At 51.7% G+C, this 42,568-nt stretch carries 37 protein-coding genes (1 of these 37 only partly in view); 5 read left to right on the forward strand and 32 right to left on the reverse strand.

Annotated features, from left to right (window positions below; genetic code table 11):
• The 9 genes from rlmD to I2D94_RS05440 all read right to left on the reverse strand — a co-directional run.
• Nucleotides 1-63 carry the beginning of a 23S rRNA (uracil(1939)-C(5))-methyltransferase RlmD gene (gene rlmD / locus I2D94_RS05400; protein ID WP_195395893.1) on the reverse strand. 1,302 nt of this gene lie to the left of the window's left edge, so the window shows 63 of its 1,365 coding nt (coding positions 1-63); it begins with the start codon at nt 61-63; its stop codon lies beyond the left edge, outside the window.
• Nucleotides 64-144: 81 nt separating this feature from the next.
• On the reverse strand, nt 145-843 hold the full coding sequence (locus I2D94_RS05405) for a hypothetical protein (RefSeq protein ID WP_195395894.1): 699 nt from the start codon (nt 841-843) through the stop codon (nt 145-147).
• A 132-nt stretch (nt 844-975) separates the two neighbouring features.
• Nucleotides 976-2,400 (reverse strand): Asp-tRNA(Asn)/Glu-tRNA(Gln) amidotransferase subunit GatB, encoded by a 1,425-nt coding sequence (gene gatB / locus I2D94_RS05410; protein ID WP_195395895.1) that lies wholly within the window; start codon nt 2,398-2,400, stop codon nt 976-978.
• Nucleotides 2,400-3,824, reverse strand: coding sequence for an amidase family protein (locus tag I2D94_RS05415; RefSeq protein WP_195395896.1), 1,425 nt, complete (start codon nt 3,822-3,824; stop codon nt 2,400-2,402). The genes gatB and I2D94_RS05415 overlap by 1 nt, the downstream gene beginning before the upstream one ends.
• Nucleotide 3,825: 1 nt before the next feature.
• Nucleotides 3,826-4,122, reverse strand: coding sequence for an Asp-tRNA(Asn)/Glu-tRNA(Gln) amidotransferase subunit GatC (gene gatC, locus I2D94_RS05420; RefSeq protein ID WP_195395897.1), 297 nt, complete (start codon nt 4,120-4,122; stop codon nt 3,826-3,828).
• Between the two features lie 198 nt (nt 4,123-4,320).
• Complete coding sequence (locus I2D94_RS05425; RefSeq protein ID WP_195395898.1) at nt 4,321-5,400, reverse strand: CamS family sex pheromone protein; 1,080 nt, start codon at nt 5,398-5,400, stop codon at nt 4,321-4,323.
• On the reverse strand, nt 5,390-7,381 hold the full coding sequence (gene ligA, locus I2D94_RS05430) for an NAD-dependent DNA ligase LigA (protein WP_195395899.1): 1,992 nt from the start codon (nt 7,379-7,381) through the stop codon (nt 5,390-5,392). The genes I2D94_RS05425 and ligA overlap by 11 nt, the downstream gene beginning before the upstream one ends.
• A 550-nt stretch (nt 7,382-7,931) precedes the next feature.
• Complete coding sequence (locus I2D94_RS05435) at nt 7,932-10,097, reverse strand: ATP-dependent helicase (RefSeq protein ID WP_195395900.1); 2,166 nt, start codon at nt 10,095-10,097, stop codon at nt 7,932-7,934.
• 325 nt (nt 10,098-10,422) lie between these two features.
• Nucleotides 10,423-11,199 carry a GNAT family N-acetyltransferase gene (locus I2D94_RS05440; RefSeq protein WP_195395901.1) on the reverse strand — a complete coding sequence of 259 codons (777 nt, stop codon included), beginning with the start codon at nt 11,197-11,199 and terminating at the stop codon, nt 10,423-10,425.
• A gap of 140 nt (nt 11,200-11,339) precedes the next feature.
• Here I2D94_RS05440 and I2D94_RS05445 point away from each other — a divergent pair, with 140 nt between their 5' ends.
• Genes I2D94_RS05445 through I2D94_RS05455 form a run of 3 tightly spaced genes read left to right on the forward strand, consistent with a single transcriptional unit; the run spans nt 11,340 to nt 14,043 of the window.
• Nucleotides 11,340-12,245 carry a class I SAM-dependent methyltransferase gene (locus I2D94_RS05445; RefSeq protein ID WP_195395902.1) on the forward strand — a complete coding sequence of 302 codons (906 nt, stop codon included), beginning with the start codon at nt 11,340-11,342 and terminating at the stop codon, nt 12,243-12,245.
• Nucleotides 12,223-12,897, forward strand: a complete 675-nt coding sequence (locus I2D94_RS05450) for an RluA family pseudouridine synthase (RefSeq protein WP_195395903.1) — start codon at nt 12,223-12,225, stop codon at nt 12,895-12,897. The genes I2D94_RS05445 and I2D94_RS05450 overlap by 23 nt, the downstream gene beginning before the upstream one ends.
• 24 nt (nt 12,898-12,921) lie before the next feature.
• Nucleotides 12,922-14,043: a M15 family metallopeptidase gene (locus I2D94_RS05455; RefSeq protein ID WP_195395904.1), complete on the forward strand. Its 1,122-nt coding sequence runs from the start codon at nt 12,922-12,924 to the stop codon at nt 14,041-14,043.
• A 209-nt stretch (nt 14,044-14,252) separates the two neighbouring features.
• Here the strand turns inward: I2D94_RS05455 and I2D94_RS05460 are convergent, their stop codons facing one another.
• From I2D94_RS05460 to I2D94_RS05485, 6 genes are all read right to left on the reverse strand, one after another.
• Nucleotides 14,253-15,095 carry a PTS system mannose/fructose/sorbose family transporter subunit IID gene (locus tag I2D94_RS05460; protein WP_072684865.1) on the reverse strand — a complete coding sequence of 281 codons (843 nt, stop codon included), beginning with the start codon at nt 15,093-15,095 and terminating at the stop codon, nt 14,253-14,255.
• A gap of 249 nt (nt 15,096-15,344) precedes the next feature.
• A complete protein-coding gene (locus I2D94_RS05465; RefSeq protein ID WP_072684864.1) occupies nt 15,345-16,268 on the reverse strand; it encodes a LysR family transcriptional regulator in 924 nt (307 codons plus the stop codon).
• 74 nt (nt 16,269-16,342) lie between these two features.
• Entirely contained in the window at nt 16,343-18,331 is a 1,989-nt protein-coding gene (locus tag I2D94_RS05470) for an FAD-dependent oxidoreductase (RefSeq protein ID WP_072684863.1), read from the reverse strand.
• Between the two features lie 226 nt (nt 18,332-18,557).
• On the reverse strand, nt 18,558-20,453 hold the full coding sequence (locus tag I2D94_RS05475; protein ID WP_195395905.1) for a hypothetical protein: 1,896 nt from the start codon (nt 20,451-20,453) through the stop codon (nt 18,558-18,560).
• Between the two features lie 283 nt (nt 20,454-20,736).
• A complete protein-coding gene (locus I2D94_RS05480; RefSeq protein WP_195395906.1) occupies nt 20,737-21,591 on the reverse strand; it encodes a patatin family protein in 855 nt (284 codons plus the stop codon).
• Between the two features lie 63 nt (nt 21,592-21,654).
• Nucleotides 21,655-22,389 (reverse strand): N-acetylmuramoyl-L-alanine amidase family protein, encoded by a 735-nt coding sequence (locus I2D94_RS05485; RefSeq protein ID WP_195395907.1) that lies wholly within the window; start codon nt 22,387-22,389, stop codon nt 21,655-21,657.
• A 125-nt stretch (nt 22,390-22,514) separates the two neighbouring features.
• Here I2D94_RS05485 and I2D94_RS05490 point away from each other — a divergent pair, with 125 nt between their 5' ends.
• Entirely contained in the window at nt 22,515-23,012 is a 498-nt protein-coding gene (locus tag I2D94_RS05490; protein ID WP_195395908.1) for an AAA family ATPase, read from the forward strand.
• 83 nt (nt 23,013-23,095) lie between these two features.
• Here I2D94_RS05490 and I2D94_RS05495 read toward each other — a convergent pair whose 3' ends face one another.
• From I2D94_RS05495 to I2D94_RS05525, 7 genes are all read right to left on the reverse strand, one after another.
• Nucleotides 23,096-23,683, reverse strand: coding sequence for a manganese efflux pump MntP family protein (locus I2D94_RS05495; RefSeq protein WP_229056768.1), 588 nt, complete (start codon nt 23,681-23,683; stop codon nt 23,096-23,098).
• Between the two features lie 243 nt (nt 23,684-23,926).
• On the reverse strand, nt 23,927-24,787 hold the full coding sequence (locus I2D94_RS05500) for a ChbG/HpnK family deacetylase (RefSeq protein WP_195395909.1): 861 nt from the start codon (nt 24,785-24,787) through the stop codon (nt 23,927-23,929).
• A gap of 232 nt (nt 24,788-25,019) precedes the next feature.
• Entirely contained in the window at nt 25,020-25,523 is a 504-nt protein-coding gene (locus tag I2D94_RS05505; RefSeq protein ID WP_304607853.1) for an NUDIX domain-containing protein, read from the reverse strand.
• A 25-nt stretch (nt 25,524-25,548) separates the two neighbouring features.
• A complete protein-coding gene (gene cls / locus I2D94_RS05510) occupies nt 25,549-27,087 on the reverse strand; it encodes a cardiolipin synthase (RefSeq protein ID WP_195395910.1) in 1,539 nt (512 codons plus the stop codon).
• Nucleotides 27,084-27,887, reverse strand: coding sequence for a histidinol-phosphatase (locus I2D94_RS05515; RefSeq protein WP_195395911.1), 804 nt, complete (start codon nt 27,885-27,887; stop codon nt 27,084-27,086). Before I2D94_RS05515 ends, cls begins: the two co-directional genes overlap by 4 nt.
• Nucleotides 27,888-28,088: 201 nt before the next feature.
• Nucleotides 28,089-28,541, reverse strand: coding sequence for a GNAT family N-acetyltransferase (locus I2D94_RS05520; RefSeq protein WP_072684854.1), 453 nt, complete (start codon nt 28,539-28,541; stop codon nt 28,089-28,091).
• Nucleotides 28,542-28,554: 13 nt separating this feature from the next.
• Entirely contained in the window at nt 28,555-28,815 is a 261-nt protein-coding gene (locus I2D94_RS05525; protein WP_195395912.1) for a thioredoxin family protein, read from the reverse strand.
• Between the two features lie 209 nt (nt 28,816-29,024).
• Here I2D94_RS05525 and I2D94_RS05530 point away from each other — a divergent pair, with 209 nt between their 5' ends.
• Nucleotides 29,025-30,146 carry a hypothetical protein gene (locus I2D94_RS05530; protein WP_195395913.1) on the forward strand — a complete coding sequence of 374 codons (1,122 nt, stop codon included), beginning with the start codon at nt 29,025-29,027 and terminating at the stop codon, nt 30,144-30,146.
• Between the two features lie 206 nt (nt 30,147-30,352).
• Here the strand turns inward: I2D94_RS05530 and I2D94_RS05535 are convergent, their stop codons facing one another.
• The 10 genes from I2D94_RS05535 to I2D94_RS05580 form a co-directional block, all read right to left on the reverse strand.
• Nucleotides 30,353-31,909, reverse strand: coding sequence for a putative ABC exporter domain-containing protein (locus tag I2D94_RS05535; RefSeq protein ID WP_195395914.1), 1,557 nt, complete (start codon nt 31,907-31,909; stop codon nt 30,353-30,355).
• A complete protein-coding gene (locus I2D94_RS05540; protein WP_072684850.1) occupies nt 31,906-32,604 on the reverse strand; it encodes an ABC transporter ATP-binding protein in 699 nt (232 codons plus the stop codon). Before I2D94_RS05540 ends, I2D94_RS05535 begins: the two co-directional genes overlap by 4 nt.
• 206 nt (nt 32,605-32,810) lie before the next feature.
• Nucleotides 32,811-33,548: a DUF2812 domain-containing protein gene (locus tag I2D94_RS05545; RefSeq protein ID WP_195395915.1), complete on the reverse strand. Its 738-nt coding sequence runs from the start codon at nt 33,546-33,548 to the stop codon at nt 32,811-32,813.
• A 3-nt stretch (nt 33,549-33,551) separates the two neighbouring features.
• Nucleotides 33,552-33,881, reverse strand: coding sequence for a PadR family transcriptional regulator (locus I2D94_RS05550; protein ID WP_072684848.1), 330 nt, complete (start codon nt 33,879-33,881; stop codon nt 33,552-33,554).
• Nucleotides 33,882-34,189: 308 nt separating this feature from the next.
• A complete protein-coding gene (locus tag I2D94_RS05555) occupies nt 34,190-36,070 on the reverse strand; it encodes an FAD-dependent oxidoreductase (RefSeq protein WP_195395916.1) in 1,881 nt (626 codons plus the stop codon).
• Between the two features lie 266 nt (nt 36,071-36,336).
• Nucleotides 36,337-37,017, reverse strand: coding sequence for a DUF1361 domain-containing protein (locus I2D94_RS05560; RefSeq protein ID WP_195395917.1), 681 nt, complete (start codon nt 37,015-37,017; stop codon nt 36,337-36,339).
• Between the two features lie 163 nt (nt 37,018-37,180).
• Nucleotides 37,181-37,759, reverse strand: a complete 579-nt coding sequence (locus I2D94_RS05565) for a transporter accessory protein (RefSeq protein WP_195395918.1) — start codon at nt 37,757-37,759, stop codon at nt 37,181-37,183.
• Between the two features lie 53 nt (nt 37,760-37,812).
• Nucleotides 37,813-39,354, reverse strand: coding sequence for an ATP-binding cassette domain-containing protein (locus I2D94_RS05570; protein ID WP_195395919.1), 1,542 nt, complete (start codon nt 39,352-39,354; stop codon nt 37,813-37,815).
• Between the two features lie 131 nt (nt 39,355-39,485).
• Complete coding sequence (locus I2D94_RS05575; protein WP_072684843.1) at nt 39,486-40,418, reverse strand: 1-phosphofructokinase family hexose kinase; 933 nt, start codon at nt 40,416-40,418, stop codon at nt 39,486-39,488.
• A gap of 688 nt (nt 40,419-41,106) precedes the next feature.
• A complete protein-coding gene (locus tag I2D94_RS05580) occupies nt 41,107-42,033 on the reverse strand; it encodes an alpha/beta hydrolase (RefSeq protein ID WP_072684842.1) in 927 nt (308 codons plus the stop codon).
• Between the last annotated feature and the right edge of the window lie 535 nt (nt 42,034-42,568).

A 42,568-nucleotide genomic window follows, 5' to 3' on the forward strand; every position in this document is an offset into this window, starting at 1 on the left:
AGCTACTCCTGTAAACACATCATTCTTCTTTAACGCCATTCTCCGTTCCCCTTTCTGAATCATAATTTCAGCTCATCGCAACGATGAAACAACCAAACCTCAAGCCCTAAATCCGATCCAAAAACGAAAAAGGGCTTCCGCCCTTTATTCCTTCGTGTCGTCCTGCGCTTCCGTATCCTCGCCGCCAACGACCTCGTCATCGTCATCCTTCGCCACCTGAGGATTCCGCTTTTCCGCCAGTTCCTCGCGCAGCTGCTGGGCCAGATCGGCATCCAGCGGTTTTGATACGATCTGCGTCGCAGCCTGTTCCATACTGGAGTTTTTCGCGCGGATCACATACACATAATCCTCGGACCCCGATTTATCAACATTGTTGTAGACATGCACTTCCAGGTCATACATCTTCTTGCCATTCGACGCCGTAAAGTAAGTTCCTTCATTCAGCACCGCCGTCACATCATTGTACGCCGTTTCCGACAAAGCACTCGCTTCCTCGTCGCTGATCGAATCCACGGTATCAACATACACCCGCAGCGTCGCCGTCGTCAGTTCCACCGTGACCTTCTCCACCTGGTTTTCACCCTTGATCCGACTTTCGATTTCCGACAGCTGATCCTTGGTGATCGCCGGATCCAGATCGCCCTTGAACCGATCGCCGTTGATCGGCTTCCCCGTATCCATGGACGCGCTGATCAAAATCCATCCCAGAATCGCGCATGGAATCGCGATCAGTACCAAGCCCACAATCAAAATCATTGTGGATTTATCATTCTTCTTCGTTTTATGTTTCTTTGCCGGCGCCGCGGCCGGTTTCTTCTTCACTGTTTTCTTTTGTTCAGACAAAGTCCTTCACTCCTTATCTTTTACTATTTTACAGGAAAAGAAGGGATTTGACCAGTCATTTCCTGAACCCTGCGTTTTTTGTAAGAAAAAGGACACCGAAAGCGTCAGTAACGCCTGGATGTCCCCCTTCAATCAGATTCTTTTCTTCAATTCCTCGACGATCAGCTTGTTGGTCATCGCCGGATTGGCCTGGCCTTTGGACTTTTTCATGACCTGACCGACCAGGAAGCCGACGGCGCGGTCCTTCCCGTTTTTATAGTCTGTGATCGACTGCGGCTGATCATCCAAAACCTGATTGATCAGCGCGATCAGCGCGGAGGAATCGGACAGCTGTTTCATGCCTTTTTCCTGAGCGACCTGCTTCGGATCCTTCCCCTGAAGCACTTCCTCAAAGACGATCTTCGCCTGCTTGCCGGAGATTTCTCCGCCGACGATCATGTTGACCAGCTCAGCCATCGCCTGCGGCGCAACTGGGTTTTCAGCCAGCTTCGTGTTCAGCTTCGTCAATCCGGCCGGCAGCTCGACGATCACCCAGTTGGCAGCGATCTTGGCGTGCTGCGTGTGCTTCATGACCTGATCGTAATAATCGGCCAACTCCTTATTTGCGACTAACAGCGCGATATCATTTTCCGGCAGCCCCAGCTCGGCATACCGGGCCTGGCGAACTTCCGGCATTTCCGGCATCGCGGCCTGCAGCTGACGAATCCACTCCGGATCGAGCTGGATCGGGAAAATATTCGGTTCCGGGAAATATTTGTAATCCACAGCACCTTCCTTTTTCCGCATTGAGATCGTCGTGCGCGACGCCTCGTCGAAACGGCGGGTTTCCTGAACGACCTGACCGCCTTCGTTTAAGATCTGTGTCTGACGTTCAATTTCATACTCGACCGCTTTCTGGACGTTGCTGATGGAATTGAGGTTTTTAATTTCCGTCTTAACGCCGAATTTCTCAGTTCCGACCGGACGCAGCGAGATGTTGACGTCGCAGCGCATCGAGCCTTCTTCCATCTTGACGTCGGAAACGCCCAGATAATACAGTGTCTGTCTGAGCTTTTCGACATATGCCATCGCTTCTCTGCCGCTGCGGATATCCGGTTCCGATACGATTTCCACCAGCGGTGTACCGGCGCGGTTGAAATCGATCAGTGTACCGGCGTCATAGTGGAACTGCTTCGCTGTATCTTCTTCCATGTGCAGCCGTTCAATCCGGATGATCTTCGGCCCGTTTTCCGTTTCAATCTCGACATGGCCGCGACGGCCGATCGGGTAGAACTGCTGGGTGATCTGGAAGCCTTTCGGCAGGTCGGTATAGTAATAGTTTTTCCGGTCGAACCGCACCAGCGGATCGATCTCCATGTTCAGCGCCGTACAGGCCTGCACCGCCATCGCGACGGCCTGCTTGTTCAGACACGGCATCGTGCCGGGATGGCCTAAATCAATCTCGTTAACGCAGGTGTTGGCCGGAGCGCCGAACAATACCGGAGCGCCGGAGAACATCTTGGTTTTGGTCTTTAACTCACAATGTATTTCAATTCCGATAATGACTTCGTATTCCATTATTCAATTTCCTCCGCTGTGGCGTCCTTCAGGCCGGTGATGTCTTCCATCGCCGCCGCAAAGTCGAACAGGCTCTGTTCATCCCAGGCCTTCGCCGTCATGTTTAAGCCGACCGGCAGTCCCTCGATCAAGCCCATCGGCACCGTACAGCTTGGATAACCGGTAAAGTTGCCGATGACCATGTGATTCTCCGCGATCAGATAACCGTCGGACAATTCGTCCCGGGAGTGGTCGTCCAGCTTCGGCGCGACATCGCTGCTGGCGGGGGCGATCAGAATATCATAATCCTTCATGACCTCCGCGACATTCTCGACGATCAGGCGGCGTACCCGCTGCGCCTGGCGGAACAGCTTTTCCTGATTTTCGACAAACAGACCGTAGCTGCCGATGACAAACCGCTTGCGAATCAAGGAGCCAAAGCCCTTGGTGCGCGACTGAATCATGATTTCTTCCATGCTGCTGCCCGGCTGCTGAACGCCGAACCGGATGCCGTCCAGGTTGGAGTGATTGGCCGTCGCTTCGCAGTTGGCGATTAAGTAGTAGGCCGGCAGGATCGCTTTCAACAGATCCTCGCGCAGACTGACTTCTTCCACTACCGCGCCCTTCGCTTTTAAAGCTTCGACGGTCTTTTCAAACAGGGCTTTCACTTCCGGATTAGCCAGCGCGTCGATCACGTTTTTAAATACCGCGACGCGGCGCCCCTTAATCTCGCTGTTCAGCGCTGCCGCGTAGTCCGGTGCCGGTCTGTCAGCCGAGGTCATGTCGCGATCATCCCGGCCGGCCAGCACTTTTAAGGCCTCGGCCGCATCCAGCGCGCTGCGCGTGAAATAGCCGACGTGATCGAGCGAAGAGGAATAAGGAATGATGCCGTAGCGGGAAATCCGGCCATAGGTCGGCTTCATGCCCAGAACACCGCAGAACGACGCAGGCTTGCGCACAGAATCCCCAGTATCGGAGCCGACCGCAAACGGAACGACACCCGCCGCGACTAACGCTGCGCTGCCGCCGGAGGAGCCGCCCGCCATGCGGGTACGGTCATATGGATTATACACCGGGCCGGTCGCCGCCGTTAAATTAGTGCCGCCCATCGCCAGCTCGTCCATCGACGCTTTGGCGATCACCACAGCGCCGGCTGCCTTCAGCTTGTCGACGATGTGCGCGTTATACACCGGAACATAGTTATCCAGAATCTTGCTGGAAGCGGTCGTGCGGACGCCGCGGGTACAGACGTTATCCTTTAAGACCACCGGCATGCCGTAAAACGGTCCGTCCGGAATTGTATTCAGCGCCGCCAGCTGATCTTCAACGTCGACAAACGTCACCACCGCATTGAGCCGCGGCTGGGAAGCCTGTGCTTTGGCCACAGCCGCTTCCACCCGTTCGCGGGCGGTCGTCGTCGCTTTTAATTCACTCATCGTTGCCATTTTACTTCACCACCTTCGGAACCACAATGTGGCATTCTCTGACTTTCGGCGCGTTGGCCAGCGCGTCTTCACGACTGATCACATGATCGACGACATCCTCGCGCAGATAACTCGTCGGTGTTTCAAACGGGTAGACCATCGGTTCCACCCCCGTCGTGTCGATGCTCTCCAGCAGTCTCAGCTGTTTATTCAGCGTTTCGAATTCGGCCGCGATATCGGCGGCTTCCGCGTCGCTGAGATCGAACATCAACCGGTGCGCTAATTCTTTAAAATAAGCGGGATCTTTGATTTCTTCCATCCTTCTTCTCCTTCTTTGCTTCTTCTTTTAGTTGTTTCTTCTTTTCAAGTGCTTCTTCTTCTCAAGTGCTTCTTCTTTTAGTTGCTTCTTCTTTTCCGTTGTTTCTTCTTTTCAAGTACTTCTTTTCTTGCGATCAGGACGTTCCGGCTTTGCTTTCCCTAAGCTGGCTTGTCAATGGCTGCACTCTCAAAGCGGTGGTCAGCTAATATCCAGCACCGTGGTTTTCATCGTGCCTTTTTCGCGGTGCAGAATCATCACGGTTTCTTCCAGCTGCTTGATCTCGATGATCAGCTCCATATCCGTGCTGGAGAAATTGGCCGACAGCTCGTTAAGCAGCTGCATCAGCGAGTAGATCTCCGTGTAGCTCTTGGCCTGAACGGTCACGGTGATCTTGAGATAGTCCGCCGTGTCGTTGGTGTAGCGGGCCTTACCGATGATATTGACATTTTCCGGCATGAAATCCTTGACGCCGGCCTTGACCGTGCTGAATTGGGACGACAACACGCCGTCCAGCGCTGTCGCCTGATCGCTCGGGATCAGCACCCATTGTTCCTCAATCGGCGTGAACTGGCCGCTGCGGCTGGTAAACAGCCCCTGACCGATGAATGCTCCCGGGACGCTGGAACTGGTTGAATTTGAACTGTAAAACGTGATATAGATCGGCAGATCAGCGTCGACTTCGGCTTTGTTGCGGAAGTAGCGTTCCAGTTTGCGGCCGATCGTGCTGGCGTAGGTATACAGCTTGTCCTGCGGGATTTCCACGGTGCTGTCGCCGCTGGTCACAGAGCTGTTCATCAGAATACCGACCGAAATACCGTTGAGCGTTTTCTGGTCTTCCTTCGCGATGAAATCAATCTCAACGATGCCATAAACGATGTAGGGGCGTTCCAGAATAATCGCATCGCTGATCTCAAAGTTGCCGCTGGGATTGAGTCCATAGGAGTGATCGCTGCTTTCGTAGCGCTGCAGCTCCTGGATATCCTCATATTTCAAGATCTGTCCGGCCTGCAGATAATTGTCCTTGACCGGAAAGTGCTGCTTGCTTAATTCGATCAGCTCTTTCGGCATCTGCATCAAATCAAAGCGGCTGTTCGTGTTGCCCCGCCAATACCGGCCTTCGGACAGTTCGTGAGGCAGCAGCGTCTGGTAATCGTCCGAGGAATAGCTGCTGATCACCGTGCCGTCGCCGGTTTCCTCCGGCGCTTTCGGGGAGCAGCCGGCCAGGCTCAGCGTCAGGCAGAGAACCAGCGGAATCAGGCCCCAGCGGTTATTCCGCATGGCGGTTGACCTCTTCCATGAATTCGCTTTCCGTCATCGTCGCGACCCCCAGGCTCTGGGCTTTCGTCAGCTTGGAGCCGGCGTTTTCACCATAGATCACAAAATCAGTGCGCTTGGAAACGCTGCCGGACACCGTAGCTCCCAGATGCTCGAGCAGCGCCTGAGCTTCCGGCCGGGTCATCGTCGCCAGGGTGCCGGTCAGTACGACCGTCTTGCCAGTGAAGATCGTTTCCACCTGTTCCTCTTTCAGACAAATCATATTCAAACCGTGGCCGATCAGTGCTTCGATCAAATGCTGGTTGGCTTCATCATGGAAGAAGTCCAGCACAGTCTGAGCGGTGATCGCGCCGATGTCCTTGATTTCTTCCAGTTCTTCATAGGTTGCCTGCATCAGGGCCTGCATCGTTTCAAACCGGTAGGCCAGAATCTTCGCGGCCTTCTCGCCGATCTGGCGGATGCCTAAACCGTACAACAGCTTCTCCAGTGAATTCTGCTTCGAGTTCTCAATCGCCTCCAGCAGGTTATCGGCGCTCTTCTTCCCCATTTTCGGGGTTTCGAGAATTTCGTCGTAATGATCCTTCAGGTTGTAAATATCCTCGACGGTGTTCAGCCATCCCTGGGAATGAAACAGCTCCACGCGTTTGACGCCCAGTCCGTCGATATTCATCGCGTCGCGGCTGCAGAAGTGAGCGATCGACTCGACAACCCGCGCCGGACAGTCGTTGTTGATGCAGAAGTGATGGGCTTCGTCAGGATAACGGACAAGCGGCATCCCGCAGACCGGACAAACCTTTGGAAAAACATACGGCACTTGCGAGCCGTCGCGTTTTTCCGGCACGCTCGCGACAATTTCCGGGATAATATCGCCGGCCTTGTGGACAACAACGTAATCGCCGATCCGGATATCCTTATCCCTAATCATATCTTCGTCGTGCAGCTGCGCGAACCCAACACTTGTCCCTGCCAGACGCACCGGCGTCAGCTGTGCGTTCGGCGTGATCTTGCCAGTCCGGCCAACTGTGACGAAGATGTTTTCCAGCCGCGTCACCGCTTCCTCTGCCGGGAATTTATACGCGATCGCCCACTTTGGGGTTTTCGCCGTAAAGCCTAACTGCTGCTGCTTTTCATAATCGTTCACCTTGATGACGATGCCGTCGATCTCATACGGCAGATCGCTGCGCATTAACGTCAGATCCTCGACAAACTGCCACACTTCCTCCATATTGCGGCACAGCCGGTTCAGCGGATTGATCCGGAAGCCCAGGCTGTGGATGAAATCGAGCGATTGTGAGTGCTGATGATGTCCCAGCTGCGGCCCCTGCGGGACATGGTACCACAAAGCGTCCAGACCGCGGGAAGCCGCAACTTTTGAGTCCAGCTGCCGGATCGAGCCGGCTGCCGCGTTGCGTGGATTGGCAAATTCTTCCTCGCCGTTTTCCCGGCGCTTCTGGTTTAAGCGTTCAAAGCTGGCCTTCGGCATGTAAACCTCGCCGCGGACTTCCAGCTCGCCTTCATAATCAATTTCCATTGGAATCGACTTGATCGTGCGGACGTTATGTGTCACGTCCTCGCCCACGACCCCATCGCCGCGGGTCACGGCATACTGAAACCGGCCGCCCTGGTAATTCAGCGACATCGCCAGACCGTCGATTTTGCATTCGCAGCAATATTCCACCGGACCGACTTCGGCTTCCGCTTTGCGGGCAAATTCAAAAAGTTCTTCCTTGTTGAAGACGTCGCCTAACGAAAGCATCGGACGTTTATGCGTAATCTTATTAAATTCTTCCAACACCTGACCGCCGACGCGCTGGGTTGGGGAGTTGGGATCGAACAGTTCGGGATGCTGCTGTTCAAGGGTAATCAGCTCCCGCATCAGTTGGTCGTACTCCGCATCGCTGACGGTCGGATGGTCCAGCACATGATATTCGTAGTTATATTGATTCAGCTGCCTGCGCAGCGCGAGAATGCGATCTTCGCTCATCACTGTACCTCCTGAAATATCCAGTTTATTATAGCATAAGAACAAATGTTTTCTTCATCATCTTTACCAAGTTTACGCAATCTAATCGTTCCCAGGCCGCTTCTTTTCACTTTCCTTTTACATCCCGCTTCCTCGCAGCGGGCTCCCGCGATCAAACCTGTAGGGCTTAACGAATTTGACTGATCAAATCTGCGACTGCGCGCTGCGCTCCTCAATGCCTGTTTCCCAGAGCCTCTGGTTCATGATAGAAGCTCAGAAAAAGCTTGGAGCCAAAGACCGCATGAAATACCCTCCGGTTTCCCTGATTCCGGGAGCGCGGAGGGTCTTCTGTTTTTTCTGCATTCAATCCGACTTTTGCGTTCAATCCGGCTTCTAACACGGCTTACGCCGCCTTGGAATATCCATGGAATTCTCGCTTTTCCCCGAATCTGCGACTCAGGCCTTCGCTCAGACTTCCGCATCGGTTTCTACCTCAGGCCTTCGCTCAGACTTCGCTTTGGTTCTGCCGCAGGCCTTACAGCTGCCGATTCAGCCTGACACGAGGAAAGGATTATTCAACTTCCTCAGCTTTCTGAATCGACGGATGAGTCGCCATGATCTTACGCACGCCGAATGGGAAGGCAAATGCGATTTTCAGCATGCCTTCGCTGTATTCCAGCACGACGCCCTCGCCGAAAGCGGCATGGCGGACGTGATCGCCCTTCTTCCACTTCGTCCGCGGCTTGGAGGCGATTCTTTCCTCAAACGGCGCTTCGTCCTCAAACAGCGCGGAGTGCAGCTTGATTTCCTTCGGCTTGCCGGTATCGAAGGTCGCGCCGATGTGTTCGATATATTGCGGATCGATTTCCTTGATAAACCGCGACGGCACTTTAATCCGGCTTAAAATGTAGCTGAAGCCTGAGCTTTCCGTCAGATACAGCTTGTTCTGGGCACGCGTGAAGGCGACGTACGCCAGCCGGCGTTCTTCCTCCAGCCCTTTCAGCTGGCTTTCCTGCATCGCGCGGTCGTTCGGGAAAATCCCTTCGCTCATCCCGTAGACAAAGACCGTATCGAATTCCAGTCCCTTCGCCGCGTGAACCGTCATCAGCTGGACGTGATCGCCGCCGTCCTCCGCGCCTTTATCGCCATACAGCGAAACCAGCTGCAGGTATTCTTCCAGCGAACTGTCCGGGTAATTGACCGTATAGCTTTCAATATCGGTGATCAGTTCCTTCAGGTTTTCCAGCCGCTCATTTTCCTTATCCGCTTCCAGCATCGAGCGGTAGCCGCTGTCCAGCAGGATCATTTCCAGCAGCCGGCTGATCGGTGTCGAAGGCGCCAGATTCTTCCACTTTTCCACCATTTTAACAAAGTTGTCGATGGTTGTCTGAGCCTTGCCGCTGACAACCTTTTCATCGCGGATAACCTCGTACATCGTCTTGCCCGTTTCCCGAGCCCGTTGCACGATCGTGTCCATCGTCTTGTTGCCCAGCCCCCGCCGCGGAACGTTGATGATCCGCATCAGCGCCAGATCGTCGCTGCCGCACACCATCCGCAGATAGCACAGGGCGTCCTTGATTTCCGCCCGTTCGTAGAACTTGATGCCGCCGTAGATCACATACGGAATCCGCTGTTCGATCATCGCTTTTTCAAGCGCGCGGGAGAGGTAGTTGGAACGGTAGAGAATCGCGCAGTCGCGGTAGCGCTGGCCTTGCTTGTGCAGCTCGTTGATCTTGCAGGCGATCCAGGTCGCTTCATATTCTTCCCCGGCACTGGAATAGTGCGTGATCGCGCCATTGTCCGGACGGCTTGTGAACAGATCCTTTTCCACACGGTTGCGGTTGTTGTGAATCAGCGCGTTGGCGCCGTTCAGGATGCTTGGGGTCGAACGGTAGTTTTCATTCAGAACGATGGTTTCGCATGGCTGGTAATCTTTTTCAAAATTCATGATGATGTTGACGTCCGCCCCGCGCCAGGTGTAAATCGTCTGATCCGGATCACCGACGACATAGACAGAGTTGTCGTTGCCGGCCAAGAGCTGGATCAGATCGTACTGGATCTTGTCGATATCCTGGAACTCGTCGACGTGGATATAATGGAAACGCTGCACCCACTTGGCCTGAATTTCCGCAAACTGGCGGAACATCCGCACGGTATACAGAAGCAGATCGTCGAAGTCCAGCGCGTAGATCGCCTGCTGACGGTTGACGTAATATTCATAAACCTTCGCTTTGTCGTTTTCCCCGCGCAGATCGCCGGCGAACACATAGGCCCGCTCCGGGCTGATCTCAGCGGCTTTGTTATTGGCGATGTAGTCCAGCAACGAACCGAAGGTATAGGTCTGCTTATCCAGACCGAATTCCTTGTAGGCTTCCTTCAGAATGCTGCGCTGATCGTCGGCGTCCATGACCGTAAAGTTGCGGGGCATGCCCATCGCCGGGATATCCTCGCGCAAAATCCGCACGCACAGCGAGTGAATGGTTGAAATGAACACGGCGTTGCCTTGTTCCGGAAGCATCTGCCGGATCCGCTCCTTCATTTCGTTGGCGGCCTTGTTGGTGAAGGTGATCGCCAGAATTTTATTCGGCCAGACATGACACTGCTCGATCAAATGCGCGATCCGCATCGTCAGCACGCGCGTCTTGCCGCTGCCGGCCCCCGCGATAATCCGGACATACTGGCTGGACGTCAGCACGGCCTTTTTCTGATTTTCATTCAGCATATCAATTAAAACCATTGTTCGCCACCTCTGCTTTTCTCTTCTTTAAGCTGATTTTCACGGACTTGGATCATGAAATCGTTCCTTATTTTAAGCCACGAGATTCAATTTTCCTCAAAGCCTCGATTCAACTCCCCGTAAAATCCCTGAATTTCAAATTGTTGATTCAGACTTTCTATATTATACATGAAACGCGAGTCATTTCTATCCCCGAGCTGCGGGTTTCAGAATTTTCATTTTCCCGGCGGAATGGGTTCCGGCTAAAAGGCGTCGCCTCTAAGGCTTTCCCAGATTGCCGCAACATTCTAAGCCTTCATCGCTTCGCCGGAAAGGAAAAGGAAGGTCAACGCGATCCTTCCTTCTGACGCAGCATCAATGTCCAGCGGCCGATCGGCACAAAGCCCAGCCGGCTGTAAATTCTTCCCGCTTCCTCGTTTTCGAAGAACAGGCATGGTTTTTTACCTTCACTTAGCAACTGTCCGCACAGCGCCGTCATCACCGCGCTGGCTAACCCCTGACGCCGCCAGTCCGCGCGTGTCGCCACGCCGCCAATCATCGCCGCTTCTGCGGTTTCCGCTGTGCTGTTGGCCTGGCAGATCACCTGGCCGCCCCGCTCAATCAGGAAATGGCGGCCTTCCCGCGTTTCAATCCGGTGTGCGATCATCGCCGCTTCGTTGTCCGTCTGGAACACCTCTTCCAGCAGCCCTTTTATCCGCTGGGCATCCTGCGGCTGGGCCTGGCGGATCTGCGGATCCGATACCGGTTCCGCTGTCAGCGCGTCCAATTCGCAAAACAAGCATTCCTCACGGCTGAAGGCATCCAGCGCCAGCCCATCCAGCACCTCTTTACGCCCTTGAATCGCCTGAATTTCATATTCTTGAACCAGCCGTTCGACAAACTGCGAGTCGACGCGATTTTCTTCGCTGGCGATCACCAGGTTATGATAATACACCAGATAAATGCCATGTACAAATTCATCTTTATCAATAAAAACAGTTTGAAACCCCTGATTGAATCCATAGTTCTCAATGTCCCCGATCAAAAACAAATTCAGCGACGGGCTTTGCCTCAGATAATCCAGACATTCCTGCCGATGTTTTTCACTGCAGCGAATCATCATCGCAATCACCTCGATGCTTTTTATTTTATCAAACTCTGACACGGAGGTGAACTATTTTTTCAACTTTCTTAATTTTTCCAGCATTCTCCGCGATTCCCTTCAAGCCATGCTATAATGTACAAATAAGGAGAATCAAAAGGATGAAACGAATTGCAAATCAATGGAAAGATTACGAATGCTGCGACGCGGGCGACGGTGAAAAGCTCGAGCGCTGGCAGAATATCATACTGCGCCGGCCAGATCCCCAAGCGGTCTGGAAGCGCACGGAGCACGCCGGATGGAATCGCGTGCATGCGCATTATCACCGTTCAAACCGGGGCGGAGGAAGCTGGGAATTCAAACAGGCCGTCCCGCAAACCTGGACGGTATCCTATAAAGAGCTGACCTTTAAGGTTTCCCCGACCGGCTTCAAGCATACCGGACTGTTCCCGGAACAGGCGGTCAACTGGGATTGGATGCAGAGTAAAATCCGCAAAGCCAAAGCCGCCGGCCGGCCGGTCCGGATCCTGAACCTGTTCGCCTACACCGGCGGAGCGACGATGGCGTGCGCCAGCGCCGGGGCCGATGAAGTCGTGCATGTCGATGCCAGCAAGGGCATGGTTCAATGGGCCAAGGAAAACATGGCGCTGTCCCATCTGGAAAACCGTACAATCCGCTTTATCGTTGACGACGTCCTGAAATTTGTCGCGCGCGAAAAGCGCCGCGGTCATACCTATCAGGGCATTCTGATGGATCCGCCGTCCTATGGCCGGGGGCCGAATGGCGAAGTGTGGAAGCTGGAGGATCAGATCAACGAATTAGTGAACGCCTGCCTGGAGATTCTGGACAACGACGCGCTGTTTCTGCTCGTCAATTCCTATACGACCGGTTTTTCCTCCATCGTTCTGGAAAATATTCTGCGCACAACCGTGCTGCGCTGTCATCCGAATGGTTATGTGTTCGCCGGGGAAGTCGGGCTGCCGATCACTCAGGATCACATGATCCTGCCGTGCGGAATTTACGGCGCGTGGAGCGACGAAGACGATGAAGTTCAAAATTCTTTATGAGGATAATCACCTGCTGGTCGTCGTCAAGCCCGTCAACATGGCAGTGCAGGCCGACGACAGCCGGGATCCGGATCTCTTAACACTATTAAAGCAGGACTTAAAAGAGCGGTATCAGAAACCGGGCAACGTCTACCTCGGTTTAGTTCATCGGCTGGATCGCCCGGTCGGCGGGGTCATGGTGTTTGCCAAAACCTCCAAAGCTGCTTCGCGGCTCAGCGATCAGGTCCGCACCCGCGGCTTGAAGAAAACCTACCAAGCCGTTTTATGCGGGCGTCCTCACGCCGCTTCAGCGACGTTGAAAGACTGGCTGATTAAAAATGAAAAGACCAATACTGTGCGCACGGCCGCCCCCAACACGCCGAAAGCCAAAGAAGCGATTCTAAGCTATCAAATTCAGGGTGAAAAAGATGGACTGACGCTGGCTGAGATCCAGTTGGAAACCGGCCGGCCGCATCAGATCCGCGTGCAGTTTGCCAGCCGCCGCACCCCCTTGTGGGGCGATCAGCGCTACAATCCGCAGGCTCGTCCCGGGCAGCAGATCGCGCTGTGGGCGGTATCGCTGACGCTGCGTCATCCGGTAACACAGGAAACGATGACGTTTACCTGTCCTCCGCCAAACAGCGTTCCATGGAATTTATTTTATCCGTCCTGAAATGAATGAAAGGAGTTTTTGATCATGGCAACAAAACCACCCGTGAAAAAGCGCAGGGTTAAGCGCAGACGGCGCAGACGGATCCGCAAATCCGTACTTTACGGCTTGATCGGCATCGCCGCGGCGATCGTGCTGGTCTTCTCTCTCACGACCATTCCGAAAATTACAACCGATAACAAGCTGAAAAGCCTGGGCTATTCCAAAGAAAGCATCGCGATGATCAAGCGGCAGAAGCTGACCAAAACGATTCTCAATGATAAGCTGTATTCCGACAATCTCAACGCCGCGCTGGCATCTGAAAACTTTAACAAGGATTATCTGCGGCTGTATCTGGTGACCGATTCGCTGAGCGAGGACGACACGCGGCTTTACGACCGCCTACGGGCCCGGAATTATCCCGAGGACTCCTGTCTGAAATTGTTTGAGAAGTTGAATTTCTGGGAGATCACGCCGTTATTGGTGTTTGATTATGTCAGCGATGTCGACGCTTATATCCAGGACTGCACCGATCATCGCGACGTCAACAGCGAGAATCATTTTGAGCTGAGCGGCAATTACGTCCACTGGTATGACAGCACGTCGGCTTCCGACGCGAAGGATGTCAGCATGATCGTGAACAAGCGCTATTACCTCGGTGAAAACTACGCTCCGGATGATCTGGTGCCGTTAAGCCTGACCTATGCCGCGAAGGATTGTTACCTGCGCCAGGAAGCAGCGGACGCTCTGGCCGCGATGTGCGACGAGCTGAACGGCGGCGGCAAGCCGAAGATGTATGCCTCCTCCTCTTACCGCGATTACCAGTATCAGGTCGATCTGTACAACGGCTACGTCAATTCCAAAGGTCAGGAGTGGGCGGATTCAATTTCAGCCCGCCCGGGTTTCTCCGAGCATCAGACGGGATTGACCGTCGACATGGCCGCCACCGGCGCGCAGCTGTCCAAATTCGCCGATACCGAGGCGTTCCAATGGATGCAGCAGAACGCGCACCGCTTCGGCTGGATCCTGCGTTATCCGGAAGGGAAGGAAACGATCACCGGTTACAACTATGAAGCCTGGCATTATCGCTACCTGGGCGTCGAGCTGGCGACCAAGGTGCATGATTCCGGTCTGACCTATGACGAATATTACGAATTGTATCTGCGTTAAACGCTTTCTAATCAACGATCCGGCTTTCTCTGCCGGATCGTTTTTGTATTGACCTGTTCTGTTTGACCTGCCCTGTTCCGCAGGACTGGGATGCGCCTTCAGCCACTTAGCAGCTTCTTCCTAATTGAAAGAAGCTTATTTTCGGATTAATCCCGAAAAAAAGCCTGACATTCAATAATGTCAGGCCAATTCCTTTATTATAATTCAGTTTATACTTCTACAATCCCCAACGACGCCAGCACGATCGCCAGCACCAACACCGTGATAATCAGGCGGTTGGAATTCATCCATTTCTTTCCCAGCATCCAGTAGCACAATACTGCGAACAACGCCGGCATCAACCCCGGCATAATTGAATCCATGTATTTCTGAAGCGGGAATTCCTGCAGCAGCATTTCTCCGGTCTTCGGATCTGTGCCCAGACTGACCGTCAGCGTTTTCAGCGGGAATTTCACCATCGTGGCGATCATGCCGCCGACCACGGTCAACCCCAGCACCGACGCTGAAGCTGTAATCGTTTCTTTAATCCCGGAAAGCGTATTGACGATTTTAGCCCCCTGTTGATAACCAATGTCGTACAACTTGAACCGCAACAGCAGGACGCCGATCAGCCAGATTTCCCAGATCATGATGCCGACGACGCTGCCTTCCTTGGCCATGGTCGCCGCGATCGAGCCGAACACCGCGCCCGGAATCATGCTGAAAATCGTATCCCCAACACCGGCGAACGGTCCCATCAGCGCAGTCTTCATCGAAGACGCGACGTCGATACCCGCGCCGTTTTCCTGCATTTCTTCCTCAATCGCAACGTTCATTCCGACGATGATATCCCCCATGGCCGGCGTGGTGTTGAAGAAGACAGAATGCGCCTGCAGCGCTTTTTTCTTCAGCGCCGGCTGGTCCCCATACAGCTTTTCAATCAGCGGAAGCATGGTTGTCAAATAGCCCAATCCTTGCATGCGTTCGTAGTTCCATCCAATCTGAGAATTCCAGATCCAGCGGAGATTGATGCGGCGAAGCTCTTGTTTGTTCAGGCGTTTCGTCTGTGTCATAGCTTTGAGTCCCCCTCTTCTTTATCCCTTATGTTGCTTTCATTATAGACCTATTCAACTTAATTTCCAATCAACGATTCATATTTTGTAGAATTTTCAGAATTTTTTATCCGATCTGATTCTCGTTTTCCGCTGCCTTTAAAGAATGAAAATTGAACCGCCGCTATAAAGAAAGATCCCCGCTGCAGGATCTTTCTTTAATATCAAAGTTTAAAGCTTGTCGTCAGGATGCATGAAGCGTCAAACCGCTTAAAGCAGCTGGATCTGCGAGGTCTCCGGATTTTTCTTCACCTGCGCCGCATACGCCTTGGCCTGTTCGATCAAATTGTTAATGCCGGTGCTGCGGTAGACGCCTTTCTGAATCAGAATCACGTCGTAAATAACAAACGGATCGACCCAGTTCAGCTGCACCAGTCCCATCTGCCGCACTTTCGGCACGCAGACATAAGGAATCAGGCAGATCCGATTATCATCCTTGGCGGTGTTGATAACGGCATGGATACTGCCTAAAAATAACTCCGAGGCCGGGCGTGCGCCATTTTGGGTCAGACACCGGCGGAACTCGTCGGTGAAACAGCAGTCCTCATAGGTATAGGAGAAATTCTCCCGGTTCAAATCGCCAAGATGCACTTCCTCCTGCTGCGCCAGCCGGTGATTCGGCGACGTCATTAAACACAGCCGTTCCTGAAACAGCGGAACGATCTGCTGCCCTTCGCTTTCCTGAGTATTGAGCATCTGAACAAACCCGATGTCCACCTCGTTCTGATTCAGCCATTCCGGCACCCGTGCGCAGCAGATCGCGTTGACCTGCAGCGTCAGCTCCGGCTGCGTCTTTTCCACCGCCGCGAAGAAATCGCCGAATGCGAAACCGACCATCAGCTCGCCCCCTGCGACCCGGATCGTGCCGATCGCTGATTTCGTCTGATCAAATTCATACTGCAATTTGAAATACACACTGAGCATCTCATCAGCGTAGCGCATAAACCGCTTCCCATCATAGGTCAGCTCAATTTTTCCATTGCGGTATTCCACCAACTGAACCTGCAATTCATCCTCTAACGAACGAATGTGCTTGGCCAGGGTTGAGGGCGCATAGCTCAATTTCTCCGAGGTCTTCATGTAGTTTTTTTCCTGGGCTAAGGTCCGAAATGTGATCAGCTGTTTAATATCCATCGTTGCTCTCCTTCACTGCAAAAGCATCCATGGTCAAAATGGATGCTTTTTTTAATCATTGGTTATCTGGAGGACTACTTCGCGTCAGCGACGACCGTTTCGCCTGCCAGCTTACCGAAGACAACCGTATCAACAACCGCGTTGCCGCCTAAACGGTTAGCACCGTGGATGCCGCCGGTGATTTCGCCTGCTGCATACAGACCGGAAATCGGCTGGCCTGCTTCGTTCAGAACACGGGTTTCCGTGTCGATCGTCACGCCGCCCATCGTATGATGGACGCAAGCCTGACGAGCTGTCGCAACCCATGGTCCGTTCTCGAGCTTTGTGGAGTACAGCGTTCTGCCGAATTCGTCAGTTCCGCCATCCGCAGCCGCGTTGAAGCTGTCAACAGTCTCTTTTAACGTCGCGGCGTCAATGCCCATCTGAGAAGCCAGATCTTCCAATGTATCCGCAACTAAAATATACCCGTTTTCTTTCAAATAATCAAACGTAAATCCGTCGGCTGAACGCCAGTTCGGGTCGGTAATGTCAACATAGCCCGCACCGTCGCCGGATTCCAGCATGTAGAACATCGAATCGGTCTGCGCCATAACAGCCAGACAGATCTCGTCACGACGGCCGTCTTCACGAACGAAACGCTTGCCTTCTTTGTTGATGAAGATGATCTGATCGGTGCCGTTGACGTCACGCGGCGGATATTTCGTCAGCTGGCCATCTTTTACGTTGCCCAGGTACAGCAGCTGAATCTGTTCCATATCGGTTAAGGAAGCGCCGACTTCCAGAGCCATCGAGATGCCGTCGCCCTGCGAGCAGCTGAAACGGTTGGTCGTCATGACCTTGCTCAAATCGTTCCACTTGCCGGAGGTGTTGTATTCCTGAACCATCTTGCTGTTGGCTGCGAAACCGCCGGTTGCCAGAACGACGCCCATGTTCGCGCTGACGGTGAATTCATTGCCCGCTTTGTCCTTGCAGACAACGCCAGTCACTTTTCCTGCATCATCCTGAACCAGTTTTTCAGCGGTGCTGCTGGTCAGAACGGTAATCTTTTCATCTTTCAAAATGTTTTCAACATACGTGGAGATAAAGCCGGTGCCCATCTGCATCGTGCTCGTATGTGTTCTCTGCCACAAGCTGCCTGCGCCCTGGCCGATGATATCGCTGAATTCCATACCCAGTGATTCGATCCATTCCAGACCTTCATAGGAATCGTAGCACAGAACCTTGACTAAATCGAGATCGCCGACTTTATCGCCGTTGATCCATGTCTGCAGCGCATACCATTCTTTCGTATCGAACAGATCGGTACGGCCGCTGGCCTTGTATTCGTCCCACTGTGCCTGAACTTCCTTCTGCAATGCAGCATGCGCATCGTTGATCGGATCTTCCGCCAGAGCTTTTTCAACGGTCGTCTTCACAGCATCCGTCATCGTTACCTTGTTCTGCAAAGGTTCGTCCGGTGTGTTGTAAATCGCGCCGCAGACTAAGGTATCGCCGCCGACTTCACCGTTCTTTTCAACGATGATAACGTTAGCGCCCTTCTGAGAAGCCGCGATCGCCGCCGCCAGGCCTGCTCCGCCGCCGCCAACAACGACAACGTCTGCGCTCTGATCCTGCTGTGCTTCAGAAGCGACTTCCTTCATCCAGTTCGCCGGATCCGCGCCTGCCTGCGTCAGGCAGTCTTTCACAGCGTTGATGACCGCCGCGGAAGTGATCGTCGCGCCCGCTACGGTATCGACGTCCAAACTCTGATTGGCTACAATTTCTTCCGGAATCAAGACTGTCGGTGCTTTCCCGCCTTCATCCAATTCCGTTCCCGCCGCGTTTTTCAAAACGCCGCCGATCCCCGGTGTTTCTGAATCCTTTGTTACCTTAACGGAAACAATGGCGTCCTCGCTGACTTCAACGGTGACTTCAACGGCATCGTTCATTCCCTGCGATGTCGCGGTGTACGTCCCAGCCTTCATGCCTGTCGCGGCCGCCGGCTCATCCTTCTTCGGAGTTGAGCATCCGGCCATTGAACAGATCATGAGGAAACTGGTCAGGTAAAGCATTGCTTTTTTCATTCTTCATTTTCCTCCTTAAATCTTGTTAAAATTATATCATGTTATTTTTTTATCAACACACACTAAAAGGAAATGGGTTCTCGCTTTTTTCGTGACTGCTCCCCATCCCCTTTCACCGCAGCAGGCTGACCGGCAGCCTCAAACCAAAAACGCCGGTATTTCCGGCGTCTTTCTGTTTTATGATTTCCTTTATTTTTGCAGCGATCCTGATCAGAACCAGCCCGCGCTATTCCCGCGATTCCGACCGTTTCGGATTTGCCGGTCGCTGCGTCGATTTCGCTGAAGCTTTGCGAAATCCCCGGGTCAGCGCCAGCGCGTAATACAGAATGCGTTCCAGAACATAAAGCACAAGGACAACCTTTACGGCTGCAATCGAAAAAGCCATGCTGGAAGTCTGAACGGAAGTTGGGCGGTAGACGACGTCATAGGTAATCGGCCCTTCACTTTCCAACATGTCAAACGTGACCAGTCCGGTGTTCTTTGCAGCGTAAGGAATAATCGTGGCGATCACTTCGCCCTCCTTGATCGCATCAACCTCATAGCCGTAATAATACGTCCGCGGGACGGTGAGCCACTGGCCGCTTGGCCCCGATTTTACAACAAACTTGAAATGCCCATACTCGCTTTCATCAACGTTCTTATCATTGATCAGCAGCTTCATACTGCTGTCGATAAACGATTCGCTTGGCGACACCGCCCATTTCACCCATTCGCGGTAATCCTTGTAATCGACGTCCACGTCATACGGCAGATAATCCGCGCTGCTTAACTGCTGGACATTGTAGACCGCAGTTTCCTGGGTTTCTCCATAAACATTCAGCTGCGCTTCCTCCACCGTCATGGAATCCGGATAGCCGTAGATCTGATCATAATTCACCTTCAGCATAGAATAGGTTGGAATCAAGATCACGATTACGCTGACTGTTTTCAGCAGGATCCTGAATTCCACCCGCTTAAAATTCCGGATGAAAACAGACCAGTAATACCCGCCGGCCAGCGCCAGCATCGGAATGCAGACCGGCAGCAGCCGCTGGACAAACTGCATGAAGCTGAAAAATGGAAACAGCTGCCAGGGAAACAGCTTCGTCATCATCAACATCGACGCATAGCCGATAATCCAGCAGTGGAATATAAACGGATTGCGCTTGCGCTTCTCCTTTACCGCGAAGCCGATCAGCGGCATGAAGATCAGAAACGGCCCCGGAGAATTATTCAGATACACCGTAGTATCGACGGTGAAGTTGAAGATTTCCGACAGATCGACAGCGGAAGCCGCCAGTCCGCCGCCCAGATTAAACGTATGCGAGACGACCATATCCACCGCGCCCATCTGTTCCAGCATCGGAGCGATGAAGAACCAGGCGCAGGCCAGCGCCGCCAGAATCGCCTGCAGGATATTCAGGATCCGGATTTTTTCCCGCCACAGCTTCTTCATGTTGATCAAAGCGAAGACCGCGAATACAATGCACATTAAGATAAAGCTGATGTTGTGCGAAAGCACCAAGCCGCAATACCCCACCGCCAGCCAGATCCAGCGCCGGCTGTCCTTGTACATCGTCTGATAGATTCCCGCCAGACAGATCGGAATGAAGACCAGCGCCAGCAGCTCGCCCAGTCCGCCCCGCCGCAGAATATCGGTAATGCTGTGAGTGTTCAGCATGAACAGCAGCATCGCCAGAATCGCCGCGTAACCGCTGCGCTTGCTTACCTTATAGCTGCACAGACCGATCATCATCGTCGCAATCCAGACTAACCCGAACACATACTTCTTATACACCAGCACCGGAAGCATGCCGTCCGTCAACAGCGCGGCCGGCCAGTACAGAAAGAGGTTGCAGTAAAAGATCGGCGTCGGATATCCGAAATTGTAATTCTGATTCCAGAACAGATAGGGGTATTCGACGTTGTTCTGCTGGGCCTCCATCAGGCTGATAATCCGGTTGATGTGGAAACCGGTATCGGCGCCCAGATGAACCTGACCGTTGTTAAAGGGAAAGCAGAAGAACGAAGCGATCAAGAATGAAACGAGCGCGATGATCAGAATTGTACCGGCCCACATCAGGATCGGTTTCTCTTTTTTTAGTTGAATCACGTGATTAATCATGGCTTTATATTTCATCATATTTCTTTTAAGTATCCTTTTTTAGTGACTATCTTCTTATTGTACTCAAATTTTCAGTAATTAAAATAGTAAAAAAGTAAAATTAAACATTTTATCATAATATCACTATCTTATTTCTGTTATCTACTCTGTTATCTACGCTTATTAATTCTGATCTTCACGCTTGAATGCTTGCCTGTTTCAGAAGCCAATGGAATAGGTCGGGAGAGTGCGCAGAGCGAAAAACAAAAAAATTCCTGATCAAACTGATCAGAAATCGTTTTTGTTTCTTTTTGCATTGAACTCATACTTTGCCCAGGAAATTCAGCAGCTCCGCTTTCCGCGTTTCACAATCGACCTTGCCCAGTTCAAATAACTGCTTCAAAGCTTCCGCATCGCCGGAGAACCGCTTCACGCCCAGATTCTTGGAAGGTCTTAACAACAACGCTCTGCCTTCCTTCTGTAAATCACCAACCAGATTCATTTCTTCATAATATACATCGCTGCGGATTTTCAGTGCGTCGATCAACGCCTGATTATGATACGCCAGCTTCGAGGTATTCAGCAGCATCTTACTGCTCGGCTTGCGCACATAGCCCTCATCCTTGGTCACGATCACCAGATGCTTATCGCAGCCATACCCCAGCGAACGCTTGATCGGCACCATCGTCGTGACGCCGCCGTCGATATACAATCCATCGCGATAGGGCACCGGCGAGCCGGCCAGCGGTAAGGTGCAAGCCCCTTTTAACAGCCGCAGATCGTCGTCCAGTTCCTGTTTCCTGACCCACTCCACTTTGGAAGTATTTAAATTGAACAGGCCGATCTCAATCTCCATCGGCGACTTTCGCAGCGCGTCCAGTTTATAATGGATCGTGTCCTTCAGCAGCCGGTCAAACATGAAGTCATAGCCAACGTAATGCCGTTCCTTGAATAATGGATTCAGTCCTACATTCCGTTTGTCCGGCATGTAGATAACGCCGACATCATACAGATACTGCTTATTCCGCATCGCAAAGCTGCACAGGTTCATCGCGCCGGCCGAAATGCCCACGCCGTAGTCAAATTCGATGCCCTGGTCGATCAGCCATGTCAAAACCCCAGCCGTATAGGCGCCGCGCATGCCGCCGCCTTCTAAAACCAGTCCGGTTTTTCCCATAAATTCACCTCAATCATCCAGTCATTTATTGTAACAAAAAAAACTGAATTTACCACTACAAAATCATGGTTTCGTCGCTTCTTGAACCATTTTTACGAATTCTTCCGTCCTTTTGGCTGATAAAATCCGATGCGGACAGTCCTTGCCGGAGAAATCATGATGCTGCCTGATATCTTCAATCCGCAGATCATACACCTTCATCAGCTCGGCGCACAGCGCGGCCGCATTCGCCATTGTCTTTTCAAAATCATTGCCTTCGTTGACGCACAGCTCGATACCGATGCCCGTCATATTGCCGCCGTTTTCCGTCATTTTATCGCCCGCATGCCAGCCGACTTCCTCATCCGGCAGGGAATGATAGATGGAATGATCGTCAACCGTATAATGCCAGGAATTGATATCCGTTTCATTCGTCTTTAAATATTCGTTATGATGCCAGGCGTCCGCGCTGGCTGCTTCGTTGTCTGTCTCGTGAATGACGATCCAGTGGATCTCACGTTGGATCCCAGGCCGGTTCTGATGTCCCTCGGGAATGTAATCATGCACGACTTCAATCCCATTGACTGTCTGCAGCTGCACGCCTTCAGTATGATAGATCCGATTTTCCCGCACCGGCCACAGCCACAACAAAAGCAGCGCGACGACGATCAGCCCTGCCAGCACGCCCAGAATCGCCAGCTTGCGGCGGACCGACGCTTTCAGGCGGTAACGTTTATGTGCCCGTTTCTGTTTTCCTGACGAAGAACGCGAGGAAACCGCCCGTTGACGCGCGGCGGTTTTTCCTTGTTGAGTATTCATAAAACATCCCCAATCTGCGAAATAAACTTAATTTTATTTTAACATGTTCCTCCGCCCAACACTGAAGGAAATTCTTAATTCTTTCTAAAGCATGCTATAATCAAAAACAAAGGCAGGAAGTGAATATGAAGAAAGTTATTTTTATCAGCGGTACGATGGGCAGCGGAAAAACCACGGTCAGCTGCTTATGCAACGAACAGCTTACCCGCAGCGTCTGGCTGGATGGGGATTGGTGCTGGATGATGCATCCGTTTCAAGTCAGCGACCAAACCAAAGCGATGGTTCTGGACAATATTACCTATTTATTGAATCAGTTCCTCGCCCAGCCGGACTTCGATTATATTTTGTTCAGCTGGGTGATGGACGACCCCGAAACCGTGCGTTCGATTTTAAAACGGCTTCACGGCGAGTTTACTTTCAATCATTTTACCTTATCGCCTTCCCCTGCTCAGCTGCGCCGCCAGCTGCAGTCTGACATCTACCGGGGCCTGCGAACACCGGACTGTCTTGAGCGCAGCTTGGCCCGGCTTCCTCATTATGACGACATTGACTCAGAAAAAATAGAAACAACCGGACGCGAACCCCGGTCCATTGCCCGGGAAATTCTATTTCGGCTGCGCTGACTCTCTTCAATTTCATCTGAAAAAAACCTCTTACCGAAAGAAGTTTTTTTACAATTTCTTTTATGAGGATATTTCCGCAGAATTTAGAAAAACATGTGTTCCACAAAGATCCGCAGCCCGATCAGAATCAAAATCACACCGCCCAGCACCCGGGCTTTTTCTTTGACCATCGAACCAAAGCGCTTTCCCATCGCCGCGCCGATCAGACTCAGTCCGAAAGTGATCCCGCAGATCAACAGACAGGCGGTAAAAATATTGACGTGAATGACCGCGAAGCTGATTCCCACTGCCAGAGCGTCGATGCTGGTGGCGATGGCCTGCATCAGGATCGTTGGCAAGGTCAGCGTTTTAGTTTGACAGCTTTCACATTCCGGTTCCCGGCTTTCCTGCCATGCCTCTTTAATCATGTTCAGCCCGATCACCCCCAATAAGATCAGCGCGATCCAATGGTCGATTGAGCTGATCGCGTCGCTGAACATCCGGCCGCAGAAATAACCGATCAGCGGCATGATCCCCTGGAACAGACCGAAGGCGCCGGAGGTGATCAGCGCTTCTTTGCGGTGAAAGTTTTCATAACATAAGCCGTCGGTGATCGAAACGGCGAACGCGTCCATCGCCAGACCGACCGCTAACATAACTAACGTGACCACATCCATAACATTTGCATCCATACATTTCCCTCTTTCTTCCTAAAAAAAGACCCAGGCATAAGCTCGTTAAAGCCTATGCTTGAGTCTTGTTCATTAAGCCAAACCAGGCGGCGCACCGCCATTGTGTTGATTTGACACGCAGGTTTCCCCACGCAAACTACTCCCTCAAGAAGTATGTTCAATATACCAAAGTCTGGATGAAGATGCAAGCCTTTTCGCCTGATTTCCCGACTGTTTTTGACAAAGGAACGCAGGTGTCGGAATTCATTTAAAATTACCGATCCACAGCGGGCTGTTGATCGCTTTCAGATGATCCTGAAATTCATTTGTTCCATACAGAACATCGCGTTGATTGATCAGTTCAATCTGGTTTTCGATAATCCAGTTTCTGAATTCCCCGCTGGTGCACGCCTGCAGCTCTTTGCACCGATGGAGATTGCAGGTTGATTCTTCCATGATGTGATCATCGCAATAGCCCGGATGCCAGCCGTACATGAAAACTTCCTCTGCTTCCGTCCACCGCAGCGCCATCATTTTCTCCAGCGGCTGATAATTTTTGAAATCCTCCAGTTTATAGCTTGAATTGGTTGCCAGACCAGAAGAATAATAACGCAATGACTTATACTTCGGATCACATTCTGTCGGGTGGCGATGATCCGGCGCAGAGGAGAAAATGTTATAAGCGATTCCATATTTTTCCACAATCGCTTTAAACGCCTTCTCAAGCGGCAGATCGCTGTTCTTTACATTGGCGACGTCGGGATATTTGCCCAGGATGCTGAAACACAGCTGCATCTGCGCATCAAATTCTTTATACGCATCTTCATAAGTTGCTTCCCGCATTAACTCCGGATGCCGGTGTCCCCATCTAAAACGACCTGCTTTATTGACTAATGAAGGGACTTCCTCCGGCGGCAGGATCGGACTTTCCCACAGATGCCGATGCCAGCCGATTGACAGCCACGGCTTATCTTTCAGCCAGGTTAACGCGGCGACGGTATCCGGCGAATCGAACATCACGTCCGCGGAGGACGCAATCCCGCATTCAAATGCCTTAAACGCACCCATGTCATAGGCTGGCGTATAGCCGACGTCGTCGACTCTGAAAACCAATCTTTTTCTCATTGACACAATCCTCATCTTTCTGCGTTCATTATACAAAATCTTTAATTGTCTTCGATCGCAAAAAAAGTTCTTATATCAGTAGAAAAGATGACATTTAACGATTCTGCACAGCTGTTGTGCGATCCATATCGTCTGGGAAATACGCCGTTTTCCCTGTTCATATAAGAAACAACCCGGATAACCGGGCTGCCTGTTTTTGCGGGAAATGAATATTGTGATCTTCGTCGCGGGGCTAACGGGTGAAGGACTTTGCCAAATCCTCAGCTCTGATCCGTTTTACCTGCCGCCATAACCGCGGCTGGATCTGAGGATAGGTCAACTCATCGGGCAGCCCCCTGAACCAGCGGACTTCCGCCATTTCAAATGCGGGAAGCGGTCCCGGTTCGCCTGAGGTCGCATAATAAAGCATCCCGCTGGTGGACCGCTCATCCTGGCTGACGGTGTAAATGCAGCATGGCTGAAGTGCCGCTTTGGTGATGCCGGTTTCCTCCCACAGCTCGCGTTCAGCCGCCTGACGCGGAGTTTCATCCGGTTCAATATGGCCGCCTGGAATTTCCCAGGTAGCCCGCCGGGCATGCCGCGCCCACAGCACCTGATCACCGTCAAACAAAACGATGACGACATACTTCAGGGGAATCGCTTCGGTATGGGGATGAAAGCTGACCTGCACGCTGTTCATTCTCTGCGCCTTCTTTCTGCTCATTTCTGGATTCCAGTATTCTTTCCGGCATGCCATCCGTCAGCATCCGATGCCGATTCTCCTACATCATCGGTGCGAACAGATTCAGGATGGCCCGGACCAGCCGCACTACCGCCGGCGTATCCCGGCAATCCTTCAGCGTGACTTCGCGGCAATCCTTCAGGGTGTTGATATAGTCCTGCTTCATATCTTTGATGATCGAACTCTTATAGGTCAGCACCCCGCACTCAAAATGCAGATAGTAGCTGCGGTAATCCATGTTGGTCGTACCGCACAGCCCGATCTCATCGTCGCTGACAAAGGATTTTGAATGAATAAAGCCCGGCGTGTACTCGTAAATCTTCACGCCCGCTTTCAACAACGGCTCATAGTTGGCGCGCGTGACCATAAACACCAGCTTTTTATCCGGTACGTGCGGCACCGTGATGCGCACATCGACGCCGGCCTTGGCTGCGGTTTCCAGAGCCCGCTGCATCTCATAGCCAATGATTAAATAAGGTGTATGAATGTAGACGTAATGCCGGGCCTGATTGATGATGTTGAAATGAATCGTCGCCCCGACTTCTTCCTCGTCCGTCGGACTGTCGGAAAACGGCTGGATGTAGCCGTCGCTCTGCGGTTGTTCCTCCGGCTTGTAGACCGGCCAGTAATCGTCGTAGTTACTCGGGGCCATGTCTTTATAAACAAAGTTCCAGAACTGTAAGAACATGACGGTCAGACTCCACACGGCCTCGCCCTTCAGCATCACCGCCGTGTCTTTCCAATGGCCGTATTTCTCATACGCATTGATGTATTCGTCGGCCAGATTGATCCCGCCGACAAAGCCGATTTTTCCGTCGATCACACAGATCTTGCGGTGATCGCGGTTATTCATCTGGATTACCAGCCGGGCTTTTAACGGATTGAACACGGCGCAGCGGATTCCCAGCTTTTCCAAGATTTTACGGTAATTGGCCGGCAGCGTATAAACGCAGCCGGCGTCATCGTACATCACCCGCACATCAACGCCCTGCTTCACCTTTTCGATCAAGATTTCCAAAATGGAATCCCACATGATTCCGTTGTCGATGATGAAATATTCCAGAAAGATATACCGCTCGGCTTTCTTCAATTCCTGAAGCATATGCCAGAACTTCACCTCACCGGTCGGACAATAGGTCGCTTCCGTATTCTTATAGACCGGATAGTAAGCGTTGTTGAGTACGTACCGGAACTGCTTGACGACCTGTTCATTCTGATCTTCAATTTCAGTCAGGATTTTTTCATTGCGCGGCAGCACCGGATGCGTCCTGGCCGCTTCCGCCATCGCTTCCCGGCGCAGTGCCTTCGGCATTTTCCGTCCCCCGAACATCAGATAAAACAACCCGCCGAACAGCGGGAAGACGAGCACCAGAATGATCCAGGCCAGTTTATACGACGGATTTTCCTGTTTATTCACGATGTAAATAATTAAAAAGAAGTTGATGAACCGAAGCAGGTCGCTGACCAGCTTGAACCCGGACAAACTCACCATCACGCCGATGATTAAGCCCAGCTGAAGCAGAATTAAAACGGCCACGATGAAAAGCCGGTTCGCCATGATATTCAATATTTTTTTCATCGCTTTTCCTTCTTTCCCAAACGCAGCGCATCCCACTGTTCCCAAACGCGCACGCCTGTTAAATCAATAAACGTTTTCACCTCGGCAATCCGCTGCGGCATCTGCGCAAACTGTTCCGGAGCATGAGCGTCCAGCCCGTAGACCGCCGTGCAGCCAAAGTTTCCGGCAATCTCCCAGAACCGCGCCCATGGATAGGGATAGCGCCAGCCTTCGCGATAGGCCAGTTTGCCATGCTTCATGCCCTTGAGATTGATTTCCAACGGTACCCCGGCCTTCACTGCCGCCGCGCAGAGAATTTGCGCCGCTTCGTCGCATGCCAATGACCAGTGATCGCGGCTCAGCATAAAGTATTCCGGATGCGCGACATAATCCGCCAGACCTTCCTCTAACGCCATCGCGATCCGCCGCGCATAAAGCAATACGCTTTCATCCGCTGCCGCCTCGCAGAAATCCATGCCGCCGGGGGTCAGGTAGTGGTTGCCAATGATCATATAGTCCGTTTCCTCCCGAAGCGTTTGCAGCTCCGGACGCAGCGATGGGAAATATTCAAACTCAAAACCGGTAAGAATTGTAATCTGATTCCGGTATTTCTCTTTCAGGTTTGCGATTGAGTTTAGATAGCCGGCTTTTTCTTCAATGTTCATGCGGTCGCGCTGATCCCTTAAACACGCAAAGGGACAATGATCGCTGAAGCCTAAAACCTTCAATCCGGCTTTGATCGCCGCCTGAACATACGCTTCATCCGTGCCGACGGCGTGATGGCAGCGGGCGGTATGAGTATGGAGATTAAAATCCGGCATGCTTTCACCCCTCAATACGTCCTATTATAGCGAAATCCGCGCTACTTTGCACGAAAGACTTTCTTAAGATCCGCTTGAAAACAAGCGTTGAAAAAGCTTGGAAAACCTGCCTGGGCTAAAGCGCGGCGGCCTGGCGTCCATTCTGCTTCAGCTTCACAAAGCGAACAAGCAGGATGATATGAAAAGAACCGGCAGCGCCGGTTACAGGTGATATTCAAAAATACATTTCTGAACGTCGCCATACTGATACAGATAATGCGCCTTCGGCACATCGACAATCGCTTTTAATTCCCCGCCCAGCTCTTCCAGCGTCCGCCTTGAGGGCAGATTGTCCGGATTGCAGGTGATGATCAGCGAATCCATGCCGTATTTCTGCTTCGCCAGCTGAAACAACAGCCGGCAGGCTTTGAGCGCGTAATGATGCCCGCGGTACATCGGATACACGGTATACCCGATCTGACCGGCATAATACAGTTCCTCATTCATCCCCATCCGCAGATCGCAGCGTCCCACAGCAGTGTGCTTCCCATGTTCGCGGATCTCAAAAACGATTGACGGCACATCGCCGCGTCCCGCCTCTTGTTTGATTTCCATAACCTTGACCAGATCAATTTCCTGATCCGTCAGCACCTCTCTGCGAAACAACCAGTCCATAACCTTCATCCGCCTATCCTGTCGCCGCTTCGTCCAGCAGCGCCTGAATCTGCGCCCGCGTCAATGCGCCTTCCAGTTTCTTCTGCGCGCCCAGATAAAAGGTCGGGACATAATAATAATCGTATTGCTCCGCCAGCTTCGGATTCTCGCCTTCGTCAATCTTTGTAATCCGGATATTCCGATAACGCGGATCTTCAAGCAAAGCGTCGAGATCCTTTTGCGCCTGACGGCAATACGGGCAATTCTTTAAAATAAACATTGTGATTTCCTGCATGGTTTCACCTTCTTATCATCAGTTTACCAGAATCAGGAAAAAGTGACAATGCCTTTGCCTGGAAGAAGTCCCGACAAGTTTCGATCCATTCCGCGATTTCTTTCAATTCTTTTACGAATTGGCGGCAATGAAAGTTCATCGTTCAGAATATGATAGAATAAAATTAATATCAATGGAGAAATTCAAAACGCGAAAGGAGGCTTTCAAACATGCTGAAGAAAACAGGGGTGCTGACTTTATGTGTCCTGCTTCTGAGCGGCTGCGCCAAGCGGGTTGAAAATCCCGGCCCGCCGCAGATTACGATTTTAGAAGACGCCGTCATCGAGGTCAATCAGCCTGATTTTTCAGAAGATGTGCTGCGCGCTTATTTCAAGGCTGTCGACAGTCAGGGCAACGAACTGCCTCAGGAAAACGTCGTCTTTCTGAACAACGCCAACAATGCCCTGCTCGGAACTTCCTATATCAAGGTCAAAGCCGTGGATAAAAACGGTTATTACGACGTGAAAACCCTGAAGGTCACCACCGTCGATCACACCGCGCCAACCTGTGTGCTGCCTGTACAGCCGCCGGTCTTTTTAGCGGGAGAAACGCCCGAACTGACGGCGAAGACCGCCGGGATTCAGCTGCGTGATAATTTCAACCGTGAATCCACGCTCGCCAAAAACTTCCGCTGGCTGATCAGCGACGTTGATTATGCTGTGCCGGGAACGTATTCCCTGCCGGCCCGGTTTCAGGATTCCTCCGGCAATGCCGTTGAAATCACGCTTGAGGTGAAAGTCAGCGACGATCCGGTGGAAAAAGCACAGGCTTGCCTGGAATTGATTTTAGAGCTGTGCCAGGGATCCTCCAATTATTTCATCCTCGACACGGCCGACGCCGAGCAGCAGACTGCTATTGTAAATTATGCGCAGATCATGGATTTCTTCTTCACCGCCGCGGGCCGACAGGCCATGGAAGCTTCCGCTTTTGGGAAGCGGATCGTTACCGAAGGCGGCCAGACCCGCTGGGTTGCCAATACCGCTGCCGCTTCGTGGCAATATCGTAAAACGGAATTCACGCTGCAGGATGCGGATGACGAACAGCTGATCTTCGCCGCAAAGACAAGCTGGCAGGTTCAGGATCAGATAGTTGAGGAAACGAGTGAGTTTATTCTCGTAAAGCAGCAGGGCGTCTGGAAAATCGACAGCTTTGTCAATCCACTGGACGGACCGCCGGCGAATCCGAAAGTCACGCCGTCCGCTTCTCCCCAGACTTCGCCTCAGCCCGCCAATACTCCGCAAGCTTCACCCTCATCCCAACCCCCGGCAAGCGCCAGGCCGAAAAACGGATAAACACGAAACCAGGAACTTTGTTCTGCGGCTTTAACAGTGGCTGGCTGCGGTTCAGGCCGGACGATCCGTTTATTCTTTTTGGCAATTCTGTTCAAAATAAAACAACGTCTGGAAGAATTCCCGTGAATCCTTTTCCGCAGACGTTGTTTTTTTGATTCTTCAGTCAGTTATCAGGCTGGATTTCCTCCCCCTGCCGCCAAGCTTGCTTAATCCGCCATCAGGTTGTTGCCGGACAACAACGGCGTCGCCAGCGCCAGACAGGCCAATCCGATCACACCGTTGACAATCAGCCCCGCCAGCTGAATCATAAACGCCGGCACTCCCGGAATCATCACCAGCGTAACGACCGTGATGCCGTAAGGAATCGCCAGAATCAGACAGAAAACCATCTTGATCATCTGTTCCATAAGCGGCGTCGAGCGGCTTTTCATCAAGCGCAGACAAACCAGCGAGGCACTGAGAAACAGCCACCCAAAACCGGTCATCATCAACGCCGCCGGCACGAGTTCCGCCCAGCTGCTGCCCAGCACAAACGGACAGAGAACCAACGAAGCGAACACCACCGCCACAATGTGCAGCATCGAGGGTACCATCAGGGCCGCCAGCTTTTTCATCGGCCGGTCCGGGATCAGATATAAATAGAACACCCGCAAATCCTGGGCGATCCGGTCGGTCGTCGCACTGGTGAACAGGACGATCAGAACGAAGAACTGATAAAAGCTAAAACCTTGTCCATTCATCCAGACAATCCCCAGATAAATCACGATCAGCAGCACTTCCTGCAGCGATAGCAACCGCCGCGTCTTGCGCAGGATCAGAAGATTCTTGGAAACCAGCGCCGCCGCTCCGCTGCCAAAGCGCGCCTGCTTCACTGAAACAACCTTTTCATGGGTTTGGCTCTGGGCGCGCCGTGCGCGGGCATTCTGCCGCAGCTCGCTGATCCATTCCGCATCCATGATCGCCTGTTCGTAGAAATCACCCTTAACGTTCAGAATCAGCGCGGTAATCCCGGCGCAGACAAGCAGCGTCGCCGCAAACCCGATCAGACAGGCCGTCATATCCTGGCTCACCAGACCGATTAACGCCATTTTGCACCAGCCGAACACCGGTACCCAGTTAAACAACGGATCGGCTACAAACCGGGTGATCGTACTCTGAATCCCGCCGTCAACACCGACGTTGCGAATGGCGATCAGACCGATAAACCCCAGCAGCACCGCCAGAAATCCATATTTTATCCACTTCGCCTGCGGCTTCACCAATTCCAGAAAATAAAACCAGGTAAATAAGGCAAACGCAAAGTAAAACATCAACAGACTGCTCAGGATTAACGAAAGCACTAACGGAACGGTCAGAATCACAGTGGAGCTCATCATCATTAAGATATACGCCACGGCGATCAGCGCATAGATCAGACTGCCTTCGACCGTTTCAATCAATAAGTAAGCCAGCGTCTGTTTTCGCGTAAACGGGCCTGCGAAAATAAACTGAGCATCATCGCGCGTCACGATCGCAGAGCGTTTCTGCAAGATCATAACCGTCATTAAAAACAGCACATAACCGCAAAACAACATCATCCACCCCTGTACCGACTGGACGTTCATCATCGCCGACATCATTTCCCGGTTTGACACTGCCGAATAAATGGAAAAACCGAAGAAAGCCAGGACGAACAGCGTTACGATCGCTGAAACAGGCTTGGAAAACAGCCGGCGGAGCTGCGCTTTGAGCTTGACAAAAAACAGATAGCTGAGCGCGTTCATCCCTGTTCTCCCTGCGTGCAGGCAAAGAAGATTTCCTTCAGCGACTGATCGCCCAGATCCTCGCGCCGGACTTCCCGCACAATTTTTCCATGATGCAGAATATACGCGTCATCCCACAGCGACTCGAACATGTCGATGATATGCGTGGAAATCAGAATGCTTTTGCCTGCGCCGCGCAGCTCTTTCAGCAGCTGCAGCACCGTTTCGATCGCCGCCGGATCGAGTCCGATCATCGGTTCGTCGATCAGGATCGAATCCGGATCCGCCAATAACGCCAACACCATCGACAGCTTCTGCGACATCCCTTTGGATAATTCGCGAGCCGTTTTTTTCGCCTTGTCCGCCAGCTCCAGCCGTTCCAGCAGCGCCTGTGCCCGAGCTTCTCCCGCTTCGGCCTGATAAGCCCGGCTGATAAACTGGATATGTTCCCGAATCGTCAGCTGCTCGTACAGCACCGGCGTTTCCGGAATGTAGCCGAAGCGCCGTTTTGCATCAATCGACGAATTCGGAAAACCGTCGATCAGAATTTTACCGTCAAATTTAAGCAGACCCGCGATACTTTTAATCGTCGTGGATTTGCCTGCCCCATTGGGGCCCAGAAGAATCGTGATCCGGCCGTTGTGCGCCGTCAGCGACAGATCGTCGACCGCTTTAAACGAACCGTACTTTTTTGTTACGTGATAGACTTCAATCATTGAAATCGCCCTCCCAATTTTATGTTTCTTATTTTATCATATTTTTCTTATTTTATTTATTACAAATCCCTGACATTTTCTATTGCCATCCTCCTTACCTCTAACTTACGCCCGGACGCCAGGGACGGGTCAAGGGGTTTCGCTTTCTTTTCCAGTCCATGATTGAATTATCGCTTTACTTTTAAAATCAAAGACGCTTTTCCACATCAGCCGAGATTCTTTTTTTGTTTCCAGCAGATCAGTTTCAGCCCCAGTCCGGCACAAACCTGCAGCATCATCAGAATCCACAGTCCAGCTGGCATCGGCTTGCGCGCACAGGCGATCATCACCAGATACAGCGCCGATAAAAGCAGAAGCAAATGTGCGAAAGCCGTTTGGGTAATAATCTGTTTCCGCAGCCTGTCGTCAAGCTTCTCCTGCAGCGACGCCTGGCGTTTCAGCAGCTGTATCCGAACCCGATAGCCTGAAGCGCACAACATCGTCATCATAAAACCAATCAGTCCGATCACAAAGATCAGCGCGATCCCATTCCCTCGAAGCCCGGAGAACAAAAGCCCGATCAGCAAGCCGCCCAGAATCAGACTGATCCTGTTCATCTGTCGGGCGATCGGCGCATAGGATTCCAATTTTGTCGCCGCATCCGTATGAATCGGCGCCCGCTTTTCGTCCGTCCAGAACAAGACAATCGAATCCTGGCGAAACGCCGGATGCCAGCCGGAAGCTTCCATCCATGCCAGATATTCCTGCCGTTCAGCCGGATCGGAAGGCAGGTAATCAAATTCATACTGTCTGAACTGCGGTTCACCCTGAACCAGCACCCAGCATAAACCACCCCAGGCTGCCTTCTCAAACAGCCAGCCTTCCTGCGCCAGCTTCTGCAGCCGCAGCTTTTCCTGCTCTTCCTCAAATACAAGCCCCTGAGCCAATATGATTTTCTTCTTCATCAGTTACATTCCTTTCTCCTGCATTCTTTTCCGGGCCGCCGCAACAATCGTTTCCCGCCGGGTCAATTCATGACGCAATAAGGTCTTTCCTTTATCGGTCAGCACATAGGACTTCTTTCCTTCCTTTGCGGCTGTCTGCGCGATCAGCTCGTTGACGCACATCTTTTTAAGCAACGTATACAACGTGCCGGGCCCGATCATTCCCGGAACCCCTGTCATCTGTTCAATATACTTCATAATCGCATAGCCATGCAGCGGCTCGATCAGCGCCAATAAAATGTAAAACGCCGCGTCGGTCAGCTGTTCTGTTTCAAAGGTATCTTGTTTCGGCATTCCTATTCCTCACAGTCTATTCACGATATATCCATTCAAGATATATCTATTATAGATATAATATCATCCCCTGTCAATATCATCGCGGAATGATTATTTCCTCAGACGCTGCTCTTCAGGAAACTAAAATTTCAAACCTGACTTCATTTGCATTTCCTGTCTGCCTTGACTTATTGCCTCAAAAGCACAAAAAAACCTGCCCGCGCAGGTTTTTCTGCCAGAATAAAATTCAGACCATTTTTCTATCTGAAGCAACGCCAGGATTCTGCCAAAAAGGCCGGGTCGGAAAGGAAGCCGGGATATCCGGCTTAGTCCTGACTGCCCGCAATCCAGCCCTCCAATGTCGCAGCCTTGATGTTTCCCGGACGTTTCACGTCGCCGATTTTCCAGGTATGACACGTAATTCCATAAAAGCGGTCAGCTTCCTCGCTTAACGGTTGAATGCCCGTGCAGACGATCAGCACCCCGGCTGGAATCGTCAGGCGCACGCCGGCTTTTTCCACAATAACATGATCCGGATTTACCTGCAAGCAGCGGGTTTCCCGATGGATCGTCAGATTGTCACAACGGCTTATATGCTCGTCCAGCGCTAAACCGACAAGCTGATTTTCCCCGCGGTGAAGCTGACTTCCCTGTTCGATCAGGGCAACCGGACATCCAGCCTCTGCAAACTTCAGCGCCAGCTCGCAGCCGATCGCCCCGCCGCCTAAAATCACTACGGATTTTCCTTCAGGAAGCGGACTTGTATACGCCTGTGCAGGCGTCAGCCCCCGCTCAATCCCGGGAATCGGCGGAATTACCGGCTCCCCGCCCAGTGCCAGAATTAGATGATCGGGGTTCAGGGCTTGGACGCTTTCCGGGGTCGCCTTCGTATTCAGCCTGACGTTCACCTCTGACTTTCCGATTTGTTCTATCAGATAATCCCGGTAGCGACGCAGATCCATTTTATATTTTGCCTGATCCAGAACAGTCAGCGCGCCGCCCAGACAGGACTTCTGTTCCAGCAGCGTGACCTGATGTCCCCGCTGCGCCGCCGTCAGCGCCGCCTTCATCCCGGCCGGACCGCCGCCGATCACGACGACATGCCTGCGGATTTTAACCGGCGGCCGTTCCATGGACATCCAGCTGCCGTTCATATAGGCGGGATTCACGGAACAGCCATGATCGCGCCGGTCGGTCGTCCAATGCATGCAGCTGCCGCAGCGCAGGCAGGGCACGATATCCGCTTCCCGCCCCACTTCCGCTTTGTGAATCCAGTCTTCGTCCGCCAGCAAGGACCGTCCCAGAACCACAAGATCGGCGTCCTGTTCCTCAATCACCGCGGCAGCTTCCTGCGGCGTCATGATCGCCCCGACTACCGCAACCGGGATCGCAAGTGTCTGCTTAATTGCGCGGGCCAGCTGGCGGTTGACGCCATGCGGCTCCAGCGCAGACGTCGCCATGTGGATGTTGCCTTGTTTGTCCATATCCTGTCCGGCTGACACATTGACCATATCCAGATACGGCTCGGCCTGCTTCAGAAAGGTCAGCACCTCATCCAGTCCGATTCCCCCCTCGATCCATTCCTTCGCGCTGATCCGAAGATCCACCGGATAATCCGGGCCGACTGCTTCGCGCACTGCCTTAATTATCGCCAGCGGAAACGTCATCCGATTTTCAAGACATCCGCCATAGCTGTCCGTCCGATGATTCAGCGCTGGTGAAAGAAACTGTGCCGGCAGCCAGCCATGCGCAAAATGAAGCATGACCATATCGAAGCCCAATTCTTTAGCGTCGCGGCAGGTTTGCGCGAATGCGGCCGCCGTCTGATCCATCTCTGCCGGCGTCATGGCCTTCACCCGGTTGCCATAGGCGTTAATTCCATCTGTCGATCCCCACAGCACATCTTCTGGATGCGCTCCGCGTCCAACGCCGCCCATATGCATGACCTCCAGCGACACCGCTGATCCCCCCTGCCGCATAAAGTTCAGCCATTGGCGCGTTTTCTGAATCTGGGCTTTGGAAAACAGATACTCCGAATCAAACCAGGCGTTGGGCAGATTTACCCCGCCGCAGCCCGCAATCAGAATTCCTGCTCCGCAGCGGACGCGTTTGTCATTGAGCGCCTCGTTCATCGGCGCGGAAATGATCCGGTTGGCAATCATCAGGGAATTGATTTTTAACGGCTGAAACAAACTCGCAAACTTCATGAACACTCACTCCTTTTTATTGATATAAGCATGAAGCATGCCATTCACGCCTGTTTCTAAAAACAAATTCATTTTTATTCAGAATTCCTGCGGTTCATCCAAGTCTCCATGCGTTTTTCCTGCATTTTTCCTCGGAAAATCAAATATTGAAGCGGTCCGGCCGTTAATTCCTGTTCCCTGCTTTCGCGTAGTTTCCCAGCGGTTCACAGTGTCGAACACTTTTCGACACTCCTCTGAAAAGCGTATAAAAAAACCTGATCTTTTGATCAGGCATGCGGTTCCGAGCGCATCAGTTTATCAAAGATCAGATAGGCCGCAAAATAGAACGCCGCCAACATAAAGGAAAACAGCACGGTAAATTTATCAATGTTCTGCAGCAATGTCGCTAACAAGACCTTCGGCTGCAGCACATCCCAGGTATTCAGCCGCAGAAACCGGCCGATGTAGACGCCATAACCGCACAACAGGCTGATCACGCTCATCCAGCAGAAGTTAAACACTTTATTTTTGCGCCATTTGACGCTCTGATGGATCAACGAGGTGGAAAACAGACCGTCGACTAACGCCATCAAAATTCCGCCGACAATATAAATCAAGCGAACCCAGCCGGATAAGCTTTGCAGATAAACGCCGTTGCCGCCAATCAGCTGCGAGCCTTGAAGATGGATCAGATCCGTGACCATGTAACAGGCGTTGGGCAGAAACAACAGCCAGCCTAATGCCAGCGTCAGAGAAAACGGCCCCCAGTGTCTGCGCCAGCTGGTCAGCAGATAAGCCGGCACCGCCAGCGCTATCGGCATGAATGCCAGCCCCAGATTCCAGAACAACCATCGTAAATGAAGCTGAATCCCGGCTTTCCGCAAGCCCAGGCCCGCCAGAATATAAAGCAGATGAAGGGCCAGGATCAATCCCAAAAGCATCATATTGCGTTTTTGTCTGCGTTTCATTGTGATCACACTCCTGACATCGACCGTATTATACCCAATTTTTATGCGCTTTTCTTTAAGTTTTTCTTACGTCTTCCTGAATGTTGTTTTCACAAGCGCTTACTTTCGCTCAACCTCAGGCGTAAAGAAAAAACGAATAAAAAAGAAAAGGATCGCGAAGATCCTATTTCAGTTTTTCAAACATTTTTTTATAGATGCCCTTCAGCTCTTTTTTCTGGCTGTCGGTCATGTTGCCCTGGCTCGGGCTGTACGAATCGACAGTGCTCAGATGATCGCCCACAATCTTTCCGTTTTTCACGACAAAGACCTGCGGTACATACAATGCCGGCTCGCCATCATCGTCCGTTTTCAGAAAATCCTTCACCAGATCAATAAATTCGTTGTAGCTTTCCTCCGTGTTGCCGTCGTCCGTGCCCATATCGACGTAATAAATCGTCAGGCCCAGTTCTTTGGCAACCTCGTTCATTACCGGGACCGCCTGCGTACACCAGGCGCAGCTTGTATACCCATAATACAGGATACCGCTTCCGCCTTCTTTATAAATACGGTTGGCTTCCTTGAGCGTTACCCGCTTGAACTGATGCTCGGCTACATTGAAGCCCTGATATCCGCTCATATCGACGTCCACCATCTTCAAATCGTCTAAATAATGCACCGGCGTATTATCCTTCTGACTGCAGGCGCCAAGCGCCAACAGGCAGCAGCCTAACAGAACTAAACCTTTCAGGATCTGTTTTTTCATATTCTGCCTCCTTGCCATAACAGTATTAGTATAAATCAAAATCGCCCGTTTGGCTAGAATTCAATCGTTGAATCTTCTTCCAGCCCCTGCGGCGTCAATCGCAGAATCCGCTCCGTCACCTCGGCTAAAAAGCGGCGGTCATGACTGACGGCGAGGATGCAGCCGGGAAACGACGCCAGCTGTGCGCGGATCTGGCCGGCGGATAACGGCGAACAATTCCGCGTCGGCTCGTCCAGAAGCAGCACGTCGTTGTGATCGACAACCAGCTTCACCAACAGGATCTTGGCTTTCTGGCCGCTGGAGAAAGTCCCCATCGGCTGCCGCATCTCCTCCGGTGTGAATTTCAGCGAACCTAAATGATTCTGAATCCGCGTGCGGAATGCCTGATCCTGACCTTCACTTAAAAAGTCAACCGGATTTCTATCCATCGGCAGCTGTTCCTCGTAATTCTGCGGCATGTAGCCGACACGCAGATCTCTCCGGTCCTTCAGCTGTTTCCAGATCAGCCGCAGCAGCGTCGTTTTCCCGCAGCCGTTGGGCCCGATAATCGCGACCTTCTGCGGCCCGACAATCTGAAGGTTGATATCCTTCGCGCAAAGATGCGTCCCTGCCCAGAGCTGCGGCTGATGGAAATCCAGAATCTGTTTGCGGGAATTGGCAATCCTGACTTCCGGATCAAAAAACAATTCAATCTGTTCCTCACCTTCAAACTTATGCGTCAGCGGTTTGTCTTCCAGCCGTTCTCCTAACGCCTTAACCGACCGCATCTTGCGCTTGAGCATCTTGGCGGCATGCGGCTGTTGCCGGGAGACGGAATTCAGCGCATGATCAACGCTTTGGTATAACCGCCGGTAACGCTCCATCTGCGCCGCATATTCCTGATGTTCCTTGACGGACAGCTGATTCTGCCGATTTGCCAGGGCTTCGCGCTGCCGCACGTAATCAGCATAGCCCAGATGCACAAACGTATGCCGGGCCTGGGTCTTGCGGACGATCTGTTCCAGATGCAGAATGCCGTTGGCGCAATGTTCCAATAGCGTTTCATCATGGGAAACAAACAGAATGCCGGCCGGGCTGTCCAAAATAAAGCGTTCTAAAATTGCCAGCGTTTCCAGATCGAGATCGTTGGTCGGCTCGTCCATTAAAATCAGATCTGGTTCGTTTAACATCAGTTTGACCAGCTGCAGCTTGACCTTTTCCCCACCGCTCAGCTGTCCCATTTTTCTTTCCAGCAAATCAGCGCTGGCCCCGACGTCTTCCAACCGCACATACAGTTCGCCGATCTTTTCATAATCAGGAATTTCTGAAGGAGTTTCGCTCATACAAAAATCCAGGCCTGACGTTTCATGCCACCGTGCGTCCAGCGCCTGAGGAAGATAGCCGATCACCGCCCCGCGGCGGTCAATCGTCCCTTCCATCACGGTATATTCTGAAATCAAGTCTGGATTGTAAATTGCTTTAAACAACGTGCTTTTGCCATTCCCCTCTTCACCGATCACCGCCAGTTTATCGCCTGCGACGCAAGTAAAGCTTAAATGATCGATCAGAATTCTATCTTTGAGGGTCTTAATTGTAAGTTGATTTACAGTTAACATCCGCACCACCTCCTTAGGAAGCGGTAAACGGTAAAAAAAGAGAACGACAAAAAACAAGATTTCAGAAATTCAATTTTCTTCGTCTTATTTTCTGTACATCCTCTCACCTCGCATCATCTTGGTCTATGATATCAAGCCTCTTCGTTTTCGTCAATCTTTGTGACGATAATTTCGTCATAGAGGCTTTCAATTTTTTCACGCGTCGCCATGCCTTTGGAAAAGGCGGTCGCGATGCCGCAGCAGTTCGCATATTTAAAGGTTGTAATAATATCGCGGGAACGCAGGTAATTCATCACGAAGCCGGCAATCATACTGTCGGCCGCGCCGACGGAATTGACAACCTCAGCGTCAATCGAATTGGCATGGTACACGCCGTCCTGATTGATCAGCAGCGAGCCGTCCTTCCCCATCATCAAGATGACGTTCTCTGCGCCCAGCTTTGCGCACTGCCGTCCGGCATGGATCAGCTGTTTCTGATCGGCAATCACCTCGTCGAACATCGTTTCCAGATCCTCGATATTCGGCCGGACCAGAAATGGCTTGTATTTCAACAACCGCAGAAGCAGCTCATGATTGACGTCAAGGACAAACTTCACGTCGTTTTCAATGCACAGCTGAATCATTTTTTCCGTCAGATCAACCAGATTATCCGGACAGTTGCCCGACAGCACAAAAATATCGCTGCGGTTAAGCCGTTCCACCCGTCTTAACATCATCCGCATATCTTCTTCGGTAATGCTCGGACCTTTGGCGTTCAGCTCCGTTTCCAACAGATCGCCTTTGACTTTCACGTTAATCCGGGTATGGCCTTCAATGAAGGTGAACACCGGTTCGATATACTCATATTTCTGAAGCAGGCTGATGAAGAAATCCTTAGTAAAGCCGCCGACAAAGCCCAGCGCCCGGGACGGAATCATCAGATTATTTAAAACGATAGAAACATTGATGCCCTTGCCTCCGGCCTCGTAGTATTCCAGCGAACTGCGGTTGGTTTTCCCCAGCTCGACTTTATCGAATTCCATATAGTAGTCCAGCGACGGATTCAACGTACATGTATAAATCATAAAAAAGCCCCTTTCTCATGAATTTATTTTAGCACATTCTGAATCAGGAAACGGCAGAATTCTGACTGAATTTTCCCATAAATCTCGAATCTTCCCGTTTTCCGATATTCTGATAAGCAATTCGAAAGAAAAGAGCTCTGTCAGGGAATACAGAACTCTTTGTCCCGCAAGGTCCGCCGCAGGGATTCGGCAGACTGCGTGAGAACAGCCGCTCAGGGATTAGCTCCTGTCCTCAATTATTTTTTAAATTTAAGAAGAGGAAAAATGTTTAAAGCGTTTATAAACTTTTGCGATCCTCCTTTCTGTATTTCAGTATAGAAAACCGATGTGGTGATAAAATGGAGTTTGTGTGAAGAAATGATGAATTTGATCATTTTCAGCTTTACGCCCGTCTGGTTATTTGGTTCCTATTCTAAAGCCCGTTGTTATAATAGAAAAAATCCTGTTCAGGGGAGGGAACAGGATTCTTCGGAAGGCGGGAGGGGAAGCCCGCCTCCGCATATTATTTTTATGAATAAGAGGGGAAAATATTTATTTTGTAAAGGGAATTTTATCTTTATGCTTTTTTCTGATGAAGTTTAACTTGGATGCCTCCTTCCTTGTATGCTTGTATTATAGGGCAAGATTATGGGATAAGAATCAAAAGCAGGTGAAGGTTCCGTGAACTTCCTGAAGAATTTCTTAAGGCTTATCCTCTATTCAGCCACAGCTGGATTTTATCCAGGCAGCGATCCAGTATCACATCGTTCCAGATTCCGGCGCCGCCGTGATCGGCATTCTTCACTTTGATAAAGTCAGCCTCGTGTCCCTCCTTCAATAAGGCTTCCATCAATTCCACACTCTGCGCCATGGGTACATTGCGGTCTTTATCGCCGTGGACAATCAGAAACGGCGGCAGCGGAGCCTTGCCGATATAGGTTGTGACGGAGGCCTGACGGGCCTTCTGCGGATGGTCTTTAACCGCAATCCCGCCCAGCAGCTTTCCGGCAATGGAATCCGCGCCGGCATGTTCCCTGGCTGACAGTTGATCCGCCATGCTGAGCAGATTGACCGGACCGTAGAAGTCGATCACGCCTTTCATTGCGGGCAGAAACGCTTCGCCGTTTTCCAGGGGAAACGCCCCGGCAGCCTCGCTGACTGCCGTCAGGGCCGCTAAATGTCCGCCCGAGGAACCGCCCCATAAAATCAGCTGATCGGGATCGCCGTGAAGGCCTGGCGCCTGCGCGCGGACATATTGAATCGCTCGTTTGACATCCATCAGCTGCGCGGGGAAAGGCTCGCATTCGCTGCCGCGATATTCGATCATCGCCACGATAAAGCCGTGGACGGCAATCTTTCCCAGACTGCAAATGTTGGATTCCACATTCTGCCAACGCCAACCTGAACCCTGGATAAACAGAAGAATGGGAAAGCGCTGCCCTTCTATCATTTCCTCAGCGACAAATGACGGCTGTAAGAACCGGATGTGGAGTCCCCGATCTTTTGCCCTGGCATATTCCTGAAGCGGCAAAGCGTGGACGCTTCGTTGATGAAGATCAATTTCAATCTCTGTCATGTGCGGCGTGGTGAGTTCAGAGGCAGGAAATTCTTCATAAGTATAAAATTTTGCTTCCATAATTCTATATCCGGCGGATCCTGATGCCATTAACGAAGGAATCCGTCGCTCTCCTTTTCTTCATTATACCGCCGTCTTCCTTGCAGGAAAAGAAAACCCGCCAGGGGAAGGCGGGCTTTCTCCGGCAACCAAGGAGGGGAGCCTTGATCACCTGATTATTATTAAGGTTGAGAGGGGAAAAACATCTTGTCCTGAAGGGATTTTCTGTTGGTCTTATCCTTTGGACAATTTTATTATAAGAAAAAATTATGGGAAAAGTATGGCATTGACATGTGAACTTCATCAAATTTTCCATATTCGAATTTCCCGGATAGAATCTGAGTTCTCTGATAATTGTTCATCTACAATACTGGTTCTATAAATTTTGGTGTTGGTGGAAACCAACGCCTTTTTTTCTTGAGCATAAAAAAAGAGACATAGGTAAGAATTTCCGTTACAATAAAATCACCACAAATTACAGAAAGGAAATCTCACTATGTCCATTACTCATTCTATCGTATCTGTTCTCAATTTAAAAGACCCTCATCTTCATTTC

The sequence above is a fragment of the Holdemania sp. 1001302B_160321_E10 genome (assembly GCF_015552275.1).
Taxonomy (GTDB): Bacteria; Bacillota_I; Bacilli_A; order Erysipelotrichales; family Erysipelotrichaceae; genus Holdemania.

Excerpts from the sequence above, each read along its gene's own strand:
- gatB (WP_195395895.1), bottom strand. The coding sequence starts at position 2,400 with ATGGAATACGAAGTCATTATCGGAATTGAAATACATTGTGAGTTAAAG.
- I2D94_RS05415 (WP_195395896.1), bottom strand. The coding sequence starts at position 3,824 with ATGGCAACGATGAGTGAATTAAAAGCGACGACGACCGCCCGCGAACGG.
- gatC (WP_195395897.1), bottom strand. The coding sequence starts at position 4,122 with ATGGAAGAAATCAAAGATCCCGCTTATTTTAAAGAATTAGCGCACCGG.
- I2D94_RS05425 (WP_195395898.1), bottom strand. The coding sequence starts at position 5,400 with ATGCGGAATAACCGCTGGGGCCTGATTCCGCTGGTTCTCTGCCTGACG.
- ligA (WP_195395899.1), bottom strand. The coding sequence starts at position 7,381 with ATGAGCGAAGATCGCATTCTCGCGCTGCGCAGGCAGCTGAATCAATAT.
- I2D94_RS05435 (WP_195395900.1), bottom strand. The coding sequence starts at position 10,097 with ATGGTTTTAATTGATATGCTGAATGAAAATCAGAAAAAGGCCGTGCTG.
- I2D94_RS05440 (WP_195395901.1), bottom strand. The coding sequence starts at position 11,199 with ATGATGATTCGCTGCAGTGAAAAACATCGGCAGGAATGTCTGGATTAT.
- I2D94_RS05445 (WP_195395902.1), top strand. The coding sequence starts at position 11,340 with ATGAAACGAATTGCAAATCAATGGAAAGATTACGAATGCTGCGACGCG.
- I2D94_RS05450 (WP_195395903.1), top strand. The coding sequence starts at position 12,223 with ATGAAGTTCAAAATTCTTTATGAGGATAATCACCTGCTGGTCGTCGTC.
- I2D94_RS05455 (WP_195395904.1), top strand. The coding sequence starts at position 12,922 with ATGGCAACAAAACCACCCGTGAAAAAGCGCAGGGTTAAGCGCAGACGG.
- I2D94_RS05460 (WP_072684865.1), bottom strand. The coding sequence starts at position 15,095 with ATGACACAGACGAAACGCCTGAACAAACAAGAGCTTCGCCGCATCAAT.
- I2D94_RS05465 (WP_072684864.1), bottom strand. The coding sequence starts at position 16,268 with ATGGATATTAAACAGCTGATCACATTTCGGACCTTAGCCCAGGAAAAA.
- I2D94_RS05470 (WP_072684863.1), bottom strand. The coding sequence starts at position 18,331 with ATGAAAAAAGCAATGCTTTACCTGACCAGTTTCCTCATGATCTGTTCA.
- I2D94_RS05475 (WP_195395905.1), bottom strand. The coding sequence starts at position 20,453 with ATGATGAAATATAAAGCCATGATTAATCACGTGATTCAACTAAAAAAA.
- I2D94_RS05480 (WP_195395906.1), bottom strand. The coding sequence starts at position 21,591 with ATGGGAAAAACCGGACTGGTTTTAGAAGGCGGCGGCATGCGCGGCGCC.
- I2D94_RS05485 (WP_195395907.1), bottom strand. The coding sequence starts at position 22,389 with ATGAATACTCAACAAGGAAAAACCGCCGCGCGTCAACGGGCGGTTTCC.
- I2D94_RS05490 (WP_195395908.1), top strand. The coding sequence starts at position 22,515 with ATGAAGAAAGTTATTTTTATCAGCGGTACGATGGGCAGCGGAAAAACC.
- I2D94_RS05495 (WP_229056768.1), bottom strand. The coding sequence starts at position 23,683 with ATGGATGCAAATGTTATGGATGTGGTCACGTTAGTTATGTTAGCGGTC.
- I2D94_RS05500 (WP_195395909.1), bottom strand. The coding sequence starts at position 24,787 with ATGAGAAAAAGATTGGTTTTCAGAGTCGACGACGTCGGCTATACGCCA.
- I2D94_RS05505 (WP_304607853.1), bottom strand. The coding sequence starts at position 25,523 with ATGGCATGCCGGAAAGAATACTGGAATCCAGAAATGAGCAGAAAGAAG.
- cls (WP_195395910.1), bottom strand. The coding sequence starts at position 27,087 with ATGAAAAAAATATTGAATATCATGGCGAACCGGCTTTTCATCGTGGCC.
- I2D94_RS05515 (WP_195395911.1), bottom strand. The coding sequence starts at position 27,887 with ATGCCGGATTTTAATCTCCATACTCATACCGCCCGCTGCCATCACGCC.
- I2D94_RS05520 (WP_072684854.1), bottom strand. The coding sequence starts at position 28,541 with ATGGACTGGTTGTTTCGCAGAGAGGTGCTGACGGATCAGGAAATTGAT.
- I2D94_RS05525 (WP_195395912.1), bottom strand. The coding sequence starts at position 28,815 with ATGCAGGAAATCACAATGTTTATTTTAAAGAATTGCCCGTATTGCCGT.
- I2D94_RS05530 (WP_195395913.1), top strand. The coding sequence starts at position 29,025 with ATGCTGAAGAAAACAGGGGTGCTGACTTTATGTGTCCTGCTTCTGAGC.
- I2D94_RS05535 (WP_195395914.1), bottom strand. The coding sequence starts at position 31,909 with ATGAACGCGCTCAGCTATCTGTTTTTTGTCAAGCTCAAAGCGCAGCTC.
- I2D94_RS05540 (WP_072684850.1), bottom strand. The coding sequence starts at position 32,604 with ATGATTGAAGTCTATCACGTAACAAAAAAGTACGGTTCGTTTAAAGCG.
- I2D94_RS05545 (WP_195395915.1), bottom strand. The coding sequence starts at position 33,548 with ATGAAGAAGAAAATCATATTGGCTCAGGGGCTTGTATTTGAGGAAGAG.
- I2D94_RS05550 (WP_072684848.1), bottom strand. The coding sequence starts at position 33,881 with ATGCCGAAACAAGATACCTTTGAAACAGAACAGCTGACCGACGCGGCG.
- I2D94_RS05555 (WP_195395916.1), bottom strand. The coding sequence starts at position 36,070 with ATGAAGTTTGCGAGTTTGTTTCAGCCGTTAAAAATCAATTCCCTGATG.
- I2D94_RS05560 (WP_195395917.1), bottom strand. The coding sequence starts at position 37,017 with ATGAAACGCAGACAAAAACGCAATATGATGCTTTTGGGATTGATCCTG.
- I2D94_RS05565 (WP_195395918.1), bottom strand. The coding sequence starts at position 37,759 with ATGAAAAAACAGATCCTGAAAGGTTTAGTTCTGTTAGGCTGCTGCCTG.
- I2D94_RS05570 (WP_195395919.1), bottom strand. The coding sequence starts at position 39,354 with ATGTTAACTGTAAATCAACTTACAATTAAGACCCTCAAAGATAGAATT.
- I2D94_RS05575 (WP_072684843.1), bottom strand. The coding sequence starts at position 40,418 with ATGATTTATACATGTACGTTGAATCCGTCGCTGGACTACTATATGGAA.
- I2D94_RS05580 (WP_072684842.1), bottom strand. The coding sequence starts at position 42,033 with ATGGAAGCAAAATTTTATACTTATGAAGAATTTCCTGCCTCTGAACTC.